Below are 57,671 nucleotides of genomic sequence, written 5' to 3'. Positions count from 1 at the left end.
GAACTAGTAGCGATGATCAATGAGCAAATTATGCGTTATGTTCATGAACATGTGGTTGAAAGCGACGCTTTCAAACAAGATGTAGCAGCTGTTAATAATAGAACTAATGACCCTTATAGTGTTGTTAACTCGGTATTAGAAAAGTCCTTAAAAAGATAATAAAAAGAATGATAAAAATCTAATATCGTGGTATCATATAAGTAATCGAAAGATGACAAAAATCACTTTCGAGTTGCAGCTCATTTGAAAGGAGAGTTATTATGGCATTCAAAGTATTACAAGTAGACCACATCGGTATCGGTGTATCTGACTTGGCAGCAACAAAAGAGTTTTATAAAAACGCACTTGGTATGGAACATCTACCAGAAGATGAAGTAGTTGAAGAGCAAAAAGTAAAAGTAAGCTTCTTCCCTTGCGGTGATGCTGAACTTGAGTTCTTAGAATCTACAACTCCAGATGGCCCTATCGGTCGTTTCATCGAAAAAAATGGTGGCCGTAATGGTATCCAACACGTAGCACTTCGCGTTGATGACATCAAAGCAGCGATTGCTGACTTAAAAGCAAAAGGTGTTCAATTAATCGACGAAGAACCTCGCTATGGTGCTGGTGGATCTGCAATTGCATTCCTTCATCCAAAAGCTACTGGCGGTGTTTTATTAGAACTTTGCCAACGTATGAAATAATAAACTATATCCGTAATTATTCTATGGAGGTGTAAAATGGCAACGGTTCAGGAAAAAATTGAATTATTGCACAAAAAGCTGTCCACTGTTAAACAAGGTGGCGGTGAAAAACGCGTAGAAAAACAACATGCGAGCGGTAAATATACAGCTCGTGAACGTATTGAAAAATTATTCGACGAAAATAGCTTTGTTGAATTAGATCAATTCGTTAAACATCGTTGTGTGAACTTCGGTCAAGAGAAAAAAGAATTACCAGGTGAAGGCGTAGTGACTGGTTACGGTACTATCGACGGACGTTTGGTATTTGCTTTTGCTCAAGATTTTACAGTAGAAGGTGGTTCCCTTGGGGAAATGCATGCTGCTAAAATCGTTAAAGCACAACGTATGGCAATGAAAATGGGCGCTCCTATTATCGGCATCAATGACTCCGGTGGAGCTCGTATTCAAGAAGCAGTAGACGCATTAGCTGGCTACGGTAAAATCTTCTTCGAAAACACTAACGCTTCTGGCGTTATCCCACAAATTTCCGTTATCATGGGACCATGTGCAGGTGGTGCAGTATACTCTCCAGCATTAACTGACTTCATTTACATGGTTAAACATACATCTCAAATGTTCATCACTGGTCCAGCAGTTATCAAATCTGTAACAGCAGAAGAAGTAACAGCAGAAGACCTTGGTGGTGCAATGGCTCATAACAGTGTATCTGGTGTAGCTCACTTTGCAACAGAAAACGAAGATGATTGCTTAGCACAAATTCGTTACTTGTTGAGCTTCTTACCAAGCAACAATATGGAAGATACTCCATTAGTTGACACTGGTGATGACCCAGCTCGTGAAGATGAAGGTTTAAATACTTTACTTCCAGATAATCCAAATATGCCTTACGACATGTTTGATGTGATTCGTGCAACAGTAGATAATGGTGAATACTATGAAGTTCAACCACACTACGCACAAAATATCATTACATGTTTCGCACGTTTTGCTGGACAAAGCGTAGGTATCATTGCTAACCAACCACGCGTAATGGCAGGTTGCTTAGATATCAATGCATCTGACAAATCTTCCCGCTTTATCCGTTTCTGCGATGCTTTCAATATCCCTGTTGTAAACTTCGTTGACGTACCGGGCTTCCTACCGGGCACAAACCAAGAATGGGGCGGTATCATTCGTCACGGTGCGAAAATGTTATATGCTTACTCTGAAGCAACAGTACCTAAAATTACTGTTATCACTCGTAAAGCATATGGTGGATCTTACCTTGCAATGTGTTCCCAAGATTTGGGTGCAGACCAAGTGTATGCATGGCCTACATCTGAAATTGCTGTAATGGGACCTGCTGGTGCAGCGAACATCATTTTCAAACGCGATGAAGATAAAGATGAAAAAACAGCTAAATACGTAGAAGAGTTTGCAACTCCATACAAAGCTGCTGAACGTGGATTCGTTGACGTGGTAATTGAACCTAAACATACTCGACCTGCTATCATCAATGCATTAGCAATGTTGGCAAGTAAACGCGAAACCCGTGCTCCGAAAAAACACGGTAATATCCCTCTATAAACTATTTCCTAGAGGCATACTACACACTTTGCTTCTTGCATGATTCTACTATCATGGTTCTCTATTAATGAGGTGAAAGTATGACAGATAATCCGTGGCTAATTATGGCCATCAATATGACAATTGTATTCGCCGTTCTAATTTTGTTAGGCGTGCTTATGCATATTATTTATCTAGTAGATCCTACAAAAAAAAAGTCAACTAAGGCTGAGGTAGCAGAGGTACCATCAGCCACAGCTCCTAGTGTGGCAAGTACCACAACAAAACATGATGAAGTGGTTGCAGCCATTGTGGCAGCAGTATGTGCGATGGGATATTCCAAATCACAAATTGCTTCCGTAAGACCGATTGTGAGCACAGGTTGGAAATTGGACGGTAGACTGCTAGGTAGGAATGTAACCAGATAGTTTGGAGGAGAACTTAATGAATAAGACTACCAACGCACAAGCTGCAAACAAAGAAACAGAAGTTGTAGCAGCTATTGTCAGTGCTATCGTTGCTATGGGCTATTCGCAAAATCAAATTGCATCCATTCGCCCAGTAGTGTCTAATTCTTGGCGACTAGCTAGTCGTTTACAGGCCCTATAAGCTAATCTAAGCTTATGAAAAAGTTTCATTACAAATAGGTAATTCAGGAGGAAGTTATAATGAAAAAGTTCAATGTTACAGTAAACGGTACAGTTTATGAAGTAGAAGTTAATGAAGTTGGCGGCGCAGCTCCAGTAGCAGCAGCTCCTAAAGCAGCAGCTCCAGCTCCTAAAGCAGCTCCAGCAGCAGCTCCAGCTCCAGCAGCGGCAGCGGCTCCAGTTCCAGCAGGCGCAGAAACAGTAAAATGCCCAATGCCAGGTAAAATCTTATCCGTAGCAGTTACAGCTGGTCAAGCAGTTAAAAAAGGCGATCTTCTTTGCATCTTAGAAGCTATGAAAATGCAAAACGAAATCTATGCTCCACATGATGCAACAGTAGCTGAAGTTCGCGTAGCAGCTAACCAAACTGTAGCAACTGGCGACGCTTTAGTTGTTTTAGGCTAATCATAACTTTATACTGCTTAAACTAAACCCTTCTATTTCTTAAGGAGGAACTCCATATGGACGCTTTTCTTGTTGCACTCAACTCTGTTTGGGTGGATAGTGGTTTTATTAGTTTCACAATGGGTCATGGTATCATGATCCTTGTAGGAATTATCTTATTGTATTTAGCTTTTGCGAAAGGCTTTGAACCTCTATTGTTGAGTCCAATCGCATTTGGATGTATTTTGGCTAATATTCCTAATAATGGTTTCCATGAAGGTGTTATGAACCTCATTGGATTAGGGATTAAATACGAAATTTTTCCACCTCTTATCTTCCTAGGGGTAGGTGCTATGACTGACTTCGGTCCACTCATTGCAAATCCTAAAACATTATTATTAGGCGCAGCAGCTCAAATCGGCGTATTCGTGGCTCTTGGTGGAGCGATGATGGTTGGATTTACTGCGAAACAAGCAGCAGCTATCGGTATCATTGGTGGTGCTGACGGTCCTACATCCATTTACTTAGCTTCAAAATTAGCTCCTGAGTTATTAGGTGCTATCGCAGTAGCGGCATATTCCTATATGTCTCTTGTACCATTGATTCAACCTCCGGTTATGAAGTTATTTACAACTCAAAAAGACCGTGAAATCGTAATGGAACAATTGCGTGAAGTAACTCGTTTTGAAAAAGTTGTTTTCCCAGTAGTAGCGACAATTTCCATTTCCTTGTTGTTACCACCGATCACTTCTTTATTAGGCATGTTGATGCTTGGTAATTTATTCCGTGAATCTGGTGTAACAGCTCGTTTGGCAGATACTTCTGAAAACGCTTTAATTAACACAGTAACAATCTTCTTAGCTACTGGTACAGGTCTTACAATGACAGCAGACAGTTTCTTAAATTTAGAAACCATTAAAATTATCGTATTAGGTTTAGTTGCCTTCATCGGTGGTACCGCTGGTGGTGTTATTTTCGGTAAATTAATGTGCTGGGCAGACGGTGGTAAAACAAACCCATTGATCGGTTCTGCTGGTGTATCTGCGGTGCCAATGGCAGCCCGCGTATCGCAAGTAGTGGGTTCACAGGCAAACCCTTCGAACTTCCTATTAATGCATGCGATGGGGCCAAATGTAGCAGGTGTTATCGGTACAGCTGTAGCAGCTGGTACAATGCTTGCTATGATGAAATAATTTGTAACAGTGTCTAGGCAATCCGCCTAAAAGGGTTGCCTAGGCTATTACAGATACTTTTATGATGAACTATATAGTTTGTCTTAAAGCGCTTTAGAAATACTCAGACTTTTTTCACTTTTATTATGTATGAGGTGACGCCTATGATATTATCAGACGAAGGAAAGGTTTTTGCTTGTATTTGTATTGCGCTTTTTATTTTTATCATCACCGCACTCCTATTAGGTGAAGAGCGAAAATCTAAATGGTTTCAAAAACGAAAAACATATAGCTTTTTTCTCCGCCGTGGCCTACTTGGAGAGTGGCTACATTTTGGATACCCTTGTACAGCAGAAGGGTATGGAGTAGCGGCGATTATGTTATTTCTTATTGGCCTATCTTCCTATATTATATACGCTTTTTTTTAAAGCGTTTTGCGGCTAATAAGGAATGTATCCCTTAGGGAGGAGTTGATTCTTATGGATCCGGCTGTACAAACCTTAATTGTCCTTGGTGTAATGGCGTTATTATTTGTAACAGAAATTATTCCACTTGCAATTACGTCTATCGGTGGTGCTATGGCACTTGGTTTATTAGGTGTAATTCCAATGAAACAAGTGTTTAGTGGTTTATCTGATAGTACAGTAGTTTTATTTGCAGGTATGTTTATTATTGGTGCTGCATTATTCCATACTGGTTTAGCACAAAAAATTGGTATTTCCGTTGTTAATAAAGCAGGTAAAAGTGAAAATGGTCTTATGATTGCTTTGATGCTTGTAACAGCAGGTATGTCCTCTGTGCTTTCTAACACAGGTACGGCAGCAGCGTTATTGCCAGTAGTTATTGGTATTTGTGCATCTGCTAAAATTCCAGCGTCCCGTCAATTGATGCCTATGGCATTTGCTGCAGGGATTGGTGGTATCATCACTTTAGTGGGTACACCTCCTAATATCATCATCAATGGTGCATTAGGCCAAGCTAAACTACCTCAATTTGGTTTCTTTGAATTCGCATGGATTGGTATTCCTTTAACAGTTGCATTTATGATCTACATGGTAACAATTGGTAAACTTTTTTTACCTAAACATGATGGTAATGCAGATGCTGAAGTAGAACAAGAAGTAGATGCTAGTGAAATTTCTAATGATCCTAAAAAAATGTGGTACTCTGGTATTATCTTATTAGGTGTTGTATTATTCATGGCATTGTCTGATCCATTGAAAAGCATTGGTATTAACGTTCCTCTTCATGTAGCCGCTATCGTAGGTGCTATTTTAGCCGTATTAGCTGGTTGCTTGAAAGAAAAACAAGCATATCAATCGATAGATTGGGTAACTATTTTCCTATTTGCTGGCATGATGCCAGTAGCAGCCGCGATGAATGATTCTGGGGCTGGTAAAATGATTGCCAATGCAGTAGTAGGTATCATGGGTGATAACCCAAGTCCTTACTTTGCAACAGCTGTATTATTTATCTTATCTTGCGTATTAACACAATTTATGTCCAATACAGCATCTTGCGCATTGTTAGCACCAATTGGTATCTCCATTGCTCAAGCGATGGGCGCAAGCCCTCATGCAGTACTTATGGCGATTGGCGTTGCCGCATCTTGCGCATTCGCTACACCAGTAGGTACACCACCTAATACAATCGTATTAACACCTGGTAATTACAAATTTATGGACTATGTGAAAGCAGGTACTCCATTAATCCTGGTTTGCTTCATCGTAAGTCTTATCGTGATTCCAATGGTATGGCCTTTCAATATGCCATAATGTAACATACTTTGCTTAGGTATAATGCATAATTAAATAGGTAATAGATAAGGACTGACGCAGAATCTTGTTTGTAAGATTTTGTAGTCAGTCCTTTTTATGAAAGGTATTAAAAGAAATAATCTAAAAGGATTGCATATACTTTTATAGCATGGTACATTAGTAATGCAAATAATCATTTAGAATAGTTAGGAGCTATTATAATAGTTTAATAAATAGAAGTTAATACTAGGTTTTATATACTAATAATAAGAAGGTGAATGTGTGAGACCTACATATGTAGAAATTGATACAGCACAAATACGAAGTAATTTACGGAAAATTAAAGATTGTTTACCAGAATGGTGCACGAGTACTGCAGTGGTGAAAGCAAATGCTTATGGACATGGTAGTGTTATGGTAGGACGTATTGCCGTAGAGGAAGGGTATGAGTCGCTAGCCGTAGCTTTTCCAGAAGAGGCGATTCCTTTGCGTGAGGCAGGTATAACGGTACCTATTTATCTATTAGGTCTGACGCTGCCCCAATCCTTTGATTTAGTGATAGAAGGGCATTCTAGACCTGCTATTTGTGAATCTACTGATTTAGAGGCGTTGAATGAATGTGCTCGTCGACATGAAACAATTGTAGAGTGCGCTATTGCTGTAGATACAGGCATGCATCGTATCGGTAGTAAGCCAGATGATGTATTAGCATTTTTAGAAACTGTAGAATCTTATGAATATTTGCGAGTAGATGGATTTTTTACACACCTAGCCAATGGCGATGCTGCGGATCAAACTCATGCCAATCAACAAGTACAACAATTTCGAGATGTGGTGGAGTTAATTCGTGCCAATCGTACTGAGGATTATCGCTTTTCTTTAGCCAATAGTGCTGGATTGTTGGCAGTAAGAGATAGTTTATTTAACGATGCTCGACCAGGTATTATTCAATATGGCATTATGCCTTCCATGGATGTGCCTAATCGATTGGGATTGAAACCAGCTTTGAGTTTATATAGTAAGGTAGTACATGTACAACATTTACCCAAAGGGTCATCTATCGGTTATGGAAGTACCTATACAACGATGGCTGAGGAAACGATCGCTACTATACCTGTGGGTTATGCCGATGGATATCCTAGAGCGTTGTCTAATAAAGGCTCTGTGCTTATCCATGGTACACGCTGTCCTATAGTAGGGCGTATCTGTATGGACCAATTTATGGTGAAAGTACCAAGTCATATTACCGTAGCTCCAGGAGACGCTGTTGTGCTATTAGGACAACAAGGACAAGAGAGTATTACAGCGCTTGAATTGGCTTATTTGGTTGGGACCATTCCTTATGAAATATTCTGTAATTTCTCAGAACGGGTGCCAAGACATTATATTTAGAGGCTATCTTGTTACACCCCCTTTTACTAGAGATATGTTGTTACACTCTCCTTTGAGCAATATAACTATAAATGTAACTACAATGATAAGATTAAGATGAATAAAAAGAATGCTCTACTTAGGTTCTCTTTGAGAGAGGTACTAGGTAGAGCATTTTTATTGTAATTTGTATGTATACTATACGTATTGTAGGCTATATAGAGTTTCTTATTTATTGGTTTTCATATATGGGAGAGCTAAATAAAGAACGTGCTGCATTTTCGATATATAAGGCTGTATTAGATTGGTTCATTGTGTATAGATGAATACCAGATACGCCTTCTGTTACAAGGTCTACGATTTGATTTAAGGCGTAAGCAAGGCCAGCATCACGAAGGGCGATTGGATCATGCTCATATTTGTCTAAAATAGCTTTAAATTTGCGTGGAATAGAGGTAGCATTACTTGTTAATAGACGCAAAGCTTGGTTGCGGTTGATGATAGGCATTACTCCGGCTAAGATTGGTACATCAATACCTGCTAAGGCGCATTTTTCTTGGAAATCGTAGAATACATTGTTATCTAAGAAAAATTGTGTGACTAATAGTTCACAGCCGGCATCTACTTTTTCTTTTAGAAATTTAATGTCCTGTAATTGATTGGGTGAGTCTGGATGTACTTCTGGATAGCAAGCGCCAGAAATTTGAAAATGCGGAGCATAGTCTTTTACAAAATGTACGAGTTCTGAAGCATATTTGAAGTCTCCTACTGGTGGTAGGTCTTCTAAAATATCACCACGAAGTGCCAGTAGCTTATGGATACCTAGTTGATCTAATTGATCAATAACGGAGCGCACTTGCTCTTTAGATAAATAAATAGCTGGTAAATGAGCTTTTGTAGGGATATGCAATGTATTTTGCACATAGTTGGATAACTTTATGGTTGTTTCTTCAATATTGCGTTGTTTATTACTGCAGGTAACAGAGATGAACTCTGGTTTTAAACTTTTTAATTCGTCTAAGACCGTAATGATTTTTTCATCGCCTACTTGTGTGTTAGGAGGGAATATTTCGTAAGATAATGTTGGTCGTTTTTGTTGTATAGTTTCGCTCATGGCTGGTTCCTTTCATATCAGTAAAACATGTTCTTATGATACCAATTTTTTTCTATATAGACCAATTCTTAATATATATAGTTTGTTATAGGTAAAAGCTATAGAATGAAATGTAATGAAAATTAGAATCTAGTGATATGCATATGAAATTAGCATAGAGAAAACAGGAGAATCGTATGCTATATGTATTGGAACTTTCATTAGAAATCTATATAATAGTAGTATTCGGAATACTGCTATTGCTAGCTAGTTATAGTAGGACTTTCAGAAGAAGAGAAAAATGAGGGAATGTAATTCCTGTAGTCATAGAGTTGTGCATGTCTATTGTGCAAGAAAGGAGAAAGTGATGAGTCAATTACTAGAAGAAATTGAATCCTTGCGAGGATCCATGAAAACATTAAATGATTTTTTCTTCGACCATCCAGAACTAGGGAATGAAGAGTTTTTAGCCCATGGTAAATTAACAGATTTACTGGAAAGTGAAGGGTTTACTGTAGACCGTGAAGTGAGTGGTTTACAAACCGCATTTCGTGCTGTGTACCATGTGCAAGGAGGAGGACCGAAAATTGGGCTTCTCTGCGAATATGATGCCTTAGAAGGTTTGGGTCATGCTTGTGGGCATAATCTGCAAGGGCCTTCCATCTGTGCAGCAGCTATTGGTTTACGTCGTACCTTGCAAGTGCCAGCTACATTGGTGGTGTATGGGACACCAGCAGAGGAAACGGCATCTGGTAAATTGGTGATGGCAAAAGAAGGCGTTTTTGACGATTTAGACGTGGCTTTCATGATGCACGGCAGTGATTCTACCACGGTAGATGGCAAGTCCTTAGCGCTTAACTTGGTAAATATTAAATTCCATGGCAAATCGGCTCATGCAGCGATTGCTCCAGAAAAAGGCATCAGTGCTTTGGATGCAGTGTTGTTATTCTTTAATGGCATGGAATATCTTCGAGAACATGTGCCTACAGAAGTACGTATGCATGGGATTATTACAGATGGTGGTAAGGCAGCGAATATCGTGCCAGATTATGCGTGTACACAGTGGTATATTCGTTCCTCTAGTCGCATTCGTTTAGATGAAGTGGTGGAGCGCGTGAAACAAGTGGCTCAAGGGGCAGCCTTGCAAGTGGGAGCTACTATGGAATGGGATGAAGTAAAAGCCTATGATAACAAGGTCAATGTACAAAGTTTAAATGATTTACTCTTAAAGAATGCGGAAATCGTAGGCACTCCAGATATTTCAGAACCGAGAAAGGTAACTGGTTCTACTGACTTTTCCAGTGTTACGTTCCGCGTACCAGGAGCTTGTTTACGGGTTAAATTTGTAGGTAGAGGTGTGACTAGTCATTCTCAAGAATGGTTAGATAATGGGAAAACTCAATTAGCAGAGGATGCTATTATGTACGGAGCTAAGGGGATTGCTCTTACAGTAGAGGAAATTCTCACCACACCGGGCTTATTGGCTCAGATTCAAGAAGACTTTCAACAGTCGAAAGCAAATTATTAATTAGCCTATCTTCATAGGTAAAGGAGAAGTAGTTATGAATTTATTGTTGTGCGCTATCGTAATTTTAGGCGCAGGTACATTGGTGATTAAAAAGTTTAAAGCACAAACAGTATTGTTGTTAGGCGGTTTAATCATGATGCTAGGGGCGTATTTCCTTGGCTATACAACGGAGTTTGTAGATGCGAAAAAAGGAACAGGCATGATGTTCTTTGATGCTTTTGAGTGGATTAATAATACTACTGCAAAGGATGCAGCAGGGTTGGGTCTCATGATTATGACATGTACTGGCTTTGCTAAATACATGGATCATATTGGTGCTAGCTCTCGCTTGGTTACAACTGCAATAAAACCTTTGCAAGCGATGAAAGCTCCTTATTTGGTATTATCTTTAACATTCTTATTAAATATGTTTATGTCCTTGGTAATCCCAAGCGCATCTGGTCTAGCGATGTTGATGATGGTGACCATCTTCCCTATTTTGGTGCGTTTAGGCGTAAGCCCGGTAGGGGCAGCGGCAGCGGTAGCTACTGGCCATTTGTTGGACATTGGACCAGCCTCTGCCACAAGCTTATTAGTGTCTAAAACAGTGGGCTTAGGAGTAGAAGAATACTTCGTAGGCTATCAATTGAAAGTATACATTATCTGTGGTATTGTGACAGCTATTGCGCATTACATATGGCAACAATATATGGATAAAAAATCTGGTCATGTTCCTTCCGAAGTTGTACATACAGAACCACAAGAAGAAGTAGCAGTAGGACCTCTTGCGTATTTAATATTGCCATTCTTGCCACTTGTATTTATGTTAGGATTTAGTAAATATGGTATTGCAGGCATTAAGATGAATGTTAACTTGGCTATGTTCCTAAGCTTATTCATCGCCATGATATTTGAATTGATTCGCTTACGTGATTTCCGAAAGGTAGCTGCGTCTATTCAAACTTTCTTTAAAGGTATGGGGGACCAATTTACCAATACGGTAACATTGATTGTAGCAGGGGAAACCTTTGCATTCGGTTTGACATCCTTAGGGATTGTGAATGAGTTTGTAGCATTCATTAAAACCTTCTCTATCCAAGCAGATATGGTGGGTGTTATCGTATCTGTGATTATCTTAGTATTGAGCATTGTTATGGGATCTGGTGTAGCCTCTATGTTTGCATTCTCGCCATTAGTGCCAAATTTTGCTAAAGAATTAGGTGGTAATGCGATTACCATGCTACTAGGCATGCAAAATGCGGCCTCTGTAGGACGTTTGTTGAGCCCAATTAGTGCGGTTATGATTGCAGTAGCTGGTGTGGCAAATATTTCTAGTTTTGATTTAGTAAAACGAACTGCAGTGCCAGTATTGATTACATTCATTACCTCTACGATTTGTATTTTAATTTTCCATTAATGAGTGAAAGATGCATAAGATAGGGATTTATTATAATTCCTAAGTATTTGATAGAAATTAAATGTTGACGATGAGTGGTCTTTTATGTATTATAGTTGTACAAGACTATTACCCCTTGAGGGTGAATAATGGAATCGTTAATAACATGAAGTACCTAACGTGTAAGTATTCGTACCTTACTCGTTAGGTTTTTCATTCCTATGAAAGTAATGAAAAAAGGATGTACTTCATGATAGATATAGAAAAGGCCAAAACAGATGAGAATACAACAATTACAATATTTAGAAAAAATTGCAGAAAAAGGATCTATTAATGAAGCGGCTAAGGAATTATATTTATCCCAACCTAGCTTATCCAATGCGGTAAAAGAACTAGAACACGAAATGGGTGTTCAACTATTGTTGCGTACTAAGTCAGGGGTAACCTTAACCCATGATGGACGCGAATTTATGATTTATGCTCGACAAGTACTAGATCAAATTCAATTATTAGAAGAGCGATATAAATCGAATACCAAACGAAAAGAACATTTCTTTATTTCGGCTCAGCATTATGCCTTTGTGGTGCATGCTTTCGTAGAGCTTATAAAAAGTGTAGATACTGATGAATATCAATTTGGTTTGCGGGAAACAGAAACACAAAATATTTTTGAAGATTTAGCTACATTTAAAAGCGAATTGGGTATTTTGTATTTGAATAATTTTAATCGTCAAGTGATGGAAAAGTTATTTAAAGAATATAAATTGACATTCTACCCATTATTTGAAGCGGAACCGCATGTATTTCTATGCCGAGAACATCCCTTGGCAAACCAAGATAAAATTACCTTGGAAGAACTAGAGGATTTCCCTTACTTGTGCTATGACCAGGGGGAAGATAATTCCTTCTATTTTTCAGAGGAAATTTTAAGTACTTTGGACAGAAAAATGACTATTAAAGTATCTGACCGTGCTACTATTTTCAATTTAATGGTTGGTTTGAATGGATATACCATTAGTTCTGGTATTTTGAGCCGTGAATTAAATGATGATAAGATCATCGCCATTCCTCTAGATGTAGAAGATACGATGACTATGGGGTACTTAATGCCACATATGCTAGAGCCAAGTCCCATTGCGAAAAAATATTTAAAACTATTGAAAGAACATATTCGTAACTATGGTTTTGAAGTCATGGAATGGAAAAAGAAATAAGCTTTTGTAATAGAATATAAGCGATAAAACAGAGGTATGCTATTGTAGGCGTACCTCTGTTTTTGCATGTCTAGTAGGTGCTATTGTATAGGATGGGTAATCACTTTGAAGAATGAGTGAGTGATGGCAGATGCTAGAAGAGTGAAGGACTGTAAGATGACGAAAGAGAGGCGAGTTAGTAGACAGTGTGTAGAGAGACTTAGGGATATAGAGAGATGTACATATGTTAGAATGTAACGAGTTTATTGAGAATAAATATAGATTATATATTAAATAACTGTTGGTAATGAATAGGTGGTCTATTATGAAATAGATGCTAACTAGTGCGTTAGTAAGACTATAAAATGCATTATAGGTATCTTATGATAACTGAAAATTATGTCAATGTGAAATATTGTTATAGTTTATAAAGACCGTTCTATTCTTTCAGAAAACGGTTTATAATCAAGGTATAACTTTATATTCGCCTTACTGGTGCCGCAAGGCTTAATAGGGAAGTTTGGTGAAAAGCCAACACGGTCCCGCCGCTGTAAAGGGGAGCGAAACTTCATGTAACGTCACTGGGAAACTGGGAAGGCGAAGCGTAGCGAAGATCCTGAGTCAGAAGAACTGCCGTAAGAAGCATGTCGTTAGATCCGCGAGAGACGGGTAGAGATGGTTTTGCGCTAAGTGCATACGCTAAATCATAACCTACCGTTTTCAATCGAAAACGGTTTTTCTTTTATGAATGATAGTTATATCTTTCAGTAAGAGACTAGGTAGGGTGATGAGTTATAGGGATGGGTAGGGTATACCCAGTTTCTAATTGTTTATTTTATTTTATGAGAGCTGCAACGATTACATAAGCTATTAGAATCTCTATGATGAGGAAATCTCACTAGAAAATTGGTTTGAGTAAGGGAACGTATGCCTATGTGGTCAGAGAAAGGAAGCTAGACTATGGGACAAGACAAGCATCATGAACCACAAGTTCACGAAGAACAGTTTGAGCTACCAGATGTATCGTTTGATGAGTTTTCTATCCCTACCTACGAGGAGTGGAAAACGACGGTAGAAGGTATCTTGAAAGGGAAAGATTTCCAAAAAAGTATGTATACAAAAACATACGAAGGAATTACTTTACAACCAATGTATTGGTTGAGCGACCAAGAGGGATTGACTCAAAACTTGACATATCCTGGTCGTGATAGCAATTTACGGGGTGCGAAAGCTAGTGGATATATCCATACACCTTGGACAATTGCACAACGTTGTGATGGAAAAACAATTGCTGACATGCATGACATGTTACAATTCGAATTAGATAAAGGTAGCACAGCTATCAGTTTCACACTGGACAGTGCTACACGGAAAGGACAAGATGCTACGAAAGCTGAAGCTAAAGATGTGGCTGACGCAGGGGTGTCTTTGTCTACTGTAGAAGAAGTGGAAGCTTTATTAAAAGGCATGGACTTAACTACAAAAGAATTAGATATTCGTACAGGTGCTAGTAGCGTATGCTGGGCGGCTGCATTACATGCGCTTTGCGAATCTCAAGGGGTGGATGTAAAATCCTTGTCCGGTATGATTGGGGCAGATCCAATTGGTACTTTGGCACAAGATGGTCATTTATCACGCCCTATGGACGAATATTTTGATGATATGGCACATACCATTGCTTGGGCATCTGCACATGCACCACAATTGCGCACAGTTTTGGTAGATACAGATGTATACCATAATGGTGGTGGCAATGACGTACAAGAATTGGGTTTTGCTATGTCTACGGCTGTGACATATTTACGTGAGATGGAACGCCGTGGTATCGATGTGAATACATTTGCAAAACAAATTCGTTTCCATGTCAGTGTAGGAGCTAATTTCTTCATGGAAATAGCTAAACTACGTGCTATAAAAATGGTATGGGCTCAAATTATTGAACATTGTGGCGGTGATGAAGAAGCGAAGAAAATTAACTTGTTCGTAAGTACATCTCACTTTACACAAACTGTATTTGATCCATATGTAAACTTATTACGTGCTGGTTCTCAATCCTTCTCCGCAGTAGTAGGTGGTATGGATGGTATGTTTGTACGACCTCTTGATGGCTGCATTCGTCCAAGTGATGAATTCTCTCGCCGTATTGCCCGTAATATTCAAATCATGGAGCAACAAGAGTTCAACTTCATTCAACCAGTTGACCCTGCCGGTGGTAGCTGGTACTTAGAACCATTGACAGAAGAATTGACTGAAAAATCTTGGGCATTGTTCCAAGAATTAGAAGGTAAAGGTGGCATCTTAGAAACATTAGTATCTGGTGAAACGCAAGAAGCCGTGGATGCTATTTTACAAAGCCGCTTTAAAAACTTGGCAACTCGTAAAGATCGTGCCGTTGGTAGTAACATGTATCCAAATATGACGGAAGAATTACTAGAAGTACCAGTGGTAGATTTTGAGGGCTTACGCCAAGCTCGTGTAGCAGCATTAGCTAATGTGGGTACAACTGATGCAGCTGAATTAGCTCTAAAAAAACTACAAGAATCCGACTTCAGTGAAATTGGTTCTTTGGTAAGTGCTGCGTATACTGCATTAGTAGCGGGCGCTAGCTTTGGACAAGTTTTTGAAGCCTTAGCAGATGGTAGTGAAGGTATCACTGTGAAAGCAATTCTATCTCATCGTTGGACAGAACAATACGAAGAATTGCGTATGCGCACTGAAAACTTCAAAGAAACACATAATGGGGATAATGTTAAAATCTTCTTGGCTAACATGGGTCCAATTCCTCAACATAAAGCGAGAGCCGATTTTGTTACTTCTTTCATGCAAGTAGCTGAATTTGATGTGCTTACAAATGATGGATTCCCAACTGTAGACGAAGCAGTAGCAGCTGCCTTAGCATCGAATGCAGATGTGACAATCGTATGTTCCACTGACGATACATACCCAGAATTGGCACCAGCAGTGACAAAAGCAATCAAAGCCGCTCGCCCAGCTATGAAAGTATTCTTGGCAGGGGCTCCATCTCCAGAGTTGAAAGAACTTTGCGATGCAGCAGGCATGGATGATTATATTAGTGTACGCTCCAATTGCTATCAAACATTATTAGCAATGCAACGCGAGAAAGGAATGATGTAGATGATTCCGGATTTTAGAAATATTCCTTTTACAGCTGCTAGCCCAAAAGCATCCGATTTCGATGCATGGAAAGAGCAATTACAAGCTGAAACTGGCAAGTCCTATGATGACAACTTCATTCGTACTATGGAACAAATCGATGTGGGTCCTGTGTATGATGCCTCCATTTATGATCAATGTAACCATTTACAATATGTAGCGGGTATTCCTCCGTATCTTCGTGGACCATATGGCACAATGTATGTACAACGTCCTTGGACAGTACGTCAGTATGCAGGTTTCTCCACAGCGGAAGAATCCAATGCCTTTTATCGTCGTAACTTAGCGGCAGGTCAAAAAGGTTTGTCTATCGCCTTCGACTTGGCTACTCACCGTGGTTACGACTCTGACCACCCTCGTGTAGTCGGTGACGTTGGTAAAGCCGGCGTTGCGGTAGACTCCATCCTAGATATGGAAATCTTGTTCTCAGGTATTCCATTGGATCAAATGTCTGTATCTATGACAATGAATGGCGCCGTATTACCAGTTATGGCCTTCTATATCTTAGCCGGTGAAGAACAAGGCGTAGATAAATCCGTTATGGCAGGTACGATCCAAAATGATATTTTGAAAGAATTCATGGTGCGTAATACTTATATTTATCCACCAGCAGCTTCTATGCGTATTATTGGTGATATCTTTGCGTATACATCCAAATACATGCCTAAATTCAACAGTATTTCCATTTCTGGTTACCACATGCAAGAAGCAGGTGCTACAGCGGATATCGAATTAGGTTACACCTTGGCCGATGGTTTGGAATACTTGCGTACAGGTGTGGCAGCGGGTCTTACAGTTGACCAATTCGCACCGCGCTTATCCTTCTTCTGGGCAATGGGTAAAAACTACTTCATGGAAATCGCTAAAATGCGTGCAGGTCGTATGTTATGGGCTAAAATTGTTAAATCCTTTGGCCCAAAAAATGTTAAATCTATGGCATTGCGTACTCACTCCCAAACATCTGGTTGGTCTTTAACAGAACAAGATCCATTCAATAACATCACTCGTACTTGTATCGAAGCGATGGCAGCAGCCTTGGGTCATACCCAATCCTTACATACAAATGCTCTTGACGAAGCGATTGCGTTGCCTACAGATTTCTCGGCGCGTATCGCTCGTAATACGCAATTGTATATCCAAGATGAAACGAATGTATGTAAAGTTATCGACCCATGGGGCGGTTCTTACTACGTAGAATTCTTGACAAATCAATTGATCCGTAAAGCTTGGGCTCATATTCAAGAAGTTGAAGCTTTGGGTGGTATGTCTAAAGCGATTGATACAGGTCTTCCAAAAATGCGTATCGAAGAAGCGGCAGCTCGTCGCCAAGCGCACATTGACTCTGGTAGTGAAAAAATCGTCGGTGTCAACTACTTACGCCTTGATAAAGAAGATCCGTTAGATATCTTGGAAGTAGACAATACAGCTGTACGTTTGGCACAGATCGAACGATTAAAAACATTGCGTGCTAATCGTGATAATGACAAAGTACGCAGCTGTTTGGAGGCGATTACAAAAGCGATGGAAACAGGAGAAGGAAACTTGCTTGAATTAGCCGTAGAAGCAGCTCGTGCTCGTGCCTCTAAAGGTGAAATCTCTGATGCGGTAGAAAAAGTATGTGGCCGTCATAAAGCGATCATTCGCTCTATTTCCGGTGTATACAGCAGCGAATTCAGCGATGACGATGTAATCACAGAAGTACGCAGCATGACTGAAAAATTTGAAGAAAAACATGGTCGCCGTCCACGTATTTTCGTAGCGAAAATGGGTCAAGATGGTCATGACCGCGGAGCTAAGGTAATTTCTACAGCCTTCGCAGATATGGGCTATGACGTAGATATCGGACCTTTATTCCAAACTCCAGAAGAAGCAGCAAAAGATGCAGTAGATAATGACGTACATATCGTAGGTATGAGTTCCTTAGCAGCAGGTCATAAAACATTGATGCCTCAATTGTGTGAAGAACTTAAAAAATTAGGCCGTGAAGATATTATGGTTGTTATCGGTGGCGTTATTCCAGCTCAAGATTATGATTATCTCTATGAGCATGGTGCAGCAGCGATCTTTGGACCTGGTACAATCATTCCAGTTTGTGCTAAAAAAGTTCTCGAATTATTAGACGAACGCTTAGAAGAGGAAGAATAATCTGATTAGACGATTCTAAACTCGTAAATAGGTAAGACATGACACGTAGTCAGTGCCTCGTGCTACTTTGTAGCTGGCTACTGATTGCGTGTTTGTCATATTCGAATCGGTGAAAGGAGGGTGTCTTATGAGTGATGATACCTATAAGCCTTCTTGGGTTCCTGAGGAGAAAGATGATAAATTTGCATGCCGCGTTATGCGTGGTGTGGATGGTGGTCATGATGGGATGGATGTACATACCCATGCACCACAAAAGCCGGTAGCTCCTAAAGTAGTAAAACGAAAAAAACTGACAGTCGATGACTATGTGGAGGGGGTACTGGCTGGTAATCGGATGATTTTATCCCGTGCCATCACATTAATTGAAAGTAATGCAGCAGCTCATTTTGAAATGGCACAGCAAGTGATTCAACGTTTGTTGCCGTACACAGGTAAGTCCACCCGTGTAGGGATTACAGGGGTGCCTGGGGCTGGTAAATCTACTTTAATTGAAGCGCTAGGCACAAAGCTATGTCAAAACGGTCATAAAGTAGCGGTTCTTGCGGTGGATCCATCTAGTACAGTGACAGGTGGCTCTATCCTGGGGGATAAAACTCGAATGGAACAACTTTCACGGGAGCCGAATGCATTCATTCGCCCATCCCCATCAGGTGGCACTTTGGGCGGGTTGACTCGTAAAAGTAGAGAAACTTTGCTGTTATGTGAAGCGGCAGGGTACGATACAATCCTAGTAGAAACCGTAGGGGTCGGACAAAGTGAAACGACAGTACGTTCCATGGTAGACTTTTTCTTGCTCGTAGTGCTTACTGGCGCTGGTGATGAATTGCAAGGCATGAAAAAAGGTGTTATGGAATTAGCCGATGCTATAGTGGTTAATAAAGCTGATGGTGACAATTTACAACGGGCAAAAGTGACACGCCAAGAATACGAACGTATTCTATGGTTTATTCGTGATGCCACGGAACAATGGACAACCCATGCCTACACATGTTCTGCCTACACTGGGGATGGCATCATGGAATTGTGGCAAGGTGTCATTGAAAAATTCATGGAACAATGTAAAGGTAATGGAGTGCTACAAGCACGTCGCCGTGACCAAACTTTATCGTGGGTATATTCTATGGTAGAAGAACATTTACAAAACTTGTTCTATCGTGCACCAGAAATTGTAGCGTGTCGGGGTGGCATCGAAGATGCTGTCATCGAGGGCCGCTTAACACCAACATTGGCGGTGCAACAATTCATTAATACATTTACACAAACAGCTTTGGGGGATCAAGCAAAGAACACCCCATTATTTGAGCTGAAATAAAATAGAAACAGGAGGGGGAACTCTCCTGTTTTGTGCTACTGAGGGCTAAATCCTAGTAGATTTTAGGGTATATGAATTTTGAAAGATACATAATGAAAAATATTTGATAAAAATCTACATGTGTGACAAAAGTAACATAAAAACAATATAAATGTATATTCTATATGGATGTGTAAAATTTTATTAGAACTTAAAAGAATAGAAAGATAAATGGCATATACCTTTCTTTTCACAAGCCTGAATATTTGTTATAATATGACGGAAAGTTAATGAATACATAACTAGTATTGTTTACACTATGTGAGGTGCATAATAATGAGTTTCGAAAGTCGATTCCAACATCTTGATCGCCGTGCCCCGATTGCTGAGGATAATGTGGCGATTATTCATGATTTAGAAAAATGTAAGAACTGTACTCTTTGTCGTAAAGCATGTGCTGACACTATGAGCGTACTTGATTACTATGATTTGGAAGCAACAGGAGATAATCCTATTTGTATCCAATGTGGTCAATGTGCGGTAATTTGCCCATTTGGTGCAATGTACGAACGTACAGAATTAGATAAAGTAAAAGAAGCCATTGCAGATCCAGAGAAAATTGTGGTTATCCAAACAGCGCCAGCTGTTCGTGTATCTATCGGTGAAGAATTTGGATTTGAGCCTGGTACATACCAAGAAGGCAAAATGGTAGGTGCTCTTCGTGCGTTAGGTGCTGACTATGTAGTAGATACTAACTTTGGTGCGGACTTAACCATCATGGAAGAAGCAAATGAACTATTAGAACGTAAATTACATGGCACAGGTCCATTGCCACAATTCACTAGCTGTTGTCCAGCATGGGTAAAATTCTGTGAAACATTCTTCCCAGAATACGTATCCCATATTTCTTCCGCTCGTAGTTGTATTGCTATGGAATCTGCTATGGTAAAAACATATTTTGCAAAAAATATGAACATTGATCCTAAGAAAATTGTATCCGTGTCTGTCGCTCCTTGTACTGCTAAAAAAGCGGAAATTCGTCGTCCTGAGCAAAACAATGCGTCTCGTTACACTGGCGAAGACTTAGGCCCAGATACAGATATCTGTATCACTACACGTGAGTTTGCACAATGGATTCGTGAAACAGAATTAGATTTTGCTGCAGTAGAAGACTCTGCATACGATAAATTCATCGGTGCTGCTACTGGTGGCGGTGTTATCTTCGGTAATACTGGTGGTGTTATGGAAGCAGCGATGCGTGCATCCTACAAATTCATCACTGGTGATGAACCATCTCCAGCTCCACTTCTTAACTTAACAGATGTGCGTGGTATGGACGGTGTGAAAGAAGCAAGCGTAGAAATCGGTGGACATACCATCAACGTGGCTGTGTGTCATGGTGGTAAAAACATCCGTGAATTCTTGAACGAATTGAAAGAATCTGGTAAAACATATGATTTCATTGAAATGATGGCATGCCCAGGCGGCTGTATCGGCGGTGGTGGACAACCACGTGCTAAATTACCAGTGGCTAATAAAGTAAAAGGTGAACGTATTGAAGGTCTTTATAATTGGGACTCCAACATGAAGCTTCGTTCTTCCTATGAAAACCCTGAAATTAAAGATGCATACGCTAATTTCTTGGAAAAACCATTAGGACACATTGCGCATGAATTGTTACATACTACCTATGTAGATCGCAGCGGTGACTTAGGAGCTCGTAAAGACGTGACTCCTGAAACATGTCCAACATCTCCAAAATTTAAAAAGCCGGAATAATTTAGTTAGTAACTTCAACTCCGGTGAGTCAGCGAATGTGTAAGTTGGTTTGCTGCTGAACGAAGTTATTATATAGTCATCTAAGGATGACAACATACTGCAAGACGAAAAGACTCTTATGGGGATCATCCCGTAAGAGTCTTTTCTATTCTATATATACTCTTGTGCATTTTCCGCGTTGGGTGTATAATAGTTTTTATCTAAAATACAAATTAGTGAGTATTCATATGATGTAAAGAGCTAGAAGGATAGATATACGTATACTTTCACGGCTTTCACAGGTATGGAATAGTAGGAGGACAGTATGGCAAAGATTGATATGAACAATTTAGATTTTAGTTATAAAGAAACGCCATTCCGTTATGTGTCTAATTTCAAGGATGGTCAATGGGATGAAGGCGGCTTGACGGATGAGGCGAATATTGTCCTTAATGAATGTGCTGGTGTATTCCAATATGCGCAAACAATTTTTGAAGGTTTGAAAGCGTATTACACGAAGGATGGTCACATTGTGTGTTTCCGTCCAGATTTAAATGCACAGCGTTTGCATGATTCTGCAAAATATCTTGTGATGCAACCATTTCCAACGGATCGTTTTATCGAGGCTGTGAAAGAAGTAGTAAAAGCGAACCAAGACTTTGTTCCTCCATACAGCACGGGTGGTAGTTTGTATCTTCGTCCATTCTTGATGGGTACGAACAGTGTTATCGGTGTTAAACCGGCAGATGAGTTCCAATTCCGTATTTTTGGTACTCCAGTAGGGGATTATTTCAAAGGCGGTGTGAAACCGCTGAAAATCCAAATCTCCGATTTTGACCGTGCAGCACCACATGGTACAGGTCATATTAAAGCGGGTTTGAACTATGCTATGAGCTTGCATGCTCTAGAAGCAGCCCATGAAGCAGGGTATGCAGAGAATATGTATTTGGATCCACAAACTCGTACAAAAGTAGAAGAAACTGGTGGAGCGAACTTTATTTTCATCACGAAAGATGGCAAATTAGTAACGCCTAAATCCGATAGTATTCTTCCATCGATTACACGTCGTTCCTTGATGTATGTAGCTGAACATTATTTGGGCATGACCGTAGAACATCGTGAAGTGTATAAAGAAGAATTGAAAGACTTCGCTGAATGTGGTCTTTGCGGTACAGCGGCTGTTATTTCTCCTGTTGGCATGGTTCATACAAAAGAAGAAGATATCTTCTTCCCAAGCGGCATGGATGAAATGGGACCAACATTAACAAAATTGCGCGAAACATTACTTGGCATTCAACATGGTGAAATCGAAGCACCAGAAGGCTGGATTGTTCGCATCGTATAATAGAATACTTTTACAATGACGTAAACGCATGGTTACCTTAGGGTAGCTATGCGTTTTTGTATATTCCTATATAGGGAGATATGAAAGTAGTATGAGATGGTCCAAACTTAAGAATACATGTATACATAAGTAATATGTATTGAAATATATAATAAATTTTGCTAGTATAATATGCAGTTCTATATTCTATAGAAAATAACTATTATGTATGACCAGTATAAACTAAAGTTATGTAGTATGGTAAGGTCTAATTCTTACAGAAGGGAGATCAAATAGGTACATACTAATACGGTATAGTCATTTGACATAGGTGAATAAGAACTTTCAGTATATGTATACCTAGTGTTAAGTATGCTAGTGTAGTGATAGAAAGCCTAAAGGAGGAGAGGGTTATGATGGAAATGAGTACCATTGCAAAACAACATGAGGAGCAGCGCCATTTGGAAGCAAATGGTTTGTATAGTTCCCAATTTGAAAAAGATGCGTGCGGTATGGGATTTGTAGTCAATATTAAAGGTAAAAAATCCCACGATATCATCGACGATGGTTTGCGTATTCTTGAGCGCTTGGAACACCGTGGTGGTGCTGGCGCCGATAAGGATACTGGCGATGGAGCGGGCATCTTAGTGCAAATTCCACATGATTTTTTCCGCCGTGAGTGCGAAGTGTTAGGTATCCATTTACCACCTGCTGGTGACTACGGGGTGGGTATGGTTTTTGCTCATAAGTACGAAACATTACGGAATGAGCAAAAGCGAATCTTAGAAGAAGTAGTTCGTGAGGAAGGACAAATTGTATTGGGCTGGCGGGAAGTTCCGGTAGACTCTACAGCAGTTGGCCATGAGGCGGCATTAATTCGTCCTTGGATGATCCAAATTCTTATCGGTAAAGGTCAAGATGTGACAAACCAAGCGGAGTTTGAACGCAAATTATATATGATTCGTAAAATTGCAGAAAAGCGTATCGTCCCATTGAGCAAAGAAATGAGTAGCGATTTCTACATTGCCTCTTTGTCTTCTAAAACGATCGTCTACAAAGGTATGTTGACACCAGTGCAATTACGAAACTTTTACCTAGATTTGAATGATTTAGATTTTACCTCTGCCTTGGCGATGGTTCATTCTCGTTTCAGTACGAATACATTCCCAAGCTGGGCACGGGCTCATCCTAACCGTTATTTAGTACATAATGGGGAAATCAACACCATTCGTGGTAATGTAAACTGGATCAATGCTCGTGAAGGTAAAGCAGAGTCTCCATTGTTCCCAGATATTAAAAAAGTGTTCCCTGTTGTTGATGATACAGGATCTGACTCTGCTATGTTCGATAATACCCTTGAGTTCTTGCATATGACAGGCCGTAGCTTACCACATGCGATCATGATGATGATTCCAGAACCATGGGAACGCAATACCTTGATGAGCCAAGAAAAACATGACTTCTATGAGTTCAATAGTTTCATGATGGAACCATGGGATGGTCCTGCTGCAATGGGCTTTACTGATGGGACTGTGATCGGTGGTGTCTTAGACAGAAATGGCTTGCGCCCAGCGCGTTACTATGTGACAGCAGATGACCGTGTGATTATGGCATCCGAAGTGGGCGTTGTAAACGAAGCAGATGATATGATTCGTGCCAAAGGCCGTTTAGAACCAGGTAAAATGCTATTAATCGACACAGAAGAAGGTCGCATCATTTCTGATGAAGAAATCAAACACCGTGTGGCTACAGAACTTCCTTACAATGAGTGGGTGAAAGAACATGTGATCCACTTGTCGGAGATTCAACAAGCTACGGAAGAGAGTATCCCTGAGGTAGGGGACTTGTTCATGCAACAACAAGTATTCGGCTATACCCAAGAAGATTTGGTACGCATGATTATCCCTATGGCAAAAGATGGGAAAGATCCTGTAGGATCTATGGGGGCTGATGCGCCGCTAGCAATCTTGTCGGACAAACCACAAATGTTATACTCCTATTTTAAACAGCTTTTTGCACAGGTGACAAATCCCCCAATCGATGCTATCCGCGAAGAAATGGTGACATCCACACGAGTGATGCTCGGAAATAGCGGTAACTTGACGGACCCTAACAAAGTGGGCACCTATGCAGTATCCATGCGGACACCTATCATGACGAATCAAGAATTGGCAAGTATTAAACAATTGGACTGCCGTCGCATGAAATCCGTGACCTTGTCCATCTTGTTTGACCCAGCCAAAGGTGCGGAGGGTATGAAAGAAGCCTTAGACCGTTTGTGCAAGGATGCAGAGGAAGCAGCTCGCACGGACCAAAATGTGTTGATCTTGTCTGACCGTGGCGTGGACGAACACCATGCGCCGATTCCAGCTTTATTGGCAGTGGCAGCGGTGCACAATCATTTAATTAACACTGTATTACGCACAGAAATGGGCTTAATCTTAGAATCTGGGGAACCTCGTGAAGTGCATCATTTCTGTACACTCTTAGGCTATGGCGTAACGGCCATCAATCCATATGTGGCATTAGCAACAGTACGTGACTTACAAGCCACCAACCGATTGGGAGACCTTACACCAGAGGAAGCAGAAGCAAACTACATCAAGGCCTCTGTGTCGGGCATTATGAAAGTGATGTCGAAAATGGGTATTTCCACTGTACGTAGCTACCATGGGGCACAAATCTTTGAGGCATTGGGATTGAATACGAACTTTATTAGTACCTACTTCCCGAACACACCGACACGCATTGGTGGTATCGGCTTAGGTGGCGTAGCTCATGAAACATTGGAACGATTCCAACGGGCTTTCAAAGAAGATGTGAAAGTCCTTGAACCAGGTGGTTGGTACGGACCTATGAAAGATGGGGAAGAGCATTTATTCAATCCAGATACGATTAAGTTATTACAAACATCCTTAATCGAAGGGGATTACAATAGATACAAAGAATATTCCAAAATGATTCGAAATGATTACCATGTGACCTTACGGAGCTTGATGGAATTGAACTTCCCTGTAGGTGGTGGTATTCCTGTGGAAGAAGTAGAACCAGTGGAAGACATTGTGAAACGCTTTAAAGCTGGCGCTATGAGTTACGGTGCTATCAGTAAAGAGGCCCACGAAACTATTGCCATCGCTATGAACCGTTTAGGATCTACATCGAACTCTGGGGAAGGCGGCGAAGATACAAGTCGCTTTGTTCTCGATGCCAATGGAGATAATCGCAATAGTGAAGTAAAACAAATTGCATCAGGTCGCTTTGGGGTAACAACGAATTACTTGGTCCATGCGAAAGAATTGCAAATTAAGTGTGCCCAAGGTGCGAAACCAGGTGAAGGTGGTCAATTACCGGGTAAAAAGGTATATCCAGAGATTGCCAAAGCTCGTCACTCCACACCAGGTGTAGAACTAGTATCTCCGCCACCACATCACGATATTTATTCTATCGAAGACTTAGCAGAGTTGATTTACGACTTGAAATGCGTCAATCCAAGTGCAGCGATTTCCGTAAAATTGACCTCAGAAGCTGGGGTAGGTACCATTGCCGCAGGGGTAGCCAAAGCGAAAGCAGACAGCATCCTCATCTCCGGCTACGATGGTGGTACTGGCGCAGCAGGTCGTACATCTGTAAAACATGCAGGTGTGCCATGGGAATTGGGCCTTTCAGAAACGCATCAAACCTTGATGTTGAACCGTTTGCGTGACCGTGTACAGCTGGAAGTGGACAGTAAACTGATGACTGGTTATGATGTGGCGATCGCAGCCTTGTTGGGAGCAGAATTATTCGGATTTGGTACCTTGCCATTAGTGGCAGTGGGCTGTCGTATGGCACGGGTTTGCCATATGAATACATGTCCGTATGGTGTGGCCACACAAGATGAGAAATTGCGTGCTAAGTTTACAGGTAAACCAGAATATGTGGAAAACTTGATGAAGTTTATCGCCCAAGAATTGCGTGAAATCATGGCTCGTTTAGGTATCCGCAGTGTTCGTGAGTTAGTAGGTCGTATTGACTTAGTACGCCAACGCTCACAGGACGATAATTTCAAATTGTCTCGTGTGGACTTGAAACGAATCTTGTTCAAACCATATACAGATGCGTCTGTGGGACATTTACACAGCATCGACCAAGACCATGAATTGGAACGCACCTTGGATATGAAAAAATTACTTCGCATGTGTCGTCCTGCTTTGGATGATCAAAAACAAATTCGTGCTAAATTGGCAATAAGTAATGTGAATCGTGTGGTAGGTACCTTAGTCGGTGGCGAAGTAGTTCGTCGTTATGGCGAAGCGGGCTTGCCAGAGAATACGATCAAATTGAATTTCGTTGGTTCTGCTGGTCAAAGTTTTGGTGCTTTCATCCCGAACGGTATGACATTGGAACTCGAAGGGGATGCCAACGATTATCTTGGCAAAGGCTTGTCTGGTGGTACTATCATTGCGTACCCACCAAAAGCTGCTACCTATGAGGCACATGAAAACATCTTAATCGGTAACGTAGCCTTCTATGGGGCTACTTCTGGTACTGCCTATATCAACGGTGTGGCTGGGGAACGGTTCTGCGTTCGTAACAGCGGTATTACCGCCGTTGTAGAAGGTGTAGGTGACCACGGTTGCGAATACATGACTGGTGGTGAGGTCCTTGTCCTTGGCCGTGTGGGTCGTAACTTTGGGGCTGGCATGTCCGGTGGTTATGCGTACGTACTTGATTTAGATGGACGTTATTGCAACACAGGACTTGTGGAACTTCGTAAAACTAGTGAAAGTGACCTAGCACGGATTTATGAGCTAATACAACAGCATGTATTGCATACGAACTCTAAGCAAGGTCGTCACATGCTAGAAAATTGGGTATTGTACAAAGATCGCTTTACGAAAATCGTGCCAACAGCTTACGAAGAAATGGAGCAAAGTATTGCTCATTACCAAGGCGAAGGTATGTCATTAGAAGAAGCGCAATTAGCAGCATTTAAAGCAAAATATATGAGTGGAAAATAGAGGGTAGATCTTAGGTAACCGATATATCTAGGGGGAACTCTATCCATAAACTGAATCGTTGTGTAAAAAAGAGGAAAGTTGAGCAAAATGCATCAACTTTCCTCTCTATTTATACTCTGATAACTAAAAAAGGGTCCGAGAGGACCCTTTTAATTTGAAGTATGATATGTGGAAGATATATTAGCCTTCATGACTTTTTAATTGCATACCTTCTAACAATGTTTTCTCCGATTCTTCCATATGGATGCGAGCAATCTGGCGAGCTCGTTCCACATCGCGATCGGAGATAGCTTCCACAAGTTGACGATGTTCATCCCAAGTTTTGGCAAGACGACCTGTTTGGCTCATAGACAATGTACGGAACCGCAATGTTTGTTCCCGTAGATTGTTTATCATTTCAACAAGACGATCATTACGAGAAGCTTTATAAAGGATTTCATGGAATAGAATATCGGCTTGTACGACTTTGTCTAAGTTATTTTCGTTCATGTAATTGCCGATTTCTACAAGATGTTGCTCTAAGGCCTCGATTTCTTCATTCGTAATACGTTCTGCAGCTAGTTCTGCGGCTAATTCTTCTAAGATAGAACGAAGTTCAAACACTTCTGTTACATCTTTCAAACTCATATCTGCCACATAGGTACCACGGCGAGGAATCATAACAATGAGTCCTTCTTGCTCTAAAATGCGGATGGCTTCACGGATAGGGGTGCGGCTCACACCGAGTTCTTCCGCAAGAGGAATCTCCATGAGACGTTCTCCTGGTGGTAAAATACCATCGCGAATGGCTTGACGCAAAGCATCGCTAACAATTTCACGAAGCGGTTTGTAAGCGTCTAAACGGATGGGTTGTAAACGTGGTGCATTCATCGTAGGGCCTCCTCATCATGTGTTTTCGTAATTAGTGAAAGCCAGTTATAACCAGCTTTTTTGATTTCTTCTTGTAATCGAATTGCATCCAGTGCCTTTTCTAATAGAACCACCATAGTAGGACCGCTACCTGTCATGATGGTGGGAAATCCACGGTCTAAGAAAAATTGCTTACATGATGCAAGTTCTGGATGGACAGGGAACATTAATTCTTCAAAGGTGTTGTCACTACTAATAAAAGCTTGACGAAAGTCTTTGGCGTTCATATGTGCGGTAACAGTATCCATCGTGTCTGAAGTGACACGAGAAGTCCCTGCAAATCTTCCGTAGGCTTCTGCCGTGGAAATACTTACTTCTGGTTTTACGATCAGTAGCCATTGAGCACTGCTAGTTGGTAAAGTTTCTAATAGTTCTCCTCGACCGGTGCCACGGGCAGTGCCGCCTTTCAGTAAGAATGGTACATCAGATCCGAGTTTAGAAGCCATGGTCAATAGTTCTTCATCGGTTAAGCGAAGGTCCCAAAACTTGTTAAGGCCTAGTAGCATAGCGGCACCGTCACCACTACCACCGCCCATACCAGCACAAGGGGGAACTCGTTTTAACAAATGAATAGCAGCCCCTTGTTTACAGCCCGTATAGTCTTGCACCATACGAAGGGCTTTCATAGCAATATTACTTTCTGTATAGGGAATTAATTGTGCCATATAATAAGGCAGTTCAGGCGCATCGCCAGAGAACACCACAGAATGGTGACGCGCGAAATAGAGGGAATCCCCTAAGAAAATAGATTGAAAAATGGTATCTATATCGTGGTACCCATCATCACGTTTGCCTGTGATAGCAAGACCTACATTGATTTTACTAAAAGCTCGTTGTTCCATAAGATTGTCACCTCAGTGAAGTCATCGAAAATGTTTACATGTACTCTTTATTATATCATAATTAGCTTAAGAAGTGACGATTCTCTGAAAGTATGGTATTCTATTGTGTAGCGGCAATTGGAAAGGAAGTGACTGTATGACTGATGAAGAGTATATGCGTGAAGCCTTGGTAGAGGCACGTAAGGCCTATGATATGGGTGAGATTCCTATTGGTGCTGTATTAGTGCATGAAGGCAAGATTATCAGTCGTCATCACAACAGACGCGAGATTGACCATGATGCGACGGCTCATGCAGAGGTCCTTGTCATCCGTGAGGCGAATGCTATGCTTGAAAGGTGGCGGTTGACCGGTTGTACGCTTTATGTTACCATAGAGCCGTGCCCTATGTGTGCTGGTGCTATTATTAATAGTCGTATAGATCGTGTTGTCTATGGTAGTAGTGATTATAAGGGCGGTGCGGTAGAATCTTTGTTTAATGTACTTTCACATCCGAATTTAAACCATGAACCACAGGTGTTGGCGGGTGTATTGCAAGAAGAATGCAGTCAAATTATGAAAGATTTTTTCAAAGAACGCCGACGTATACGGAGAGGTACTCAAGTGGCTGAAGAGTCCGCACTCGAAATGCGGTAGGTCAGGAAACTGGCGCGGGGGTTCAAATCCCCCTCTCTCCGCCAAAGTAAGGGCTGTGTCAGTAGATGCAGCCCTTTTTTACAAAATGACGTAGTTGTAGGAGGCATGATATGGAAGTATATTACTCCCCTTTACAAGAGGTTAATCAAGAATTAATTCATAAACGATTAGATTTTTTGTTGCGTAAAATTGGTTTTGGTGAAATTGGTTGCGCTGGCAAAAAAGTGGCTCTACTTCGCAATGATTTGCATAGCGATTATGAGGCCTATGAAACGGTAGTGGCATATATGAAAGCACGCATCGAATCCGAAGGCGGCACTGTGGTCTATGTAGATGAGCCTAGCCATCATTCCCGTGAGGTTATTATTCCTGATGGTGAATCTGTGAAAGTAGCCTATATCGATGAACGCATTGCAACTAGTGATGTGGTGATTTCCGTGAATCACATTAAAGCGAATGAGTACAGCGGATTCTCTGGGGCTGTGAACAATACAGGATGGTACTCCGCCAGCTTAGAAGGTCGTCGTGAATTGGTAGCTTTAACAGGTACAGAGCATCATAAAGCGGTGGCAGAATATGCAGCAGCTGCCACTAGAAATCGTCAACGATTCCATGTAGGGGTAGCGATGGACGTTGTGGCGGATTATGTGAACCAAGATAAGCTGAAAGAGGCGGGTGCTACTAACAAAATCGTAGGTAACTTAGGTATTGTTGTATCCTATGACATGGTGGCTATGGATGAAGCCTTGGGAGATATTATTACCCAAGCTACACCAGTGGATCATGGCGTATTAAGCACAGTAGAAAAACGCACGTGGGATTATTTCAAAGATATTTCCCCTAATAGCGAATGGCAAGCCATTTTATTACGTGCAGACCGCATGGGACTTGGTACACGTTCCTATGCTTTAGTGAAAGACGAAGAGTTAATCTTCTATGGTGAAAAAATTTAATAGATAATAAAAATCTCTAGTGTAAGCGAGTGCGTAAGGCATAGCTTATACTAGAGATTTTTGCATATTTGTATATGATGTAATGGATGTATCCCAAAAAAGTATATATAAGGGGATACACTGTGTCGTAACAATTCTAATGTATTAGGAGTGACGGTATAGATAGAGAAGCAATAGTTGCCTTGTTATATACAGTTTCGCATTCATTAGGTGTATTAACGAGGATAATACATAATAATCAATACCCCGATGATAGACACAATGCCACCGATGATATCATAGCGATCGGGTGTGATTCCATCTACATAATAGCCCCATAAAATAGAGAGGGCAATGAAGATGCCACCATAGGCGGCGTATACTTTACCGAAAGGCGCTTCTTGTAAGGTAGGGATAATTCCATAAATGATGAGTGTAATAGCACCTGCGAGCATATACCACGGGCTTTTATCGTCTTTCAGGTAAAGCCATACTAAATAACCGCCACCGATTTCAGCAATACCGGCTAGAATAAAATAAAATATTGATAAGAGAATTTGCGACATAGTAAATACCTTTATGTTAACTGCCTTTCATAGGATGAAATACATACGGTACGTTGTGCAAGAATTTTATAATTTCAATATACCGTGTACTAAGACCGTATGTAATATATAGTAAATGATATATATTTTCATTATATAAACTAATCATAATAATTTCAACCACCAAGGCATAAAAAAGCAACCAATCCGAAGATTGGTTGCTGTAGTATCCTATTATTTGGAGTACAATTCGACGATTAATGTTTCGTTTACTTCGATAGGAAGTTCTTCACGTTCAGGAAGGCGAGTTAATGTGCCTTGGAAAGCGTCAAGATTTTTTTCGATGTAAGGAAGTTCGAAAGAACGAAGTTCTTGGAAGTTCACTTTGAACATTTCGTTGTCACGGCTAGCTTCACGAAGTTCGATTACATCGCCAACTTTACATTGGTAGGATGGAATGTCAACGCGTTTGCCGTTAACAAGAATGTGGCCATGGTTTACCATTTGACGTGCTTGACGGATGGAGTTACCGAAGCCAATGCGATATACAAGGTTGTCCAAACGGCATTCCAACAATTTCAACATGTTTTGGCCTGTAACACCATGCATTTTTTTCGCTTTATCGTAATAGCGTACGAACTGGCGTTCTAGCAAGTTGTAGTATGCTTTAACTTTTTGTTTTTCTAATAATTGAAGACCATATTCAGACATTTTCTTTTGACGTTGGTCTTTTTTTACACGTTTTAAAGCCTTCGCGTGACCGAAAACGTTCACACCGAAGCGACGGCATAACTTAAATCGTGCTTCTCTTCTCGTTGCCATGTGATTATCACCTCATAGATTAATAAAACTTTGCACAAATCGTGCTTAATTATTATACCCTATGAAAATGAAAAAGTCAAAGGGCTATAACCATTGTCAAGGGCCGTGTATGTGCTATAATAAAGGGTACAGTATTAGTATTTCCATTGGGAAATGATGTAAGAGGAGATTCACAATGAATGTGTCCTATAATGTTAAAGAAGAATTATGTATAGAACATACACCAGGTGCAGGTGCCATCGTTATTTTTGGGGCCTCTGGAGACCTGACAAAGCGTAAATTATTACCAGCTATTTATTCCTTGTTTCAACGTGGTTTGCTTTCACCGAAGGTAGCCGTAGTGGGCGTAGCACGGACAGCCATGAGCCACGACGAGTTTCGTGAACAAGTGAAAGCATCCATATTAGGCGATCGTGAACCAAGTGCAGAAGAATTAGCATTTATTGAACGCTTTTCCTATGTGTCTGGTCAATATACAGAACCTTCTACGTATGTAGCGTTGCGAGAAGAGTTAGAGCGTGTGGCAACGGCGCATTGCACAGGTGGTAATGCACTATTTTATCTAGCCATGCCACCAGAGTTATTTGAACCTATCGTCCGTGAATTACATGGGGCGAAGCTATTAGAAGAAGTAGGTTCTTGGTCTCGAGTAATCATTGAGAAACCTTTTGGGCATGATTTAGAAAGTGCTATCGCATTAGATGAATCATTAAAACAATATATAACAGAAGAGCAAACCTATCGTATTGATCATTATTTAGGGAAAGAAACGGTACAAAATATCTTGATGCTTCGTTTCGCCAATGCTATATTTGAACCGCTTTGGAATCGTAAATATATTGAACGTGTAGAAATTACGGTGGCTGAAGAGTTAGGTGTAGAAAAACGTGCTGGCTATTATGATGGGGCAGGCGCTTTGCGTGATATGGTGCAAAACCATATGATCCAGGTATTATCTTTGATTGCTATGGAACCACCTGCCAGTTTTAATGCCGACGATTACCGTGATGAAATCGCTAAATTGATTTCGTCTATTCGTGGTTTACATCGTCAAAAGTTAGGCGATATTGCAGTGCGTGGTCAATATACAGATTCTGGTAATACAGAACGTCCAGCCCCAGAGTATCGGAAGGAAGAAAATGTGCCACCCACGTCTACGACAGAAACTTATGTGGCATTGAAACTGTTCATTGATAATTGGAGATGGCGTGATGTGCCGTTCTATTTGCGTACAGGGAAACGATTGCCGAAGAAATCAAGTGAAATTGCTATTATTTTCAAACCAATTCCGCACTCCATTTTTAAACCGTTCCATGCGAAAGATTTTAACCAAAACGTATTGGTTCTTCGCATGCAACCAAATGAAGGAATGGGATTGTCCTTAGAGGTAAAATCTCCAGGATCGAAATTAAGTGTCAATACGTTAGAAATGGACTTTTCTTATAGCAATTCTAAGGAATTAGCAGACATTCCAGATGCTTATGAAAGATTGATTTTAGATGGTTTATTAGGAGACCAAACATTATTCGTTCGCAATGATGCGGTAGAAAAATCTTGGCGTTTATTTAAGCCATTGATTGAGGCATGGGAACGAAATGATGAAGAAACACCGTTATGCTTCTATCCAGCTTTCAGTGAGGGACCAAAAGAGGCAGAAGAGTTATTAGAAGGAGGATCTTGGTCGTGGCGAGAGATATAATTCATGCATTTCCTACAGGAGATGACGTGGCGAAAGCAGTGGCCGATCGTTTTTTAACTTATACAAACGAATGCATTGCAGAAACGGGTGCTTGCGTGGTGGCTGTATCTGGAGGGACTACACCAAATGCATTGTTTTCGTTGCTCGATTCTGATGAGTATACAAATCGTATCGATTGGGAGCATATTTTCTTCCTTTGGGTAGATGAACGATTTGTGCCACAGTCGAATCCAGATAACAATTTTGGCCGTGCAAAAGATCGCTTATTTGGAAATATTATGGGAGCGGCTCACTATTATCCAGTACCAACGAATAATGGTACTGTGGAGGAAGCAGCAGATAAATATGAACAAGAAGTAAAAATGGTCTTGAAGCGCACAGAAAAGGAATCCATAGATTTAGTCTTACTAGGCTTAGGTGATGATGGACATACAGCGTCCCTATTCCCTAAATCGGAAGCTTTGTATGAACGTGATCGTATGGTAGTGGCTGTGAAAGATGGCAAAGTATGGGAACGTGTGACATTGACATTCCCAATGCTGGTGAATGCGAAATCTGTGTGGTTCACGGTGGTAGGCGCTTCTAAAGAGGCGGCCTTAGCTCGTGTGCTTCGCCAACGTAAAGAATATGAAGAATATTCTTGGGAGGATCGAGTAGACCATTGTTTACCAGGTGCGGTATTAACTCATGAACCAGTAGAATGGTATGTAGATGATTCTGCGCATAAAAATTAATTGATTTGAAATGCGAGGTATTAGGTATGTTTAATTTTGGTACACAAGAGTTATTTCTTATTTTAATTATTGCCCTTGTTATCTTTGGACCTAAAAAGTTACCTGAAATTGGTAAGGCCATTGGTAAAAGTATTAATGAATTTAAAGATGCTGTTAGTGGCGATAAAAAAGTAGCTAAAGAAGAACCTGCAAAAGCGGAAACCATTGATGTAGAAGCTGGTGCTACTAATAGTCATAAACAAAATAATTAGGATGTGCTATAATGAATTTAGTCATATTTCTGCTCCTTATTTAGGGGCTAAAAATAGTCATAAACAAAATAATTAGGAGGAACTATGTGTAAAGATTGTGGTTGTGGTAGCACGGGTAATGTGACTACAAAATTATTTCACGTGCCAGGCATGATGTGTGGGAACTGTGAAAACACTGTAAATGGGGCCGTTCGTGGGTTGCCAGGCGTATTAGAATCTACTGTGGATTTGAAAACAAAAGAAGTACGGATTCGCTTTGACCATACTAAAACGGATGAAGCAACCATTCGTGCAGCTATCGACGAAACAGGTTTTGAAGTGGAATCTGTGAAAGACTATGTTCATGAACATGGTGGCATTTTGGGCGCTATTAAGAAAATATTCAAATAAGGCGTACTATCTGGTGATATGCCGGGTATATATTAGAATACAAGGAGGGGCTATCTGGATTGATTTCAAGATGGCCCTTTTATAGGAGTTAGTATGATACGCAAGTTTAATCAAAAAGAATACACCTGGGATGGAGTCGACACGTTGGTATACAAGCAAGATAATAGCCCTTTTAAAGATGTGACCCGTCAAGTTTTGTTTGATGGAGCTTGGGACATTCCATGCCAATTCCGTTATTTTGAGGTACAACCAGGTGGGTATAGCACTATGGAGCGCCATGAGCATACGCATATGGTCATGATCTTCCGTGGGAAAGGCCAATGTTTACTAGGCGACACCGTGGAAGACGTCCAAGAAGGAGATATGATTGAAATCCCTAAATTGATGGCACACCAATTCCGTGCGAACCAAGACGATCATTTAGGCTTCCTCTGCTTGGTTAATGTGGACCGAGATAAGGTGCAAGTTATCACAGAGGAAGAACAAGCTGTGATGATGGAAAATCCTGTAATCGAGGAGTTTTTAAATAGCTAGTTAATCAGTTTACATACAACTGTCTCACAAGGAAGAAATATAAGTGATGAGGAATCTAGGCATCTAATATTGATGTTAGGAGTTATCGTTACTTATGTTTCTTTTTTATTTTAAAGTGAAATTGCATTATACAATTAAGTAGATAACATTTTCTGATATACAATAACGGAGTCTAGTTATAATCATGAGAGTGGGACGAAAACTATACGATGCATATCACAGCTAATAGTTGTAATACATAAATGGACAAATATATTATAAATTTAAGATAAATCCCTTTTATTAGAGAGAAATATTTGTTATAATTGAAAAGTTCTCATTTTTTATAGAAAGTAGGTTACATATGAATTTTATTCGTAGTATTAATCGCTTGTTCAATGATTACCTAGCATGGATTGTGTTAGCTATGGCAGTTATCGCATTCTTAGTGCCAGAACTATTCATGGGGGCAGCGAAACAAACAGTTCCTTTGTTACAATTAGTTATGTTCAGCATGGGCTTAACCTTAACAGGGAAAGTATTCTTAGACGTATTTAAACAACCGTGGCAAGTGATCTTGGTATCCTTGATTCAATTCTTGTGGATGCCACTAGCAGGTTGGTTAGTAGGTACCTTGTTTGGATTCCCACCAGAAATCGCCTTAGGATTTATCTTGTTAGGGGCAGCACCAGGTGGTACCGCATCCAATGTAATGACATTCTTGGCAAATGGTAATGTGCCATTGTCCGTATCTGCAACGACAGTATCCACTTTGTTGGCACCAGTGTTAACACCAATCTTCATCGTCTTATACGCAGGACAAACTGTAGATATTGCATTCTGGCCGATGTTCATGTCCATCGTGAAAATCATTGCGGTCCCAATTGCGTTGGGCATTATTGTAAACTATTTCATCGGTTCTCGCATTGAACCTGTGAAAGAAGTATTACCAACAGTAGGTGCCGTAGCTGTATTAATTATCCTAGCTGGCGTCACTGCCGTTAGCCGTGATAATATCTTAGCGCACGGTGTGATGATTTTCTTAGCTTGTTTAGTGCAAAATGTGAGCGGTTATGTAGTGACGTATTTCATTTGCCGTCTATTTGGTTCTAACGTACCAGATCGCCGTGCCATGCAAATCGAAGTGGCAATGCAAAACTCTGCCTTGGCAGCTAGCTTGGCGTTGAAACATTTTACACCACAAGCAGCCGTAGCAGGCGCCGTGTTCTCCATTATCCATAACTTTACAGGATCTATCTTTGCGGGCATTTGCCGAAGAAACGATTCTAAAAATACACATTAATCTATAAGTTAATGTACTTTGGGTATTAGAGCATTTAGAAAATTAAATATCTAGTAGAAACGTCATGTACTTTCATAGCCTGTTATAGGATGAAAGTATGTGACGTTTTTTCCTTGTAAAATCCTAAAATAAAGTATATAATAGACTGTCGTAGTACGATTTGTACAAATATTAGGAATACCCTACTTAAGTAGATAAAGGAGTATAGAATGATTCGTGAAAATCTTCGCAATGTGGCGATTATCGCCCACGTTGACCATGGTAAAACAACATTGGTAGACGCATTGCTTAAACAAAGTCATATTTTCCGTGACAATGAAAAAGTTGCTGAGCGTGTAATGGACTCTAACGACTTAGAACGTGAAAGAGGGATTACGATCCTTTCCAAAAATACAGCAGTTATGCATAACGATGTAAAAATTAACATCGTGGACACACCGGGCCATGCTGACTTCGGTGGTGAAGTAGAACGTGTATTGAACATGGTTGATGGCGTATTGTTATTGGTGGACTCTTTTGAAGGTCCAATGCCACAAACTAAATATGTATTGCGCAAAGCTTTGGAACAAGGTTTGAAACCAATCGTGGTTATCAACAAAATTGACCGTCCTGACCAACGCGTTCATGAAGTAGAAGACGAAGTATTAGAATTGTTCATGGAACTCGAAGCAGACGATGATCAATTGGACTTCCCAGTGGTGTATGCCTCTGCTCGTGATGGCATTGCAAAAGCATCCATGGAAGATGATTCCACAGATATGACTGCATTATTCGATGTATTGATCAAAGAAATTCCTGCTCCACAAGGCGACATCGATGGTCCATTGCAATTCATGGTAACGACACTTGACTATGATGATTTCGTAGGAAAAATTGCAGTAGGTCGTATCGTTCGTGGTCGCATGAAAACCAATCAACAAGTGGTGTTGATGAATGGCGAAAGCACTCGTAAAGGCAAAATCGGCCGTGTGTACACATACAATGGCTTAAATCGTGTAGAAACAGATGAAGCAGGCATGGGCGACATCATCGCTTTCGTAGGTATCGATGACATCAATATCGGTGAGACTGTAGCGGATGCAGAAAATCCAGAAGCACTACCAACAATCTCTATCGATGAGCCAACATTATCCATGATGTTCTCCGTTAATAACTCTCCATTCGCAGGCCGTGAAGGTGACTATGTAACAAGTCGTCATTTACGTGACCGTTTGTTCAAAGAAGTAGAAACTAACGTATCCATGCGTGTAGAAGAAACAGATTCTCCGGACTCTTTCAAAGTATCTGGCCGTGGCGAATTGCATTTGGCAGTATTGATCGAAACTATGCGCCGTGAAGGTTACGAATTGCAAGTGGGTAAACCTCGTGTAATTTTCAAAGATATCAATGGTCAAAAATGTGAACCATTGGAGCATTTAACTATCGATGTGCCACAAGAATTTATGGGCGCTGTTATGGAAAACTTAGGTGTTCGTAAAGCTGAGTTAATCAACATGGTTGAATTAGCTGGTTACTTACGTATGGAATTCGTAGTACCTGCTCGTGGTTTGATTGGTTTCCGTGCACAATTCTTAACAGCTACAAAAGGTAATGGTATCATGAACCATGTATTCCATGGCTATGCACCATACAAAGGGGATATCCCAGGCCGTACCCGCGGTGCCTTGGTAGCCTTCGAAGATGGTGAAACAACACCATATGGTTTGAACTCTGTACAAGACCGTGGTACTTTATTCTTGGGTGCTAATGTGCCAGTATACACAGGTCAAGTTATCGGCGAAAATGCTCGTGAAAATGACATGGACGTAAACCCTAACAAAAAGAAACATGTTACTAACATGCGTTCTAGCTCCTCTGATGAGGCAGTTCGTTTGACACCTCCACGTATCTTCAGCTTGGAACAAGCCTTAGAGTGGATTAACGATGACGAATTGGTAGAAGTAACACCAGAAAACATCCGTATGCGTAAAGCCATCTTGGATCGTTCTGCTCGTGCGAAAGCAGCAAAAGCAGCAAAATAATTACATATACTAGACTAGGAATAGTCTATGTACATAGAAATAGAGAAAGTAGTGGGATACCATGGCTTTCTCTATTTTGTTGTGTTTTATAGGGGTGAAAGCCTATAATAGATATATAAGTAATACATTAGTAATGATATAGGAAATACAGGAGATAGGATGAAAGAACTTCGCACACTGCCAGATGGCAGCATTACTTATGAACTGCATAGAAAACGCGTGAAGAACATGAATCTTCGTGTCACCACCAGTGGCGTAGTACGAGTGTCTGCCTCCCCTCGTGTCCCCCTAGGAATGATTGAAGCCTTCATCTGTCGTCATCGAACTTTCATAGAAAAGGCGCTGCAAAATCGAAAAAGCAGAGGCGGTCATCCGATGGTACCAGATTTAGATACAGAAATCATTGTGATGGGCAAGATGTATCGAGTAGTACTAGAAAAGCCTCATACAGTATCTGCCTACTTGAAAACATCTTCGCAGGATAGTCAATTAAGCGATACTCCGTCAGATTCTCCATTGCAAGGTAGTTCATCAAAAAGGAAAGCCGTACAAGGTAGTCTTTCACACAGAAAACTATGGGGCGGGAGCGCCTCTACTTATGCAGTAACAGTAGCAAATGATATATTGCTAGTGCGATATCCAAGTGATCATGAGACCTTGGATGCTAGCAAAGTAGAACGAATGTGGCTTAGCTTTTGGAAAACTCTTGGGCAGGACTTCATGGAAGAGTTAGCACAACAAGTGTATAGTGAGTTTCAACAAGCGGGGTATACAGTGCCGACACCGACCTTGCGCTTGCGGTACATGACGAGCCGTTGGGGATCTTGTATGCCTTTAAAAGAAATTATCACTATGAATACTCGATTGCTATTAGGGCCTACGGAGTTTGCTCACTATGTGATGGTCCATGAATTTGCGCACTTTATAGAGCCGAACCATTCGTCACGCTTTTATAAGGTTATGAGCGATGTGTTGCCAAATTGGGAGCAAGTGAAAGCGGAGATGAAGGAATATTATACATAAGCAGGGTTAGGTAATGTACAATTATAGAGATTAAGAGGTTCCTATGAAATATTTTAGATACACTATTGATAGAGGGTTATTACAAGTTAAAAGTCACATATATCGTATTTCCACCTATCATTATAATTGGCATAATCATATTGAGTTATTATGGGTATTAAAAGGAGCTTTAGAAGTGTGTGTAGAGGGGCAGACCTATACATTACAACGAGATGACATGATTTTGTATTCATCACAATGTGGGCATGCTACATTGGCATTAGAAGAGGATACGATTGCTCTCGTCTTTCATGTAGAACCACAATGGTTTTTGCAGTATGATCAGGATTTTATGAAGTATCGATTTGTGTCAGTCTCCACACAAGATATAAATATTGCTGAAAGGTATAAAGAGCTTCGCCAATCGTTAGCGTATATTATGAATCATCATACTGCAGAAATAAGCATTAGTGCGCTAGAAACCATGAAGGTAGATGGTGTTATATATACAGTGTTGTCAGATGTGTATGAGATTATACTGGCTAGTCGATACGAGAATCAATTATCCACTAAGATATTGCATCAAGAAGAAAATTTTGAACGGATGGTTCATTTTATCGATGAACATTTTCGCGACCGTCTTGAGTTAGCAACGATTGCTGATGTAGGCGGATATACTGAAAGCTACACCTCTCAACTATTTAAACGGCAGCTGGGGATTACTTTTTTAGAATATGTGTCACGTATGCGATTGCGTGAGGCAGCGATACGATTAGTAAATACGGATGATATGGTTATTCATATTGCAAGTTATTGTGGGTTCCCTGACGTAAAAGCTTTTAATAGTGCGTTTAAAAAACATTTTAAACTAACTCCTTCTGCCTATCGTGAACGGGCAAAGAGAATTGAGCGTCATACAGTGTTAGAAGATTGGAAAGAATATATTAGCTCTGATGATACAGAAATTAAGGGGATATTAACAATGTATGGAAGTTACCTGACTAGAGAAAATGTGAAGTATGAGGAAAATGAATATACAAAACAAAGCCTTGTTAGTAAGGTTCAGAGGGTTAAAGAAGAATTACAGCAGCTATTGCAGACCCTAGAATGAGGTAGGTATACTTTGCTTGCATATATGCAATAATATGTATGTAGGTATATTTTTATATAATAAAAATAATGTGAATATATTAAATGATGAAAAACACTGTGTTATTACATGTAATAACATGGTGTTTTTTTATATATTCTAAGCTTAAAACTATAAAAATATAAGAAAAATCTACAGTTTTATAGTTTTGTATGATGATGAATATTGGATAGAGAGGAGTTGTGTAAATAGCTATAATGAGGGCATATATTAATACGGTGCTAGAGATTCAGGAGGAATGGAATGGATGCAGTTAGTATTACGTTATGTTATTTAGTGTTTGCCATAGTCATGTTTGTATGGGAGAAGATACCTTTATCGATTACGGCGATGTTAGTATCAGTTGGTCTAGTCTTATCTGGAGTTTTATCTCCTAAAGAGGCCTTTGCAGGCTTTGTAGATGGTAATGTTCTTTTATTTATGGCTATGTTTATCGTGGGTGCAGCATTCTTTGAAACTGGTGTGGCACAAGTGGTAGGTAGTGTAGTTACAAAAATGGCTAGCACAGAAAAAATGCTCATTGTCGCAGTTATGCTAATTACAGGATTATTATCGGGCTTCTTGTCTAATACGGGAACGGCAGCGGTATTGATTCCTGTTGCAATCGGGATAGCACAAAAATCAGGATTTAATCAATCAAAATTTTTAATCCCCTTAGTATTGGCATCGGCTATGGGTGGTAATCTTAGTTTAATTGGGGCCCCAGGAAATATGATCGCACAAGCAGGATTAGAAAAAATTGGCTTATCCTTTGGATTCTTTGATTATGCTTTAATTGGTGGACCAATTTTGTTAGTAGGTATTATTTACTTCTTGTTATTGGGATATAAATTATTGCCAGACACACCAAGTCGTGCTGTAGACTCTACCTATGATACAGTGGAAGATTATAGCCATGTACCAAAATGGAAACAATGGATGGCGACATTGGTATTGGTAGGTACTATCTTAGCAATGATTTTTGAAACTCAAATTGGTGTTAAACTTTATGTATCTGCATGGATTGGGGCACTTATTTTAGTGGCTACGAATGTGGTGACTGAAACAGAGGCGGTAAAATCCATTGATATGAAAACAATATTTTTGTTCGTTGGTTCCTTATCTATTGCTACAGCTCTTGTGAAAACAGGTGCGGGTTCTGTAGTAGCAAATACGATCATGGGGTTATTAGGTAGCAATCCAAGTCCATATATTGTGATGGCAGTGATTTTTATCTTATCCGCTGTATTAACAAACTTTATGTCTAATACGGCAGCCACAGCACTGTTGGTGCCTATCGGTTTGCAATTAGCACAGTCTATGGGAGCAGATCCCAAAGCGGTGTTGATGGCTACTGTTATCGGGGCATCTTGTGCATATGCAACACCAATTGGTATGCCCGCCAATACCATGGTGTATAACATTGGAGGATATAGTTTTATGGACTACGTGAAAGTAGGGGTTCCTCTTATTGTGATAGTGACAATCGTGTCATTAATTATTTTGCCAATATTCTTTCCCTTTTACCCATAATTTAGGAGGTTTCTATGAATAAAGAAGAACAAGTGTTACGAATGACAAAGATCGTTAGTGATTTTGTAGGCCATGTTGCTAAAGTATTACCTGACGATGTACAAGAAAAAATTACAGAATTAGCGAATGATGAACGAAATCCGCTAGCGAAAACAATTTATGCAACTATGAAAGAAAATATGAAGTTAGCAAAAGAGTTAAGTCGCCCATCCTGCCAAGATACAGGAGTATTGCAATATTGGGTAAAAGTAGGTGCTAATTATCCATTGCTTGGTGAATTGGAAAGTATCTTGAGAAATGCAACGTATCAAGCAACACAGGAAACTCCGCTTCGACATAATTGTGTAGAAACGTTTGATGAATATAATACTGGAAAAAACATTGGTACTTTAGCACCTTATATTTTATGGGATATCGTGCCAGATCGAGATGATGTTGAAATTTTCCCTTATATGGCAGGTGGTGGTTGTTCCTTGCCAGGTAGCGGTAAAACATTGATGCCTGGAGAAGGCTATGAAGGAGTAGCAAAGTTTGTCTTAGATTTGATGACATCCTACGGATTAAATGCGTGCCCACCATTGTTAATTGGTGTCGGTGTGGCTACGTCTATTGATACAGCGGCGTTACTTTCAAAAAAAGCGTTAATGAGACCCGTGAGTTCCGTGGCACCTAATGAACGAGCAGCAAAAATGGAACAATTGCTAGAAGATGGGATTAATTCCTTGCATATTGGCCCACAAGGTATGGGTGGAGATAAGTGCTTGCTAGGTGTTAATATTGAGCATGGGGCTCGTCATCCATCGGTTATTTCTGTAGCAGTTAATGTGGGATGTTGGAATCACCGCAGAGGCCATATGGTATTTGATAAAGATGGACAATGTACAATTCTATCGCATAGTGGGGTGACATATTAATGGAAAAGAAAGTATTAACAACGCCGATTCAGCGGAAAGATTTAGAAGGTATTAAAGCAGGGGACATCATTTATTTAACGGGTCATATTACGACCTGTCGTGACGTAGCGCATCGTCGGTTGATTGAATTAGGCCGTGAATTGCCTGTGGATGTACGGGATGGAGCTATCTTGCATGCGGGGCCTATCGTCCGAGAGCTGGGAGAGGACACATTTGAAATGGTCTCTGTAGGACCTACCACAAGTATGCGTATGGAAAAGTTTGAGTACGATTTTGTGAAAGAGACCGGTGTACGCCTTATTGTTGGTAAAGGTGGTATGGGACCGAATACAGAACGTGCTTGTAAAGAGTTTGGAGCCTTGCATCTAGTATTTCCTGCGGGCAATGCTGTACTAGCGGCTACAGAAGTGGAAGAAATTGAAAGCGCTAACTGGCGAGAGCTAGGTATGCCAGAAACGCTTTGGACATGTCGTGTGAAAGAGTTTGGTCCTTTAATTGTATCCATTGATACAGAAGGCAATAACTGGTTTGAACAGAAAAAAGTAGAGTATAATGCGAAAAAAGAAGAAGTGTTAGAATCTATCTACCAAGAAGTAAAGTTTATTAAATAATGCAAAGCCTATGTAGTTTGTTATACAGATTACATAGGCATTTTTATTTTGTAAGTATCCATGGATTGATAGATGACAAACGCTTTCACGGTACACTGAAATATGCAAATTATGATATAATAGAAGGAATGAAAGCATATCGCGTTACGTTAGTAAGGAGGGCACATGAGACCATTTGTACATCTGCATAGTCATAGTGAATATAGCCTCATAGATGGCATTAGCCGATTGCCACAAATGGTGAGTCGTGCGAAAGAACTCAATATGCCTGCCCTAGCGTTAACGGACCATGGTAATATGTATGGAGCCATATATTTTTATAAAGAGGCCATAGCACAAGGTATCAAACCCATCTTAGGATGTGAAGTATATGTGACCGAAGGCAGTCGTTTTGACCGCCCTGAAGGTAAGACCTATGAACGATTAAAGCATTTAATTCTCTTAGCAGAAACCATGGAAGGATACGAAAATATTGTAAAAATCGTATCTAAATCCTCTACAGAAGGGTTTTACCGCAAGCCACGTGCTGATCGAGATTTGCTATCTACCTACAACAAAGGAATTATTGCTTTGAGTGCTTGTATTGCAGGAGAAATTCCGCAACTAATATTACAGGACAACATTGAGGGCGCTCATCGTGCTTTGGAATGGTGTCTTGAGACCTATGGAAAAGAGAACTTTTTCTTAGAGATTCAGAACCATGGAGATCCTAAGGAATTACGTGTTCAAGATGTGTTGGTAGATATGGCGAAGCAATATGGTGTGGGACTTGTATGTTCTAATGACTTTCACTATGTTTATGCAGACGATGCGGAAGCTCATGATATTAAGGTATGTATTGCTACGGGTGCAAGGCGGAATGATGTAGATCGCATGAAGTTTTTCAGTAATGAGTTTTACATGAAAAGCGGCGATGAGATGGAAGAACTCTTTGGTCATATTCCAGAAGCTTTGGATAATACCTTGAAGATTGCGGAACGTTGCCATGTAGAGTTCAATTTTGATGCACACCATTTGCCAAAATTTGATGTACCAGAAGGGGAAACAGCACATTCTTACTTGCGTAAAGTTTGTGAGTCCTATATTCCTCAATTCTATCCAGAGGTAACACCGGTATTACAAGAGCGACTAGATTATGAGTTAGGTGTTATTAGTCGCATGGGCTTTGAAGATTACTTCCTCATCGTTTGGGACTATGTTAAATATGCTCGTGAACATGGGGTACTAGTAGGCCCGGGTCGTGGTAGTGCAGCAGGGTCAGTGGTAGCCTACTTATTAGGGATTACAGGTCTAGATCCTATTAAATACGATTTGCTCTTTGAACGGTTCTTGAATCCGGAGCGGGTGAGCATGCCCGATATCGATATCGACTTCTGCTATGAAACTCGGAATAAGGTCATCGAATATGTGACAGAAAAATATGGACAAGAGCGAGTAGCACAAATTATTACCTTCGGTACCGAAGCGGCTCGTGCTGTTATTCGTGATGTAGGTCGCGTGCTAGATATGCCTTTGCCAGAGGTGAATCGATTAGCTAAGATGATTCCCAATGAGCTAGGTATCACTTTGAAAAAATCTTTAGAGGTAAAAGAACTCAAAGATCTATATGAAAGTGATGCATCGGTAAAAGAACTATTTGATCTTTGCTTGCGCTTAGAAGGCATTGCGAGAAACTCTTCTACCCATGCGGCGGGGGTCGTAATTTCAGCAGCACCATTAGATGAGTATGTGCCGGTACAAAACTCCAATGAAGATGGTTTTGTCACGCAATATGATAAAGATAATATCGAAGAACTAGGCCTATTGAAGATGGACTTTTTGGGACTTCGTACGTTGACAGTGATGGGTGAGGCACTACGCCTCATTAAGGAAAATCATGGTGTTGAGCTAGACTTGGATGCCATCCCGTTAGATGACAAGGCATCTTGTGAAATCTTATGTAAAGGGGAAACAGCAGGGGTCTTCCAGTTAGAATCGGAAGGGATTACAAAATTAGTAATGGATTTGAAGCCAGAACATTTTGAAGATTTAATTCCTTTAGTGGCCCTCTATCGTCCGGGACCATTGGGATCGGGCATGGTAGAAGATTTTATTAAGCGTCGTCATAAAGAAAAAGAAGTGACCTATTTACATCCTATATTAGAGCCTATTTTAGAGGATACATTTGGGGTTATTCTATACCAAGAACAAGTTATGCAGATTGCCTCTGCTATGGGGGGATTCTCCTTGGGGCAGGCGGATTTAATGCGCCGTGCCATGGGTAAGAAAAAGGAATCTGTACTAAAAGCACAACGAGATTCCTTTGTATTTGGTTCTGTGAACAATGGTATCGATGAGAAGCTAGCCAATGAAGTATTTGATCTCTTGCTATATTTCGCAGGTTATGGATTTAATAAATCCCACTCTGCCGCTTATGCCTATATTGCATATCAAACGGCGTACCTGAAAGCCCATTATTTCCCAGAGTTTATGGCTGCTACTATGACAAGCTTTATGGGTAATATGGATAAAATGACGAATTATATCAATGTGTGTAAAGCGAAACAGGTGGCTGTATTAGGACCAGATATCAACCATTCGGAGCGTATGTTTACCGTACAAAATGGACAAATTCGTTTTGGTTTAGGTGGTATCAAAAATGTAGGTGATAATGCTATTGAAGAATTGCTTGCAGAGCGTAAGGCCAATGGACAATTTACATCCATTGTTGATTTTTGCGAACGCATTCCGTATCGTGTGGTGAATAAGCGCTTGTTAGAAAGTTTAATCCGATGCGGGGCGATGGACTCTTTCAAAGAAAATCGTAATCAGCTATTGCAGATTTATGAACAAGCCCAAGGGATTGGTTCTAAAGGACAAAAAAATAGTGCCTTAGGAGCGGTGAGTCTCTTTGCGGAGGTAGAGGAAATGGAAACTATCCATGTTCCTAACCTGCCAGACTTGCCCAAAGAGCTGAAACTAAAAGATGAAAAGGAATATACCGGCTTTTATATTACGGGCCATCCTTTAGATGCCTATCGTGATGAATTGGAAGGGCTGTTTCAATTAGGGCGCTTAGCAGAAAATCCAGAAGATTTTGATGGCAAAACTGTTACTATTGGTGGATTGATTACGGAAAAAGTAGATCGATTAACGAAAGCGAAACAGGAAAAAATGTGCACCTTAACCTTGGAAGATTTCACAGGCACCGTACAAGTGGTAGTATTCCCACAAGGGTATCAAAAAAGTCATATGCTATTGCAACGGGATGGTGTGGTAGCTATCGAGGGACGCATTGATGCGGATGAAAAAGGTGTGCAATGCATTGCTAGTTCCGTACAATTATTGAAAGTAGAATATGATAGAGTACGACAGATTCGTATTCATATTGATATAGCTCATGATACACCGCAAGTGAGCCAACAATTACAAAAGCTGTTGCAAGAATTACAAGGAGATACACCAGTCACTCTATTCTTGCAACGTCAAAAACGCAGCTTAGCGGTGAACCGTAGTTTTTATTTCACCCCATCAAAAGAATCTATTGGGCGTGTGCAAGCCTTACTAGGGGCCAATGCAGTAGAGTTACTATAAGGAGATAGAAATGAATAAAAAAACAAAGATTGTTTGTACCATGGGACCTAGTACAGATAGTTTAGAAATGGTAGAATCCTTATTGCGAGCAGGTATGAACGTGGCACGTTTTAACTTCTCTCATGGTTCTCATGAAGAGCAAGCAAAGCGTATGGAGCTCGTTCGCTTAGCCTCTACTAGAACAGGTATTCCAGTGGCATTAATGCTAGATACAAAAGGCCCTGAAATTCGCCTTGGCTTATTCAAAGAAGGCAAAGTGTGTTTAGAAGAAGGACAAGCTTTTACGTTGACTACAAGAGATGTGGAAGGAACGAAGGAGATTTGCTCCGTGAATCATGCGGGATTGCCAGAAGATGTGAAAGAGGCAAAACAAATTCTCTTATCTGATGGATTAGTGACATTGCGTATTGATTCTATCGAGGGCACGGAGATTCATACGACTGTTATGAACACGGGTATGATGAGCAATCGCAAACGAGTGGCTGTACCAGGAGTATCCTTATCCTTGCCGCCAGTGTCGGAACAAGATGAAAAAGATTTGGTATTTGGTTGTGAAATGGGTGTGGACTATGTAGCAGCTTCTTTCATGCAACGGGCCAGCGATGTAGTGGCAATTCGTCGTATTTTGGAATCCAAAGGGGCAGATATTCGTATCATTTCTAAAATCGAAAATGAAGAAGGTCTTAATAATTTAGATGATATTTTAGAAGTCTCTGATGGATTAATGGTGGCTCGTGGTGACTTGGGTGTAGAGATTCCAGCCGAAGAAGTGCCTGTATTGCAAAAAATGATGATTCAAAAATGTAATGCCGCCTCCAAGCCTGTGATTACAGCGACCCAGATGTTAGAGTCCATGGTAACCAATCCAAGACCTACAAGAGCAGAAGCTAGTGACGTTGCGAATGCCATATTAGATGGTACTGATGCGGTCATGTTATCTGGGGAAACTGCAGGGGGGGACTACCCATTGGAAGCGGTAACAACTATGGCTCGTATTGCAAAAGTAACAGAAACATCTGATTTATATGTGAATAGTAATCATACAGTACCGTTAGAAGAAGCAAAAACGACAGATGCTATTTGTTCTGCTACTGTTGAAGTAGGACGTTCTTTGGGAGCTGGTGCGATCATTACTTGTACTGAATCGGGTATTACAGCTATGAGTATTTCTCGTCATCGTCCAAACTGTCAAATTATTGCAGTCACACCACATGAACATGCTGTACGCCGTATGCAGTTATACTGGGGGGTGACACCGATTCAAGGACCATCCCACTCCAATTCAGATGAAATGGTACACTGCGCTATGAGTGCCGCCTTAGGAGAAGGATTGATTCAATCTGGTGATTTAGTGGTTGTTACAGCTGGTGTGCCATCTGGCTTATCTGGTACAACTAATATGATTCGTGTTCATGTCACTGGTAATGTATTGACCAAAGGTCGTGGAGTTGGTAAACTATCTGTAACGGGACCAATCCATCACGCTGATTCTACAGAGTCTATGACAGATGGAAGTATTCTAGTAGTTCGTGATTTAGAACCTGAATATATGGAATTAGCGAAACGAGCTGGTGCTATTATTACCGCAGAAGAAGGATACACATCGACAGCAGCTATTGCAGGCATTCAATTTGGTATTCCTGTTATTTTAGGTGCTCATGAGCAATCGCAATTGACAAATGGTCAAGTGGTAACAGTCGATGGTATTCGTGGTAATGTCTATGAAGGTATTGCAAACGCAAGATAGGAGGTAATTATGGAGTATCATATTCCTACACAAGCAGATACAGTGGTAGTAGAAGAAATTGTAAATCGTAAATTGCGCAATTCTATGCTTTGGATGGTGTGGGGCTTATTGACTACAGCCATCATTGGGTTTATGGCGTTGACGAACTCCAGTTGGTTGCGCTTTGCCCATTCCAACTTTAATATCATTTTGTTAGCTGAAGTGGCGGTAGTGTTCTTATTTTCCTTCCGTCAATACACGGCGTCTAACACATTTTTGAAAGCTATGTTTTTCCTCTATTCTATTATGAATGGATTGACCTTGACCGCTATCGCGTTACACTATTCCTTTGAGGTGGTAGTATATGCTTTAACAGGGGCTGTAGCGGTATTTGGTAGCTTTGCCTTTTTAGGAGTAGTGGTAAAAAAAGATTTGTCTGGATTAGGCACATTTTTAATGGGTGCAGTGATTGCGCTACTCATTGCTAGTTTGATTATGATGTTCTTTGGTGCTAGCGACTTTGGATTATTAGTATACAGCTATATAGCCGTAGGGATTTTTTCCTTATTTACCATGTATGATGTATATCGCATTAAACGGACCATAATGGAAGTAGCTTATGAAGATGAAAGTGTTCTGGAACGTGTTGAATTGATTGGTGCTTTAGGTTTATATCTAGATTTCATCAATATTTTCATCAATCTACTTCGCGTTTTCGGTCGTCGGTAATGTATCGTTAATTTGTGAGAGCACATTTATAAAAGGGGGGAGCTATAAGCTCTCCCTTTTAGTATGCAAATCTTTCGATATATGAGATAATATATAATAGATTAACACAAGTAAGGAGGTTGTATATGGAAGCAAAAGAATGGCAAACCTTCGTCACAGTGGTGGAAGAAGGCAATATTACGAAAGCAGCAGAAAAATTATTTCTTTCACAACCTGCATTAAGCTATCGATTAAAGCAAGTAGAAGATATTTTAGGGCGTCCCTTATTAATTCGTGCTAATGATGGCATTGCGTTAACTGCAGAAGGCGAGCTGTATTACGATTATTGCCGACGTATGATTCGGTCCCGGGAGGAATTGCGACAAAATATTGGAAAGGTGACGGGAAAAATACAAGGTACCTTAAAAATTGCTGCATCCATTAATTTTGCGGACTATGAGTTGCCTCATTTACTCAATAATTTCACAAAACAGTATCCTAAGATTCGTATTGAAGTAAAGACAGGGTATAGCTCCCATGTGAATAAAATGTTTAATTCTGGAGAGGTGATGATTGCCTTTGCCCGTGGTGAATATAATCATGTGCCGAATGGTGTGCGTCTTTTTGATGAACCCTATTGTTTAGTCTATAAACATCCTGTAGATTACAAGGAATTACGAGATATTCCGATGCTTAACTATCGCACGGATGGATCCATTGCGACAGTGGTAGAAAATTGGAAGAAAGAACATAGCGTGGGGGATGTGAGACCAGCCATGGAACTGGATTCTATGGTGACTTGCCGTCACTTTGTGCGAGAAGGATTAGGTTGGGCTATTTTACCATATTTAGGACTTGGTAGTTGCCGTGAACATGGTATTTATGTAGAACCTTTGCGGATGAAAGATAATCGTCCATTGGTACGTTCTACCTATTTGTTCCACGATGAAGTAAGTACAAAGCTTATTGCAGTGAAAACTTTCATTGATTATGTAACAGAGTATTACGAAAATCATCAAATCGTTACATTATCGGGATATACAAGCTAAGAGGCTGATGTGCGTATGGTAAGGATTTACAACTGTCAGGTATTTTTGTCCATAGATATAAGTATACAACTTAATGGATTTGTATATATTTGGTCAGCAAAAAATATGTCCCTGACTACGTATATAGATAGATAGGGGTTACATGTCTGGTCGAACAAGGCCTCATAGTTGATAAAGCGTATAAAGTATTACATATAAAGAGCGCAGCTAATTGAGTTGCGTTCTTTTTGTATGTGGTTTGCATTGTAGTTGGTACTTTTGTATATTAGTATGCTTGAGTTTTTACAATGTATAGATTTTTCTAATGCTAATATTTGATTAGTTTATAATACTATTAACAGACTGTTAATGTATATGAAAGTAGCAATTATTATAGATATATATCATGAAAATAGGAACAATTTAGTAGGAATAACATAAAAACCGCATGATACCTATGTTTATAATGTATTCTCTAAATGCATACATGAAGGCTTTTTGATGATAATAAAATTTTTATAAGCCTTATAAAGGATTTTTATTTTTACCTTCTGAAATGATTGGATATAATGAGAGCGTAAAAAGACCTAGACATTTGCACGTTCTAGTATTCTAGTAAGTGGTGAACCGCCCTTATATACATTCATTTATATATATATTAAGTTTCACGTTTATAGAAAGTATGAGTGCAAGCAACATAGGCAATGTATTTATATCTTATGTAGTAAGGAGACACAAGATGAACAAAAAAGTAATCAATGCTTTGATTATGTTGTTAATCCCAATCGTGATCTGGTATAGCCCAGCTCCAGAAGGATTAGCAGATGGTGCTTGGAAACTATTTGGTTTCTATTTAGCAGCTATCGTAGGCTTAATTTTGAAGCCATTTCCAGCTCCTGTAGTAGTATTATCCGCTATTGCAGGTTCTGCATTATTTTTGGGTAACACAAAAGCAGTTCTTTCTGGTTATGCTACAACAACAGCATGGTTGGTATTCTCTGCATTTGCTTTATCTGTAGCATTTGTAAAGACTGGTTTAGGCCGTCGTATTGCGTATCATCTAATCAATGCATTTGGCGGTACAGTACTTCGTTTAGGCTATGTAACGGCTTTATTAGACGGAATCATTTCCCCAGCTACACCATCTAACACTGCTCGTTGTGGTGGTATCGTATTCCCAATCATGAACTCCGTAGCGAAATCCTTGGGTTCTGAACCTGGTGAAACAGCGAACAAAGCTGGTCGTTTCTTAATGGTTAATACGTACATGGTAACAAAAGTTACGTCCTTAATGTTCCTAACAGCGATGGCACCAAATGCACTAGCAGGTGACTTCATGGCAAAAATGTTAGGTGTACATTTAGATTGGGGATTATGGGCATTGGCTATGTCAGTACCAGGCATAGTAATGTTATTAATAGTTCCATATGTAACATACTTATTAAACAAACCAACGTTGACTACAGTTGACAATAAGAAAATTGCGGCAGAAGGCTTAGCAGAATTAGGACCTATGACTAGCGCTGAAAAAACATTAGTTGGTATTTTCATCTTTGCATTAGTAGGTTGGGCATTGCCTTCTATCTTAGCAGCATTTGGTATTAAATTTAAAATTGATGCTACTGCAGTAGCTATTGTAGCTATGGTTGCTAGTTTCTGCTTAGGCGCGATTAAATGGGATGATATGGTTGCCAATAAAGGTGGCTGGAACACATTGATGTGGTTCGGTGGTATCATCGGTTTATCTGATGCGTTATCTAAAGCAAAATTCTTCGAATGGTTAGCAGATGTAATGCAAACACATCTTCACTTCGGAGATAATGGATTTGTTGCACTTGTTATTATCGGTATTATTTCCGTAGCAATTCGTTACTTATTTGCATCTGGATCTGCTTATGTAGTAGCAATGCTACCTGTATTCTTGGCAGTAGGCCCAGCAGCAGGTGTAAATCCTATGGCATTAGCATTAGTGCTTTGTGCATCTAACTCTTATGGTGGTGCATTAACACACTACGGCGGAGCAGCAGCACCAATCGTATTTGGCGCAGGTTACAATGATGTAAAAGATTGGTGGATTACTGGCGGTATTATCGCTGTATTGTGCTTAACCCTTACATTCGTAGTAGGCTATCCATGGTGGGGTATGCTAGGCATCCTATAGGACAAGGTAATTTGTATAGTCAGAGTCTACAGGGGAAATACCTCTGTAGAACCTGACTTTTATGCTATATTTTGATGTAATAGAAAGGATTTGCTATGAAACATCTAGTGAAAGCAGCTATGGCTGGCTTTGATGAAAAAAATGATGTATTGGTAACGGTTGAACCAATTGCATCTGGTATCGAAGTAGAATTAAAATCAAAAGTTGAGCGTGCTTATGGTAAGCATATTCGTGCTTTCATTGAAGCCACTGTAAAAGAAGCAGGCTTCGATGGCGTGAAAGTAACAGCTATCGATAAAGCAGCTTGGGATTATACTATTAAAGCCCGTGTATTGGGTGCATTAGAAAGAGGGAGCGAAGCATAATGAGCCAATTAACTGAATTAGCAAAAAAACGTTTATCTCGTTCCATGATGTTCGTACCAGGTAACACGCCTAAAATGATTAACAGTGCTGATATCCACGGTGCAGACTCCATCATGTTTGATATTGAAGACTCTGTAGCAGTCACTGAAAAAGATACAGCTCGTTTATTGACAGCAGAAGCTTTGAAAACTTTAAAATTCAAAGGCGAAACAGTGGTTCGTATCAACCATCCTACACAAACTCCATATGGTTATGCTGACCTTGATGTGATTGTACCAGCAAAACCTGACTTGATTCGTCTTCCAAAAACAGAAGATGTATCTGAAGTAGAAATCGTTGCTAAGAAAATTGAAGAAGTAGAAAAAGCGAACGGTTGGGAAGAAGGTACTATCAATATTATCGTTGCTATTGAATCCGTTAAAGGTCTATACAATGTGCGTGAAATTGCACAAGGTCCTCGTGTAGTAGCGATTGCTCTTGGTGCGGAAGACTACCGTGCTGACCTTCGTACAGGCAAACATAAACCAGCTCATGAATTGTTATTTGCTCGTCAAACAATCCTTCATGCAGCTCGTGAAGCAGGTATCCGTGTACTTGACACAGTATTCTCCGATGTGAAAGATCCACAAGGCTTCCGTGAAGAAGTAGAATTCATTAAAGCTCTTGGTTATGATGGAAAATCTTGTATTCACCCAAGCCAAATCAAAATTATCCATGAAGTGTTCACTCCAGATGAAAAAGAAATTGCTCATTCTGTAAAAGTGTTGAACTCCTATGCAGAAGCACTTCGCAACAATAAAGGCGTTATCGCTGTAGATGGTAAAATGATCGACGGTCCTATCGTAGTACGTGCACAACGCGTGGTAGATAAAGCCCGTGCAGCAGGTATCAAAGTAGAGCTTGAGGAAGGAGCAGAAATCGATGTTAAATAAAATTGGTCGCGATATTCCTATGGAATTAGAATGCCTTCAAGGTCGTCGTCTCTATGAAGGACAATTTGCAATGACAGAAACTGCAGTTCGTGCAGGTAAACCAGTGAAACTTCACACTCCAGGCGAAGATAAATTAGTAGGCTCTATCGATGAAGCTATTGAAAAAGTAGGTCTGAAAGATGGCATGTCTATTTCCTTCCACCATCATTTACGTAATGGTGACTATGTAATGAAACTTGTGATGGACCGTGTACAAGCCAAAGGAATCAAAGATATTACAATCCTTAATTCTTCCTTAGCACCTTGCCATGAATTCTTAATCGATATGATTAAAGATGGTACAGTAACAGCCATCGAAACATCTGGTCTTCGTGATGCATTGGGCAAATTCTTAAGCTTGAACCCAGGCGTATTAAAACGCCCAGTAGTAATTCGTTCCCATGGTGGACGTGCTCGTGCCGTTTGTACTGGGGAAGCTCATATTGACGTAGCTTTCATGGGCGTACCTGCTTGTGATCGTCGTGGTAATGCTACAGGCCGTAAAGGTAAATCCGCTTGCGGTGCGTTGGGTTATGCTATGGTTGACTCTCACTATGCAGACCAAACTGTATTATTAACAGATAACTTAATCGACAATGTATACCCAATCTCCATCCCTCAAACAGATGTAGATTACATCGTAGAAGTAGAGGCTATCGGTGATCCAGAAGGTATCGCATCTGGTGCTGTGGGAATCACAAAAAATCCTGTACAAATTAAAATTGCGGAAATGGCCGCAGAATTCCTTGATGAAGCGGGCATTATCCAAGAAGGTTTCTCTTTCCAATTAGGCGCTGGCGGAGCTCCATTAGCAGTAGCTAAATTCATCGGTGAAAAATTAGAGAAAAAAGGCGTTGTTGGTGGATTCGGTGTTGGCGGTGCTACAGGCGTACTAGTCAGCATGCTTGAAAAAGGTCACATCAAAGCGATTTATGATACACAAACATTTGACACAACAGCAGCGGCATCTTTGGATACAAATCCAAATCATATCGAAATGAGCGCATCCATGTACGCAGACCCTACAACAGACTGCATGACAAACTACTTAGATGTAGTATTCTTGGGCGCTACAGAAATCGATACAGATTTCAACGTAAACTGTATGACTGACTCCAACGGTATCTTGATGGGTGCATCTGGTGGTCACTCTGATACAGCAGCAGGCGCAAAAGTAACTGTTATTACATGCCCATTGATTCGTGGTCGCTTGCCAATGATTCGTGAACGCGTGGAAACAGTTATCACTCCAGGTGAAAGTATCGACGTTTTGGTAACAGAACGTGGTATCGCGATCAATCCAAATCGTCAAGATTTAATTGAACGTTTCAAAGATTCTAACTTGCCAATTTACACAATTGAAGAGTTACAACAAATGGCGTACGACATGGTTGGTAAACCAGAAGGTATTGAAGTATCTCAAGATCCTAAAGATGTAGTAGCTATCATCGAATATCGTGATGGATCTATCATCGACGTAGTACGTAAACCATTACTATAATTACATACTGTCAAATACAAAAGGATTGAACTCAACGAGTTCAATCCTTTTTGTATATCTAGTATATGTATATGCAATAGACTATTATATAGTGCTTTTTATATAGGTAATAAAGGTATGAACAGCTCTACGTTGTAGGGAATTTGCTTGATAATAAAGCTTTGTTTCTCGCAATAGAGGTGTACCATCTTCCCATAGTAATGGATCAAAGGTAAATTCATCAGAGAACCTTCCCAATCCTGTTTCTGGGAGAACAGACCATCCTAAATTTTTTCTGATGAATTGTCGACATGTAGCCATGGTATCAACTTTTATACTATCGTTGGGAGGGACTTGGTAATGCTGTTTCCACCATTTATCGATGATAGTATATAAATCATGGGCTGTTGCATATCGTATAAATGGCAAAGTCAAGATGTCTTCTCTGGGCATAGGTTTAGAAGGTAAAGATGTATTGGTTACTAAACCGATGCGATCTGTGTGAATTAACAATGATTCACCGTCAATGGATTGAGGACCGCGAATAATAGCAACCTCTACCTCATTAGACTGAAATAATTGAGCTATTTTAGAGCTAATGCCAGTATAAACTTCTAACTTTACCTTTGGATAGGCTTGCGTAAACCCTGATAAAATATCAGGTAACATATAATTGGCATAGATGCTTGAGACGCCAAGCCGTAATGTTCCTGTTATTTCTTTACTATAATTGGATAGAGTGTTTTCAAATTCACGCTTTCTATGTAGCATATCTAAGGCATAGTGATAATATAATTCCCCTGTTTCTGTTAAGGTAACGCCACGAGATGTACGTATAAATAAAGGTTTATTGAACTGCTTTTCTAGTTGCTGTAGACGATACGATAACGCAGGCTGAGAGATATATAAACGATTGGCTGCCTTCGTCATATTTCCCTCTTCTGCAATAGCAATAAAAAAATGCCAATCTTTTTCCATAGTTTCCATGGTCGCCCTCCTTTAATAAAAATATTTTATCACATAAGATAAATGTAATCTATTTTATTTATTTACTTACAACATATATACTTAAACTATAAAGGCCTTCAAGTAAGGTAAAACCGTAGTTAGTCATAAGTAGGAGGACTAAGATGGCAGGAAAAAGTTTAATCTATAAAATATTAGAATCTCATTTAGTAGAGGGAAGATTGGTTGCAGGTGAAGATATTGCTGTTGCCATAGACCAAACGTTAACACAGGATGCCACAGGGACTATGGCGTACTTAGAGTTTGAATCATTAGGTTTAGATACAGTAAAAACTCTATCCGTATCCTATGTAGATCATAATACATTACAAGATGGATTTGAAAATGCAGACGATCATAAATATTTACAAGATGTAGCAAGTAAATATGGTATTTATTACTCAAAAGCAGGTAATGGGATTTGCCATCA

Annotated in this window: 48 protein-coding genes, 1 tRNA gene and 1 riboswitch (2 of these 50 running past the window's edge); of the genes, 43 read left to right on the top strand and 6 right to left on the bottom strand. The window is 40.2% G+C overall.

What is annotated here, in order from left to right; genetic code table 11:
* The 10 genes from meaB (EO111_RS01260) to alr all read left to right on the top strand — a co-directional run.
* Window positions 1–159: the final stretch of a methylmalonyl Co-A mutase-associated GTPase MeaB gene (gene meaB, locus EO111_RS01260; RefSeq protein WP_062401068.1), read on the top strand. It extends 783 nt beyond the left edge of the window; only the last 159 of its 942 coding nucleotides appear in the window; the start codon falls outside the window, past its left edge; the stop codon is at window positions 157–159.
* A 101-nt stretch (window positions 160–260) separates the two neighbouring features.
* Window positions 261–683 carry a methylmalonyl-CoA epimerase gene (gene mce, locus EO111_RS01255; RefSeq protein ID WP_009352819.1) on the top strand — a complete coding sequence of 141 codons (423 nt, stop codon included), beginning with the start codon at window positions 261–263 and terminating at the stop codon, window positions 681–683.
* 36 nt (window positions 684–719) lie between these two features.
* Entirely contained in the window at window positions 720–2,249 is a 1,530-nt protein-coding gene (locus tag EO111_RS01250) for a carboxyl transferase domain-containing protein (protein ID WP_062401066.1), read from the top strand.
* A gap of 80 nt (window positions 2,250–2,329) precedes the next feature.
* Window positions 2,330–2,656 (top strand): OadG family protein, encoded by a 327-nt coding sequence (locus EO111_RS01245; protein WP_062401065.1) that lies wholly within the window; start codon window positions 2,330–2,332, stop codon window positions 2,654–2,656.
* A 16-nt stretch (window positions 2,657–2,672) separates the two neighbouring features.
* Window positions 2,673–2,837: a hypothetical protein gene (locus EO111_RS08260; protein ID WP_009352831.1), complete on the top strand. Its 165-nt coding sequence runs from the start codon at window positions 2,673–2,675 to the stop codon at window positions 2,835–2,837.
* Window positions 2,838–2,896: 59 nt separating this feature from the next.
* Window positions 2,897–3,280: a biotin/lipoyl-containing protein gene (locus tag EO111_RS01240; protein ID WP_009352906.1), complete on the top strand. Its 384-nt coding sequence runs from the start codon at window positions 2,897–2,899 to the stop codon at window positions 3,278–3,280.
* 56 nt (window positions 3,281–3,336) lie between these two features.
* Window positions 3,337–4,452: a sodium ion-translocating decarboxylase subunit beta gene (locus EO111_RS01235; RefSeq protein ID WP_009352994.1), complete on the top strand. Its 1,116-nt coding sequence runs from the start codon at window positions 3,337–3,339 to the stop codon at window positions 4,450–4,452.
* Between the two features lie 143 nt (window positions 4,453–4,595).
* Complete coding sequence (locus EO111_RS01230) at window positions 4,596–4,859, top strand: hypothetical protein (protein ID WP_009352887.1); 264 nt, start codon at window positions 4,596–4,598, stop codon at window positions 4,857–4,859.
* A 51-nt stretch (window positions 4,860–4,910) separates the two neighbouring features.
* Window positions 4,911–6,206: an SLC13 family permease gene (locus EO111_RS01225; protein WP_009352963.1), complete on the top strand. Its 1,296-nt coding sequence runs from the start codon at window positions 4,911–4,913 to the stop codon at window positions 6,204–6,206.
* Between the two features lie 264 nt (window positions 6,207–6,470).
* Window positions 6,471–7,580 carry an alanine racemase gene (gene alr / locus EO111_RS01220; protein WP_009352878.1) on the top strand — a complete coding sequence of 370 codons (1,110 nt, stop codon included), beginning with the start codon at window positions 6,471–6,473 and terminating at the stop codon, window positions 7,578–7,580.
* Window positions 7,581–7,791: 211 nt separating this feature from the next.
* Here the strand turns inward: alr and metF are convergent, their stop codons facing one another.
* Window positions 7,792–8,673: a methylenetetrahydrofolate reductase [NAD(P)H] gene (gene metF, locus EO111_RS01215; RefSeq protein ID WP_126941055.1), complete on the bottom strand. Its 882-nt coding sequence runs from the start codon at window positions 8,671–8,673 to the stop codon at window positions 7,792–7,794.
* Between the two features lie 346 nt (window positions 8,674–9,019).
* On the opposite strand from metF, the gene EO111_RS01210 reads away from it, so the two are divergent.
* The 9 genes from EO111_RS01210 (at window position 9,020) to gltB (ending at window position 27,440) form a co-directional block, all read left to right on the top strand.
* Complete coding sequence (locus tag EO111_RS01210; protein ID WP_127010246.1) at window positions 9,020–10,180, top strand: M20 family metallopeptidase; 1,161 nt, start codon at window positions 9,020–9,022, stop codon at window positions 10,178–10,180.
* Window positions 10,181–10,214: 34 nt separating this feature from the next.
* Window positions 10,215–11,576 carry a C4-dicarboxylate transporter DcuC gene (gene dcuC / locus EO111_RS01205; RefSeq protein ID WP_009352810.1) on the top strand — a complete coding sequence of 454 codons (1,362 nt, stop codon included), beginning with the start codon at window positions 10,215–10,217 and terminating at the stop codon, window positions 11,574–11,576.
* Window positions 11,577–11,833: 257 nt separating this feature from the next.
* Complete coding sequence (locus EO111_RS01200; protein WP_127010245.1) at window positions 11,834–12,769, top strand: LysR family transcriptional regulator; 936 nt, start codon at window positions 11,834–11,836, stop codon at window positions 12,767–12,769.
* A gap of 455 nt (window positions 12,770–13,224) precedes the next feature.
* Window positions 13,225–13,401, top strand: a riboswitch (cobalamin riboswitch).
* A gap of 307 nt (window positions 13,402–13,708) precedes the next feature.
* Window positions 13,709–15,883, top strand: a complete 2,175-nt coding sequence (locus EO111_RS01195; protein WP_127010244.1) for a methylmalonyl-CoA mutase family protein — start codon at window positions 13,709–13,711, stop codon at window positions 15,881–15,883.
* Window positions 15,884–18,067: a methylmalonyl-CoA mutase gene (gene scpA, locus EO111_RS01190; protein WP_127010243.1), complete on the top strand. Its 2,184-nt coding sequence runs from the start codon at window positions 15,884–15,886 to the stop codon at window positions 18,065–18,067.
* 127 nt (window positions 18,068–18,194) lie between these two features.
* The gene (gene meaB / locus EO111_RS01185; RefSeq protein ID WP_127010242.1) at window positions 18,195–19,379 is read left to right on the top strand and encodes a methylmalonyl Co-A mutase-associated GTPase MeaB; all 1,185 of its coding nucleotides are present in this window, start codon (window positions 18,195–18,197) and stop codon (window positions 19,377–19,379) included.
* Between the two features lie 315 nt (window positions 19,380–19,694).
* The gene (locus EO111_RS01180; protein ID WP_127010241.1) at window positions 19,695–21,137 is read left to right on the top strand and encodes a [FeFe] hydrogenase, group A; all 1,443 of its coding nucleotides are present in this window, start codon (window positions 19,695–19,697) and stop codon (window positions 21,135–21,137) included.
* Between the two features lie 304 nt (window positions 21,138–21,441).
* Complete coding sequence (locus tag EO111_RS01175) at window positions 21,442–22,461, top strand: branched-chain amino acid aminotransferase (RefSeq protein ID WP_009352867.1); 1,020 nt, start codon at window positions 21,442–21,444, stop codon at window positions 22,459–22,461.
* A gap of 392 nt (window positions 22,462–22,853) precedes the next feature.
* On the top strand, window positions 22,854–27,440 hold the full coding sequence (gene gltB, locus EO111_RS01170) for a glutamate synthase large subunit (protein ID WP_371413116.1): 4,587 nt from the start codon (window positions 22,854–22,856) through the stop codon (window positions 27,438–27,440).
* 180 nt (window positions 27,441–27,620) lie between these two features.
* Here the strand turns inward: gltB and EO111_RS01165 are convergent, their stop codons facing one another.
* Entirely contained in the window at window positions 27,621–28,310 is a 690-nt protein-coding gene (locus tag EO111_RS01165; RefSeq protein WP_009352903.1) for a GntR family transcriptional regulator, read from the bottom strand.
* Window positions 28,307–29,191: a 4-(cytidine 5'-diphospho)-2-C-methyl-D-erythritol kinase gene (gene ispE / locus EO111_RS01160; protein WP_127010240.1), complete on the bottom strand. Its 885-nt coding sequence runs from the start codon at window positions 29,189–29,191 to the stop codon at window positions 28,307–28,309. The genes EO111_RS01165 and ispE overlap by 4 nt, the downstream gene beginning before the upstream one ends.
* Before the next feature lie 136 nt (window positions 29,192–29,327).
* Here ispE and tadA point away from each other — a divergent pair, with 136 nt between their 5' ends.
* From tadA to EO111_RS01145, 3 genes are all read left to right on the top strand, one after another.
* Entirely contained in the window at window positions 29,328–29,825 is a 498-nt protein-coding gene (gene tadA / locus EO111_RS01155; protein WP_072270739.1) for a tRNA adenosine(34) deaminase TadA, read from the top strand.
* Window positions 29,779–29,869: transfer RNA gene (locus tag EO111_RS01150), tRNA-Ser, on the top strand. The genes tadA and EO111_RS01150 overlap by 47 nt, the downstream gene beginning before the upstream one ends.
* Before the next feature lie 66 nt (window positions 29,870–29,935).
* Entirely contained in the window at window positions 29,936–30,778 is an 843-nt protein-coding gene (locus EO111_RS01145; RefSeq protein WP_127010239.1) for a DUF362 domain-containing protein, read from the top strand.
* 215 nt (window positions 30,779–30,993) lie between these two features.
* Here the strand turns inward: EO111_RS01145 and EO111_RS01140 are convergent, their stop codons facing one another.
* Window positions 30,994–31,314 (bottom strand): YnfA family protein, encoded by a 321-nt coding sequence (locus EO111_RS01140; RefSeq protein ID WP_197413469.1) that lies wholly within the window; start codon window positions 31,312–31,314, stop codon window positions 30,994–30,996.
* A 222-nt stretch (window positions 31,315–31,536) separates the two neighbouring features.
* Window positions 31,537–32,124, bottom strand: coding sequence for a 30S ribosomal protein S4 (gene rpsD / locus EO111_RS01135; RefSeq protein ID WP_009353000.1), 588 nt, complete (start codon window positions 32,122–32,124; stop codon window positions 31,537–31,539).
* Between the two features lie 175 nt (window positions 32,125–32,299).
* Between rpsD and zwf the strand changes: the two genes are divergently transcribed.
* From zwf to citF, 20 genes are all read left to right on the top strand, one after another.
* Window positions 32,300–33,823 (top strand): glucose-6-phosphate dehydrogenase, encoded by a 1,524-nt coding sequence (gene zwf, locus EO111_RS01130; protein WP_126940591.1) that lies wholly within the window; start codon window positions 32,300–32,302, stop codon window positions 33,821–33,823.
* Window positions 33,808–34,557 (top strand): 6-phosphogluconolactonase, encoded by a 750-nt coding sequence (gene pgl / locus EO111_RS01125; protein ID WP_009352975.1) that lies wholly within the window; start codon window positions 33,808–33,810, stop codon window positions 34,555–34,557. The genes zwf and pgl overlap by 16 nt, the downstream gene beginning before the upstream one ends.
* 26 nt (window positions 34,558–34,583) lie before the next feature.
* Entirely contained in the window at window positions 34,584–34,808 is a 225-nt protein-coding gene (locus tag EO111_RS01120; RefSeq protein ID WP_009352849.1) for a twin-arginine translocase TatA/TatE family subunit, read from the top strand.
* An 84-nt stretch (window positions 34,809–34,892) separates the two neighbouring features.
* Complete coding sequence (locus tag EO111_RS01115; RefSeq protein WP_009352905.1) at window positions 34,893–35,198, top strand: heavy-metal-associated domain-containing protein; 306 nt, start codon at window positions 34,893–34,895, stop codon at window positions 35,196–35,198.
* Window positions 35,199–35,291: 93 nt separating this feature from the next.
* Window positions 35,292–35,732 carry a cupin domain-containing protein gene (locus tag EO111_RS01110; protein WP_009352998.1) on the top strand — a complete coding sequence of 147 codons (441 nt, stop codon included), beginning with the start codon at window positions 35,292–35,294 and terminating at the stop codon, window positions 35,730–35,732.
* Window positions 35,733–36,075: 343 nt separating this feature from the next.
* On the top strand, window positions 36,076–37,014 hold the full coding sequence (locus EO111_RS01105; RefSeq protein ID WP_009352921.1) for a bile acid:sodium symporter family protein: 939 nt from the start codon (window positions 36,076–36,078) through the stop codon (window positions 37,012–37,014).
* 209 nt (window positions 37,015–37,223) lie between these two features.
* Window positions 37,224–39,035, top strand: a complete 1,812-nt coding sequence (typA, locus tag EO111_RS01100) for a translational GTPase TypA (protein WP_009352910.1) — start codon at window positions 37,224–37,226, stop codon at window positions 39,033–39,035.
* A gap of 159 nt (window positions 39,036–39,194) precedes the next feature.
* Window positions 39,195–40,058 (top strand): M48 family metallopeptidase, encoded by an 864-nt coding sequence (locus EO111_RS01095; protein ID WP_127010238.1) that lies wholly within the window; start codon window positions 39,195–39,197, stop codon window positions 40,056–40,058.
* Window positions 40,059–40,101: 43 nt separating this feature from the next.
* Entirely contained in the window at window positions 40,102–41,148 is a 1,047-nt protein-coding gene (locus EO111_RS01090) for an AraC family transcriptional regulator (RefSeq protein ID WP_009352958.1), read from the top strand.
* A gap of 282 nt (window positions 41,149–41,430) precedes the next feature.
* Window positions 41,431–42,699 (top strand): SLC13 family permease, encoded by a 1,269-nt coding sequence (locus EO111_RS01085; RefSeq protein WP_127010237.1) that lies wholly within the window; start codon window positions 41,431–41,433, stop codon window positions 42,697–42,699.
* A 14-nt stretch (window positions 42,700–42,713) separates the two neighbouring features.
* Window positions 42,714–43,613: a L(+)-tartrate dehydratase subunit alpha gene (gene ttdA / locus EO111_RS01080; RefSeq protein ID WP_009352839.1), complete on the top strand. Its 900-nt coding sequence runs from the start codon at window positions 42,714–42,716 to the stop codon at window positions 43,611–43,613.
* The gene (ttdB, locus tag EO111_RS01075) at window positions 43,613–44,224 is read left to right on the top strand and encodes a L(+)-tartrate dehydratase subunit beta (protein ID WP_127010236.1); all 612 of its coding nucleotides are present in this window, start codon (window positions 43,613–43,615) and stop codon (window positions 44,222–44,224) included. Before ttdA ends, ttdB begins: the two co-directional genes overlap by 1 nt.
* 165 nt (window positions 44,225–44,389) lie before the next feature.
* On the top strand, window positions 44,390–47,797 hold the full coding sequence (locus tag EO111_RS01070) for a DNA polymerase III subunit alpha (RefSeq protein WP_127010235.1): 3,408 nt from the start codon (window positions 44,390–44,392) through the stop codon (window positions 47,795–47,797).
* A gap of 10 nt (window positions 47,798–47,807) precedes the next feature.
* On the top strand, window positions 47,808–49,544 hold the full coding sequence (pyk, locus tag EO111_RS01065; RefSeq protein WP_062401021.1) for a pyruvate kinase: 1,737 nt from the start codon (window positions 47,808–47,810) through the stop codon (window positions 49,542–49,544).
* Window positions 49,545–49,553: 9 nt separating this feature from the next.
* Window positions 49,554–50,252, top strand: coding sequence for a Bax inhibitor-1/YccA family protein (locus EO111_RS01060; protein ID WP_062401019.1), 699 nt, complete (start codon window positions 49,554–49,556; stop codon window positions 50,250–50,252).
* 125 nt (window positions 50,253–50,377) lie between these two features.
* Window positions 50,378–51,280, top strand: coding sequence for a LysR family transcriptional regulator (locus tag EO111_RS01055; protein WP_062401016.1), 903 nt, complete (start codon window positions 50,378–50,380; stop codon window positions 51,278–51,280).
* A 718-nt stretch (window positions 51,281–51,998) separates the two neighbouring features.
* Entirely contained in the window at window positions 51,999–53,420 is a 1,422-nt protein-coding gene (locus EO111_RS01050; RefSeq protein ID WP_062401015.1) for an anion permease, read from the top strand.
* Between the two features lie 95 nt (window positions 53,421–53,515).
* Window positions 53,516–53,785, top strand: a complete 270-nt coding sequence (locus EO111_RS01045; protein WP_009352869.1) for a citrate lyase ACP — start codon at window positions 53,516–53,518, stop codon at window positions 53,783–53,785.
* Complete coding sequence (locus tag EO111_RS01040; RefSeq protein ID WP_009352816.1) at window positions 53,785–54,717, top strand: CoA ester lyase; 933 nt, start codon at window positions 53,785–53,787, stop codon at window positions 54,715–54,717. Before EO111_RS01045 ends, EO111_RS01040 begins: the two co-directional genes overlap by 1 nt.
* Window positions 54,707–56,257 carry a citrate lyase subunit alpha gene (gene citF / locus EO111_RS01035; protein ID WP_009352834.1) on the top strand — a complete coding sequence of 517 codons (1,551 nt, stop codon included), beginning with the start codon at window positions 54,707–54,709 and terminating at the stop codon, window positions 56,255–56,257. The genes EO111_RS01040 and citF overlap by 11 nt, the downstream gene beginning before the upstream one ends.
* A gap of 84 nt (window positions 56,258–56,341) precedes the next feature.
* On the opposite strand, the gene EO111_RS01030 is transcribed toward citF, so the two are convergent.
* Window positions 56,342–57,223, bottom strand: coding sequence for a LysR family transcriptional regulator (locus tag EO111_RS01030; protein WP_127010234.1), 882 nt, complete (start codon window positions 57,221–57,223; stop codon window positions 56,342–56,344).
* Window positions 57,224–57,366: 143 nt separating this feature from the next.
* On the opposite strand from EO111_RS01030, the gene EO111_RS01025 reads away from it, so the two are divergent.
* Window positions 57,367–57,671, top strand: the 5' portion of a protein-coding gene (locus EO111_RS01025) for an aconitate hydratase (protein WP_127010233.1). Its footprint extends 1,630 nt past the window's final position; the window shows 305 of its 1,935 coding nt (coding positions 1–305); its start codon is at window positions 57,367–57,369; the stop codon falls past the right edge of the window.

This window comes from Veillonella sp. CHU594 (genome assembly GCF_003992265.1).
Classification (GTDB): domain Bacteria; phylum Bacillota; class Negativicutes; order Veillonellales; family Veillonellaceae; genus F0422.
This window is presented reverse-complemented; position numbering and strand designations above follow the sequence as displayed.

Bases quoted from the DNA above. Each gene is read 5' to 3' on its own strand.
- mce (WP_009352819.1), top strand. From the start codon at position 261: ATGGCATTCAAAGTATTACAAGTAGACCACATCGGTATCGGTGTATCT.
- EO111_RS01250 (WP_062401066.1), top strand. From the start codon at position 720: ATGGCAACGGTTCAGGAAAAAATTGAATTATTGCACAAAAAGCTGTCC.
- EO111_RS01245 (WP_062401065.1), top strand. From the start codon at position 2,330: ATGACAGATAATCCGTGGCTAATTATGGCCATCAATATGACAATTGTA.
- EO111_RS08260 (WP_009352831.1), top strand. From the start codon at position 2,673: ATGAATAAGACTACCAACGCACAAGCTGCAAACAAAGAAACAGAAGTT.
- EO111_RS01240 (WP_009352906.1), top strand. From the start codon at position 2,897: ATGAAAAAGTTCAATGTTACAGTAAACGGTACAGTTTATGAAGTAGAA.
- EO111_RS01235 (WP_009352994.1), top strand. From the start codon at position 3,337: ATGGACGCTTTTCTTGTTGCACTCAACTCTGTTTGGGTGGATAGTGGT.
- EO111_RS01230 (WP_009352887.1), top strand. From the start codon at position 4,596: ATGATATTATCAGACGAAGGAAAGGTTTTTGCTTGTATTTGTATTGCG.
- EO111_RS01225 (WP_009352963.1), top strand. From the start codon at position 4,911: ATGGATCCGGCTGTACAAACCTTAATTGTCCTTGGTGTAATGGCGTTA.
- metF (WP_126941055.1), bottom strand. From the start codon at position 8,673: ATGAGCGAAACTATACAACAAAAACGACCAACATTATCTTACGAAATA.
- EO111_RS01210 (WP_127010246.1), top strand. From the start codon at position 9,020: ATGAGTCAATTACTAGAAGAAATTGAATCCTTGCGAGGATCCATGAAA.
- dcuC (WP_009352810.1), top strand. From the start codon at position 10,215: ATGAATTTATTGTTGTGCGCTATCGTAATTTTAGGCGCAGGTACATTG.
- EO111_RS01200 (WP_127010245.1), top strand. From the start codon at position 11,834: ATGAGAATACAACAATTACAATATTTAGAAAAAATTGCAGAAAAAGGA.
- EO111_RS01195 (WP_127010244.1), top strand. From the start codon at position 13,709: ATGGGACAAGACAAGCATCATGAACCACAAGTTCACGAAGAACAGTTT.
- scpA (WP_127010243.1), top strand. From the start codon at position 15,884: ATGATTCCGGATTTTAGAAATATTCCTTTTACAGCTGCTAGCCCAAAA.
- meaB (WP_127010242.1), top strand. From the start codon at position 18,195: ATGAGTGATGATACCTATAAGCCTTCTTGGGTTCCTGAGGAGAAAGAT.
- EO111_RS01180 (WP_127010241.1), top strand. From the start codon at position 19,695: ATGAGTTTCGAAAGTCGATTCCAACATCTTGATCGCCGTGCCCCGATT.
- EO111_RS01175 (WP_009352867.1), top strand. From the start codon at position 21,442: ATGGCAAAGATTGATATGAACAATTTAGATTTTAGTTATAAAGAAACG.
- gltB (WP_371413116.1), top strand. From the start codon at position 22,854: ATGATGGAAATGAGTACCATTGCAAAACAACATGAGGAGCAGCGCCAT.
- EO111_RS01165 (WP_009352903.1), bottom strand. From the start codon at position 28,310: ATGAATGCACCACGTTTACAACCCATCCGTTTAGACGCTTACAAACCG.
- ispE (WP_127010240.1), bottom strand. From the start codon at position 29,191: ATGGAACAACGAGCTTTTAGTAAAATCAATGTAGGTCTTGCTATCACA.
- tadA (WP_072270739.1), top strand. From the start codon at position 29,328: ATGACTGATGAAGAGTATATGCGTGAAGCCTTGGTAGAGGCACGTAAG.
- EO111_RS01145 (WP_127010239.1), top strand. From the start codon at position 29,936: ATGGAAGTATATTACTCCCCTTTACAAGAGGTTAATCAAGAATTAATT.
- rpsD (WP_009353000.1), bottom strand. From the start codon at position 32,124: ATGGCAACGAGAAGAGAAGCACGATTTAAGTTATGCCGTCGCTTCGGT.
- zwf (WP_126940591.1), top strand. From the start codon at position 32,300: ATGAATGTGTCCTATAATGTTAAAGAAGAATTATGTATAGAACATACA.
- EO111_RS01120 (WP_009352849.1), top strand. From the start codon at position 34,584: ATGTTTAATTTTGGTACACAAGAGTTATTTCTTATTTTAATTATTGCC.
- EO111_RS01115 (WP_009352905.1), top strand. From the start codon at position 34,893: ATGTGTAAAGATTGTGGTTGTGGTAGCACGGGTAATGTGACTACAAAA.
- EO111_RS01110 (WP_009352998.1), top strand. From the start codon at position 35,292: ATGATACGCAAGTTTAATCAAAAAGAATACACCTGGGATGGAGTCGAC.
- EO111_RS01105 (WP_009352921.1), top strand. From the start codon at position 36,076: ATGAATTTTATTCGTAGTATTAATCGCTTGTTCAATGATTACCTAGCA.
- typA (WP_009352910.1), top strand. From the start codon at position 37,224: ATGATTCGTGAAAATCTTCGCAATGTGGCGATTATCGCCCACGTTGAC.
- EO111_RS01095 (WP_127010238.1), top strand. From the start codon at position 39,195: ATGAAAGAACTTCGCACACTGCCAGATGGCAGCATTACTTATGAACTG.
- EO111_RS01090 (WP_009352958.1), top strand. From the start codon at position 40,102: ATGAAATATTTTAGATACACTATTGATAGAGGGTTATTACAAGTTAAA.
- EO111_RS01085 (WP_127010237.1), top strand. From the start codon at position 41,431: ATGGATGCAGTTAGTATTACGTTATGTTATTTAGTGTTTGCCATAGTC.
- ttdA (WP_009352839.1), top strand. From the start codon at position 42,714: ATGAATAAAGAAGAACAAGTGTTACGAATGACAAAGATCGTTAGTGAT.
- ttdB (WP_127010236.1), top strand. From the start codon at position 43,613: ATGGAAAAGAAAGTATTAACAACGCCGATTCAGCGGAAAGATTTAGAA.
- EO111_RS01070 (WP_127010235.1), top strand. From the start codon at position 44,390: ATGAGACCATTTGTACATCTGCATAGTCATAGTGAATATAGCCTCATA.
- pyk (WP_062401021.1), top strand. From the start codon at position 47,808: ATGAATAAAAAAACAAAGATTGTTTGTACCATGGGACCTAGTACAGAT.
- EO111_RS01060 (WP_062401019.1), top strand. From the start codon at position 49,554: ATGGAGTATCATATTCCTACACAAGCAGATACAGTGGTAGTAGAAGAA.
- EO111_RS01055 (WP_062401016.1), top strand. From the start codon at position 50,378: ATGGAAGCAAAAGAATGGCAAACCTTCGTCACAGTGGTGGAAGAAGGC.
- EO111_RS01050 (WP_062401015.1), top strand. From the start codon at position 51,999: ATGAACAAAAAAGTAATCAATGCTTTGATTATGTTGTTAATCCCAATC.
- EO111_RS01045 (WP_009352869.1), top strand. From the start codon at position 53,516: ATGAAACATCTAGTGAAAGCAGCTATGGCTGGCTTTGATGAAAAAAAT.
- EO111_RS01040 (WP_009352816.1), top strand. From the start codon at position 53,785: ATGAGCCAATTAACTGAATTAGCAAAAAAACGTTTATCTCGTTCCATG.
- citF (WP_009352834.1), top strand. From the start codon at position 54,707: ATGTTAAATAAAATTGGTCGCGATATTCCTATGGAATTAGAATGCCTT.
- EO111_RS01030 (WP_127010234.1), bottom strand. From the start codon at position 57,223: ATGGAAACTATGGAAAAAGATTGGCATTTTTTTATTGCTATTGCAGAA.